The organism is Streptomyces sp. NPDC036764 (genome assembly GCF_055609385.1).
In genome coordinates, this window is record NZ_JBVJPT010000001.1 from 2,308,441 (window position 1) to 2,366,111 (window position 57,671).

Here is a 57,671-nt window from a genome sequence, read left to right on the forward strand (position 1 = left end):
AGCCCCACAGTGCACGGCGCCTTGGCTCGTCGGAACCGCGTACACGCCGAGCCGGGTGAACTGCCTCAGCTCCAGCTCCCCTTCGTGGGCGTGGGCGATACGTCGATGTGCACGCCGAGCAGCACGGCGAGTACGGCGCCGGGCCCTGACGGGGCAGCCAGCGACAGCAGCACCAGCACGGCGGGGAGGTTGTTGGGGCGGCAGCGGCGAACGCCGCCGGCGTCAACAGCACCACCGGCGTCCGGGCTGAGTACCGCCGTGATCGCCGACGCAGCCACGAACACCTGCACCAGCAGACGCCTCGGCCGGCCCTCCGTCGTCCGGGCCGTCCAGACGACCCCGCACGCCTGGAACAGCCCTTCGTCGTCACGGAGCTGAGCCAGTTCCAGTACCGCCACCAGGAAGGTATGGGGGCGGGCGAACCGCCTCCACATCACACCGCAAGAAACCCCTCACAGAAGAGGACACCCGCATGAGAAAGTCCTGGATCTCAACCCCGATCATGCTCGTCGCCACCGCGCTCGGGGTGACGGCGACCGGGGCGCCTCCCGCCTCGGCCGCCTCGAACACGCCCTTGCGGGTCATGCCGTTGGGCGACTCGATCACCTGGGGCGTGGGAAGCAGTACGGGCAACGGCTACCGGGCCCCGTTGTGGGACAAGCTCGCGGCGGACGGCCATCCGCTGGACTTCGTGGGCACGGGGCGGGGCGGTTCGATGTCCGACCCCGACAACGAGGGCCACTCCGGATACAGCATCAGCCAGATCGCCGCGCTCGCCGACGCCTCGCTGACCCGCTACCGGCCCAACGTCGTGACGCTGCATATCGGAACCAACGACCTCCAAGGGGCCTCCGAGGTCGACTCAGCCATCGCCCGGCTGAGGTCGCTGGTCGACCAGATCACCGCCGACGTCCCCGACGCAACGGTCCTCGTCGCCTCCCTGGTCGTGTCCACCAGCCCCTCGGAGGAGCAGCACCGGGGCGCGTACAACCAGGCCATCCCCCGAATCGTCAACGACGCACAGGCCGCGGGCAAACACGTCGCCTACGTGGACATGAGCAGCCTCACCACGGCCGACCTGGCCGACCCCCTGCATCCCAACGACGCGGGCTACCGGAAGATGGCGGACGCCTTCCACCGCGGCGTCCAGGCCGCGGACAGCGCCGGCTGGCTGAGGAATCCCGCGCCCGCCGCCGCGAGCGTGCAGTCCGGCATCGCCGGCAAGTGCCTGGACGTCAACGGCGCGGGCACCGCCGACGGGACCGCCGTCCAGATCTGGGGCTGCAGCGGCAGCGTCAACCAACTCTGGTCCTCCTACACCGACGGCACCCTGCGCTCCATGGGCAAGTGCCTCGACGCCGCCGGAGGGGGCACCGCCAACGGCACCAAGGTGCAGATCTGGGCCTGCCACGGCGGCGCCAACCAGGTCTGGCAGCCCTACAACGGCGGCTATCGCAACCCCGCCTCCGGCCGCTGCCTCGACGTCCCGGGCTCCTCCACGGCCGACGGCACACAGCTCCACCTGTGGGACTGCCACGGCGGCTCCAACCAGAAGTGGACCACCCTCGCCGCCGGATGACCCCCCTCCCGGGACCTGGACCTGTTCCGGGCCCCGTCCCGGGAGCACTTCGGCGACGGGCTGTCGCCGCTGACCGCGCCCTTCCAACTCGCGGAGGCTCCACCCCGTCCTCGGGGTGGAGCCTCCGCGGTCATTGTCGCCGGCCGGCCTGACGGCGGACCGTCACTTCGGGTCGCCGTAGATGACTCCGCGTCCGTTGGTTCCGAAGTAGACGCGGCCGTAGACCCGGGGGTCTCCGGTGATGGTGCTGCCGGTCCAGGCGTACTGGTGGCGGTCGTCGTTGATGCGGGTCCAGGTCCGGCCCGCGTTGTCGGACCGGAAGATGCCGCGCACGCCATCGATCTTGGAGCTGGTGTAGACGGCGGGGTAGGTGGCGCGGGGTGCGGCCTTGCCGAATCCGACGGCGTCGCCCTCGTCCACCGCAGTGAACCTGGTGAAGGAGTTTCCGGAGTCGGTCGAGCGCCACAGCCCGTACGGGGTGGGGGTGGCGGGCTTGTTGGTGCCGCCGGCCAGCCAGATGTCGCCCTCGTGGCCCGGTGCCGCCTTGAAGCGGACGTTCCCCGCGGTGGGCAGACCGGTGGCCGCCGTGGCCTTGAAGGTCTTGCCGCCGTCCGTGCTGAGGTAGAAGGTGCCGGAGTCGTAGGCGTAGAACTTCGCCGGGTTCACCCGGTCGGAGCGCACGGGCGCCCCGGCAGGCAGCCCCTTGGAGGCCGTCCAGGTCGCTCCGTGGTCGTCGGACCAACTGACCGGCGCCCCGGCCGGTGACCAGACGATCCGCTTGCCGTCGGCGCTGATGGCGACGGCATGGTCCTCGATACCGGGCCCGGTGACGCCGGACGGCTCGCTGCCCGACGGCTTCCAGGTGTCGCCGCTGTCGGTGGAGACGGCGAAGTGCTGCGTCCAGCCGCTGGTGGGGTGGCCGACCCGCACGACGGTGTGGGGCGCCAGCTCGGCGTAGTCCAGGGCCGGGGTGCCGCCGAAGGTCGGGCTGTCGTACATCTTCGTCGCCTTGTGGAAATCCGTGTGCCGGAAGCCGCCGACATCACCCACGCCGGAGAAGAGGTGCGCGCGACCGGCCGCCGGGCTGATCAGGCACATGACCGCGGTCTCCTCGAGGCCGTGGGCCCGCACGGACAGGTGTACCGTGCCGTCGCTGTCCCAGTCCGTCAGGTTGTCGGCGCCGTAGATCGTCGCTCCGGTTCCGTACATGAAGTGGTCGGAGTCGAACGGGTCGATCTGGACGGACTCCATCATCCAGCCCAGCTTGGGGGTCATCTCGGGCAGCGACGCCGTGGCGTTCCAGGTCAGCCAGGGGGAGGCGGAGATGTCCATGTCGTAGCGCAGGGTGCGCTCGGAATTCGGGCCCAGGTCCCATGCCCGGGTCCAGTTCGCACCGCCGTCGGTGGAGCGGAAGAGGATGCAGTCGGGGTACCAGCTCACCTGGGTGGACACCATCAGGGTGTCCGGGTTCTGCCGGTCGATGGTCAGGCCGCTGTAGCCGTAGTAGTTGTCGTCGCTGGTGGACGGGACCGGGCTGATGCGGGTCCAGGTGTCGGTGGCGGTGTCCAGCTTCCACACGTCGCCCTTGGAGCCGTCGTAGGGGCCGGCGGTGTTGCTGGTCGCCAGGTACAGGTAGCCGCCGGCATGGTCGAAGACCGCGTGGTGCGGGATGTAGCCGGTGGGCTGCCCGGGGACGCGTTCCCAGGTCGCTCCCGCGTCGGTCGACCGGTACAGGATGTTGTCCTTGTCGGCGACGGTGACGTAGAGGGTCCGGGTGGCCTTGCCCGCTCTGCCGGTGCGCTTGTCGAAGACGACTTGCAGCACGCCCAGGTTGTCGCCGTTGGGGCCGTCGGGGTCGGCGGGGTCGGGGACGAAGTTGCCGACGTTGGGGAAGTTGCTCACCTTCGCGAAGGTCTTGCCGTGGTCGGTGCTGCGCCACAGTCCGTGGCCCCCGCGCACTCCGAGGTAGAGGATCCGGTTGCGGTTGGGGTCGATCACCAGCCGTTCGCCGATGCCCCGGCCGGGCATGTTGCCGCCCAGCCGGAACGGCAGGGGAGTGGTCTTCCAGGTGCGGCCGCGGTCGGTCGAGCGCAGGATCGCCGCCATGCTCGGATCCCAGTCGGGGAGGGTGTAGGTGCCAGCCGCCAGGTAGACGCGGTCGGGGTCGACCTCGTCGGTGGCGATGCTGATGATGCCGGTGTGGCCGTACTCGTCCCAGCCGATCCAGTCGGTGAGGGGGATCCACCGCCGGGACGCCGTGTCGAGACGGTAGGCGCCGCCGATGTCGGTACGGGCGTACACCAGTCCGCGCTCGCGCTGGTTGAAGACGATGCCGGTGACGAAGCCGCCGCCGACTATCTCCGCGTTGCCGAAGGTGTACGGCGTTTGTCTGGTCTTTCGGGTCGCGTCGGCGGATGCGGCGGAGGGGGCGAGCACCGGAAGCGTGGCCGCGGTCGCGCCGGCGGCCAGCAGTCCTCGGCGGGACAGGTGCGGGGTAGGGGGCATGGGGGGCCTGCCTTTCTGGGGTGGGCCTGTACTGGTCGTGTGCAGGTGCAGCGGCCCCAGCGGCTCTGGGGGCCGGAGAGGACCGGACTTGTCAGTCGTGGGTGCGGCACCGGGGCAGGTGACGTCACCCCGCGCCGGCCGGTGTCCCAGCGGTTGGCAGGAAGAAGCCTGCGGCGGACGTCGTGGGCGTTACCGGGCTGCGGCGCTCGGCGACGTCCCGCACGTCGGCCGGGTTCGACGTGCCGCCACTGAAGAGCGCGAGGACGTCACCGAGGTGAAGGCCACCAACGGCGCATCGACGCCGCCGAACCGCCTTCGGTGCGGGCCGCGCCCGCTCGTTCGGGTCGGGGAGGACCTGGTTGTTGGTGATCGAGCCGGGCAACAGCACCGAACGTGGACCGCCTGCTGCACCCGCGGCCGTTCCGAGGGCGGCTCGGTGGTTGGTCTCGATGCTCATGTCTCGGTGCGGCCCTTCGTTCTCGTGGATCCGACCGGAGGGGCGGGGCGGGGCTGAGTCGTTCGGTGGCGCGATGGCCGGAGGGCTGGAGAAAGCCCTGTGTCGATGCGCTTCGACGTCTTGGCGACACTAGCGATGCGCCTCCAAGGAAGACAACGGGTCGTCGGGGTGGACTTTTCGGTCATGGTTGCGTTCGAGGGTGACCAAGCTCCGCCCGTCGAGGCAGCTTCACTCGGGTGAACTGGGGTTAAGCGAAATCCAGGACGCCGGTGCCGACGCTGACGAACAGACCTTGCGGCCTGCGCGTGATCCCTTACTGACCCGCGGCAGGCGTCATGGTGCTATCGAAGCGCTTCGATTCATGAGGGCATGCCCTCACTGCTGGCTGACGCGGTCCACGGGCTCGGACGACGCGGGTGACATCGATCAGGTAGGCGTCGTCGAGCCGGTGAAACGCAGGCCTTCCAGGTGCGGAGGAGGTCAGGCGAAGCAGGTTGCGATGTCGGCCCCTTCCCGCAGGAAGACCGGGATGCGTTCCAGCGGGGCGTGGGCGTCGAGCGTCGTGCCGCCCTCCACCACGCTTGCCGTGACCGGGTCGAGCCAGCGTGTTCCGGACGGCAGATACACCCGGCGGGTCCGCGCGCCCGCCTGGTACACGGGTGCTACCAGCACGTCGGGGCCGAGCAGGAACTGGTCGTCCACGTCCCAGGCGCGCTCGTCGTCGGGGAAGTCGAAGAACAGCGGGCGCATCGGCGGGGCGCCGGTGCGGTGGGCGTCCTCGGACAGCTTCCGCAGGTAGGGGCGCAGGCGCTCGCGCAGCAGCAGGTGGTCGCGGAGGATGCCGTACGCCTCGTCGCCGTACGACCAGACTTCGTTCGGGCCGCCGGTCATGTCCGAGGAGAAGGTGGGGTGGTTGGGCTCACGGTCGCCGTGCAGACGCATGACGGGGCTGAAGGTGCCGTATTGGAACCACCGGATCAGTACCTCGCGATAGGCGGGGTCGTCCGGGTTGCCGCCGCCGAAGCCGCCGATGTCGGTGTTCCACCAGGGGATGCCGCTCATCGCGACGTTCAGTCCCGCCCTGATCTGGCGCGACAGGGAGTCGAAGGTGGTGGGGATGTCGCCGGACCACAGCGCGGAGCCGTACTTCTGGCTGCCGGCCCACGCGGACCGGACCAGGGACAGCGGCCGGTCGTCGCCCGCCGCGGCCAGACCCTCGGCGACGGTACGGGTGTGCAGCACGGGGTAGAGGTGCGCGGCCTCGGCGGCCGGCCCGGCCGCGTAGACGGCGCGCTCGGCGACCTCCCGGCTCAGGTCGGGCTCGCAGGCGTCCAGCCAGAAGCAACTCACGCCCAGGGCGTGGTAGTTGTCGTGCAGCCGCTGCCACAGCGCGGCGCGTGCTCCGGGGTGGGTGGCGTCGTAATACGCCATCGGGCGCATCGGCTCCTCGGCGCTGCGCGACGGCCAGGGGAAGGTGAGGAGGCCGCCGTCCGTGTCCCGCACGAGGTGTCCGGACGCGCGCAGTTCGTCGAAAGTGTCGCTGCCGGGCTCGACGGTCGGCCACACCGAGACCGCGAGCCGCACACCGAGTTCGGTCAGTTCCTTGATCATGGCGGCGGGGCCGGGCCACTCGCTCTCCTCGAAGCGCCAGTCGCCCATGCTCGGCCAGTGGAAGAAGTCGCAGACGATGACGGACAGCGGCAGTCCGCGTTCCTTGTACTGCCGTGCCACCGCGAGGAGTTCGTCCTGGGTGCGGTAGCGCAGTTTCGACTGCCAGAAACCTGACGCCCACTCGGGGAGGAGGGGCGGGCGTCCGGTGACGTGTGTGTACGCGTCGATGATCTGGGCCGGGGTGTCGCCGGCGGTGATCCAGTAGTCGACGCGCCCGCCGCCGTCGGCGGTCCACCGGGTGGTGTCGGTGCCCAGTTCGACCCGGCCGGTGGCGGGGTTGTTCCACAGCAGTCCGTAGCCGCGCGAGGAGTGCAGGAACGGGATGGCGGCCACGGTGTTGCCCTGGACGAGGTCGATCACACAGCCCTTCTGGTCCAGGAGTCCGTGCAGGTGTTGTCCGAGGCCGTGCAGCCGCTCACCGTCGTACCCCTCGAAGTGCTGTTCCGTACGGCCGCCCGCCGCGTGGACGCGGGGACCGTTGTGGTGGTGGTACGGGGTCTTGTCGGCGAGCAGTTCACGGCCCGAGTCGGCGTGCAGGAACCTCAGCAGGCCGTGGGCCGAGGCCTCGACGGCGAGGCGGCCGTTGACCAGGCGGGCGGATCCGTCGTCCGACACCGACAACTCGGCCCGCGGGGAGGGCGGAGAACTCTCCAGCGCGCCGGGGGCGGCGGGATCGATGGCCCCCGAGGAGGCCCGCACCCGGACCGAGTGTGGTCCCCAGGGCTCGATGCGGAGGATCTCCGCGGCGGTGTGCCGTTCCAGACCGCCCGCGCGGATGCTGTAGGGCAAAGTGACTCCCTTGTCGTCTCAAGCGCCCGGACACGTGTATCCGTGCGGGCGCGGTGGCCACAGTGCAGGTGCGCAGTGACGTCGTGCGTGCCTGCTTCGTCCTGCCACAGGCCGACCGGGTCGAGGCAATCACCGGCACCGGAGAATCACGGGCCTGTCGGCCCGAGTGACCGCCGAACTCGCGGCCAGGATGGGGCTGTTGTGGTCGGGGAACTCACGTGGGGCCACCGCATGGTTCTCGTCGAAGCCGTGGCCGGTAGGCGGCGTCCGGGTCAGCGGCCGCTGGTGATCGGGCGAGACGGTCGTTCCCCGAACGGAGACGGATGGCTGCGATGCAACGGTCACTTTTCGGGTGCGAGCCCGCGCTCGGCCAGCCAGTCCAGTTGGACGGGTGGGTTGGAGCCGCAACCGCCGGCGTGGTCGGCGAAAGGCCAGACGGTCATGGTCCGGTCCTCACCCGCGTAGTGGTTGAAGGCGGCGTAGACCGTCGAGGCGGGGCAGATCGGGTCCATCAGGCCGACACTGAACAGGGCCGGCGCGGTGGCCCGCTGGGCGAAGTGGACGCCGTCGAAGTAGTCGAGGGTGGCGAGGGTCGGCTCCACGCGGTGGCGGCTGTGCCAGCGCAGGTACTTGGCGATCTCCGGGTAGGGGCCCTCGCCGGTGATCTGGACGGCGCGGCGGAAGTGGCACAGGAACGGAACGTCGGGCATCACCGCCGCCACCTTGTCCCCGAGGAGTCCAGCGGTGGCGAGGGCGAGTCCGCCGCCTTGGCTGCCGCCCGCGACCACGACCCGGCGGGCGTCGAGGCCGGGCAGTTCCGCGACGGCGTCCACCGCCCGCACACAGTCGGTGATCAGGCGCCGGTAGTAGTAGGTCTCGGGCGAGTCGATGCCGCGGGTCATGAATCCCTCGACCCACTGCGTGCCGTCGCCCTGGGTCCGGTCCGGGGTGTCGTGGCCCTGGCCGCGGCTGTCGACAACGAGCTGGGCGTAGCCGGCGGCGGGCCAGAACAGGTGGTCGGTGGGCAGACCGCGGCCGCCGCTGTAGCCGATGTAGGTGACGGCGACGGGCAGCGGGCCCTCGGCTCCGCGCGGGCGGAGCAGCCAGGCGGCCACCGGTTCGCCGTTCCAGCCGGGGACGCGCACGTCATCCACCTCGACGGTGCGCAGCCGGAACCGGTCGGTGACGCGCTCGGCCTTCACCGCTCCGCCCTGTGATCGGGCGTCATCGAGGGTGCGCTGCCAGAAGGCGTCGAAGTCGTGCGGTGCGGTCGACACCGGTCGGTAGCCGACGAGTTCGTCGAGGTCGAGGTCGGTGAGGGGCATGGGGACTTCCTTCGGAGGGAGAGACGGTGAAGCGGCGGGGTGATGGAACATGAACAGCCCGAGGAGTACTGGCCATGGGCGGCGTCCTGTCACCACCCGAGGACGAGTGGCCGCCGGTCCGGGAGACGGACGCTCAGTCGTTCGCCTGGGACGAGTCGAAGCGGAACGCCGCGAGGCGGATGCGGCCGTGGAGGACCAAGGTCAGGTCGTGCAGGCCGGATTCGACGCCGGACAGCTCCGCGGCAACCGTGGTCCAGGCGTACTGGTCGCCGGTGACCGGCACCGCGATCCGCGCCAGCCTCCGCTCGCCCGTCCGCAGCTCCACGCTCGGCTCGCCCGCGGCGTCGCCCTCGCGGGCGACCTCGGCCTCGAACCGGACCGCGTCGGTCAGGTCGACGGAGCGGAACAGCAACGTCGCGGGGCGCGCCGGATCCGCGGGGGCGACCGCGTCGCCGCAGGCTCGGGTGGCGTCGACGAGGGTGACGTCCGCGTGGTCGTCGAAGTCGACGGCCGGAGTACGGCGGCCGACGACCGCACGGGGGCTGGGCGCGGGCCCGGTCACGGTGAGCCGGGTGGTGCCGACGATGTTCTCGGCGGAGCGCGCGAGCAGCACTTCGTAGTCGCCGGGGTCGACGGTGAAGGCCCCGGTGGTGACGTCCCAGTGGGCGAGCCGTTCGGCGGGGAGCCGGAAGAGGAGCTCCCCGGTCTCGCCCGGCTCGAGCCGGACCTTGCGGAAGTCGGCCAGCCGCAGCCGGGGCGCCTGGTAGCGGGCGGCCAGAGGGCGGACGTAGAGCTGGACGACCTCGCTTCCGGGCCGGGAGCCGGTGTTGGCCAGCGTCACCGTGACGTCCACCGAGCCGTCCTGGGGCATGGAGTCCGCGGAGAGCCTCAGGTCGCGGTGGGCGAAGTCGGTGTACGACAGGCCGTGTCCGAACGGGTAGAGCGGCGCGGCGCGGTGGTACTGGTAGGTCCAACCCGCCTTGATGATGTCGTAGTCGAGCGGGTGCGGCAGCTCGTCGTCGCCGCGGTACCAGGTCTGCGGCAGCCGCCCGGCCGGGTCGGCCGCGCCGAGCAGGACGGCGGCCAGCGCGTGCCCTGTCTCCTGCCCGCCGTGGGACATCCACACCACGGCGGGCAGGTGCTCGTTCGCCCAGTCGACCGCGTAGGGGTAGCTGCTCATGACGACGAGCGCGGTCTCCGGGCGGACCGCGGCAACCGTGCGCAGCAGCGCTTCCTGGGTCTCGGGCAGGGCGATTCCGGTACGGTCCTCGGTCTCGCGGCCGTTGATCATCGGGTGGTTGCCGAGGACGACGATCGCCACGTCGGCCTCCTCGGCGGCGGCCCGGGCCTCGGCCGCGCCGTCGTGCAGCAGTTCCCGCTGCCAGCGCTCGGCAGTTTCGGGGCTCTCGGCGGTGACGCGCACCCCGCCGTCGGCGTGACCGAGGGCGGCGTAGCGGCCGGTGTGCACGTTGCGGAGCAGGAAGGTGTCGCCTTCGCCGTCCGGGTCGGGCTCCAGACGGAAGGTCTCGTCGACGAACCAGCTCTTGACCAGCGTCCGTTCGGCGACGAGCGAGGCGTCGTCCCCGAGGCTGAGGTAGCGGCCGGTGCCGGCCTCGCACAGGGTGAGGACGCCGTCGCCCCAGTCCTGGATGTCGAAGGCGGTTCCGCCCAGCGGCTCGCCGGTGGTGCGCGAGCGCAGCGCGATCCGGTCGGCACCCGGCACGCAGGCCACCTCGCCGCCCCGTTGCGCGAGCGCGGCGCGCAGGCCGGTCGCGATGCCGACCTGGTAGGGCAGGGTGCCGCTGTACCAGTCCTCGTACAGTGTGTCGGCGTGCGGGCCGATGACCGCTATCCGCGGTGCGCGGGCCGCGTCCAGGGGCAGCAGGCCGTCGTTCTTGAGCAGCACGACCGACTCGGTCGCCGCGCGCCGGGCGAGGGCGCGGTGCTCGGGGCTGTCGATCAGCTCCGGGCCGATACCGGCGTAGGGGTCGAGGTCCGGGTCGAACTCGCCGAGGCGGAAGCGGAGTTGCAACTGACGGCGCACCGCCCGGTTCACGTCCTCCTCCTCGATCAGCCCGCGCTCCAGCGCCTCGCGCAGGCGGCCGATCACGACCGCGCTGTCCTCGCGGTGGTCGGTGAAGCTGTCGATGCCCGCTTTCAGTGCGGCCGCGTGGGATTCGGCATGGTCGTCGAAGTAGTGCTCCGGGTCGACGAGATTGGAGGGCGCCCCTTCGTCGCTGACCATGAACAGCTCGTGGCCGGTCGGCCGGGCCCAGGTCCGCAGTTCGTCCTCGAGGAGCGGACTGACATGGCAGGGGCGGCCGTTGACCAGGTTGTAGGCGGCCATGGCGCCGGTGGCCGCGCCGGAGGCGATGATCGGGCGGAAGGCGGCCAGGTCGTACTCGTGCAGCACGCGCGGGCGCAGTCCGGAGGAGGTGACGCTGCGGCCGTTCTCGTTGTTGTTGGCGAGGAAGTGCTTGAGCACCGGGGCGGCGCGCAGATAGGTGGGATGGTCGCCGGACAGGCCCTGGCAGTACGCGGTACCGACGCGTGCGGTGTGCAGCGGGTCCTCTGAGTAGCCTTCCTCGTTGCGGCCCCACCTCGGATCGCGCAGCAGGTTCACCACGGGCGACCAGATCTGCAGGCCGTTGGTGCCGGACCCGGTCGGGGTCGGCCGGTGCCGGTGGAAAGCGCGCACTTCGACCGAGGCGGCCTCGCCGACGGCGCGCACCAGATCCTCGTCCCAGGAGGCGCCCAGCCCCACGGCCTGGGGAAAGACGGTCGCCACCCCCAGCCCGGCCACACCGTGCAATGCCTCTGTTCCGGTACGGAACGAAGCGATGTCAAGGCGCGGGACGGCAGGGACGTACTGGTGCAGCATGGCGAGCCGCTCGTCGAGGGTGAGCCGTTCCAGCAGGTCTTCGACGCGCTTGCTCATCGCAAGCGAGGGCTCACGGTAGGGCGGCGGGGCGGCGGATGGGGACGCAGAAGTCACGAAACGGATCCCTCGGTAAGCGGGTGCGGATGTTGGTTGAGGGCGATTGTCGAAGCGCATCGACGCTGTCATTGCCGCGAACGGGCTGTCAATGGCCCAGGTGAGAGAAATTTTCCCAGAGCCCTGGCCTGTCCTGACCCTTGTTTCGCAAGAAAGATGTCCGTTAACTTCCCTAGCGAAGTGAAGCGCTTCGACATTCGGCGGAGAAGGGCCGCCATCATGAAGGGCAACCACCGCAGGACGAACAGGCGTTTTGCCCAGGACCGCTGACGACCAGTCAGAGCGCCACACGATTCCCCACGCCCGAGGAACCGTCATGACGGCACGCAGCATCACCGACCGCCTGGGCGGCCTCGCCTTCGGCGGCTACGACTTGGCCTGGCTGGACGCCTTCCTCGCCTCGCCCGCCCATCTCGGCGCGGCCCGCCGTCTCGCCTCGGTGCTCGCCGAACGGTACGGCCACCACCCCGCCCCGCGCTGTGGCACGCGCACGAGTACGGCACGCTCTGCTGGTGCGATTTCGCAGCAGCCGCGTTCCGGGAGTGGCTGCGCGCCCGGCACGGCTCGCTGGACGCCCTCAACGAGCCCTGGGGAACAGCCTTCTGGAGCCGGCGCCATACATCCTGGGAACAGGTACTGCAGATCATCGCCGCCTACCGCGAGCAGCGCGACGCGATCCGCGAGCACAAAGACCGCCCGGTGACGACGAACCTGATGCTGCCCTACTACCTGCGGCGGAACGTGTGGGCCTTCGCCCGCGAACTCGACGTCGTCACCTCCGACCAGCACTCAGCGATGCTCCCGCACGCGGGCCCCGACAGCCGCGTCTTCCGCGGGGTCACACAGCCCGGCGTGGCGGTCGCCCGGCTCGATGAGCCGGACGCCATGCGAGCGCTGGAAGCGGACGGTCTGCTGACCAACCACACCACGGACACCGGGCCCCTGCTGCCGGAGCCCGCCCACGGCCTGCTCACCGGCCGGGCGGCCCTCGAACTGCCGCCCGACGGCCGCGTGGTCCCGCGCGGCCACTGACCTGGAAAGGACACCATGGAAAACGAAGAGCGGAGCTTTCGCTGGGGCCACGAGGCCCTGCAACTCGACTTCGTCCTCGGCGACGACGGCAGCGCCCGCCTGACGCATCTCGGGCTGCCCGGCGAGACCGGCGAGCCCAGTGGATCCCTGCCTCTGGTGGAGGTGACGGCCGCGGGGCACGGCCGCCACTGGTCGGGCAGCCGCCTGATCGGGACCGCTCTCGGCGAGCGGCTGCGCCACCGGAGCCACCGCACGGCCCGCGACGGCGACTGGCACACAGTGACCGTGGACCTCCACGACCCGGAAACCGGTCTGGTCGCGGAGGTGACCTACCGGTCGCCCAACGGCATCCCCGTGCTGCGCAGCGAGGTGACGCTACGCAACGAAGGGCCGGCCACGCTGCACCTGGAGTCGGTCAGCTCGTTCGTGGTGGGTTGCCTCACCCCCCGCGATCCGGCGCCCGTCGACGCCGCCGACCTGCTGTGGGCGGACAACGACTGGGTCGCCGAATGCCGCTGGCAGCGACAGCCCCTGCGCCGGACCACCCCCATCCACAGCGGACGCGTGACGTACGGGCACGGCAAGGCCGGCTTCGCACTGACCGGACAGGGCACCTGGTCCAGTTGCGGACACCTGCCCATGGGCGGCCTGACGGACCGGATCACCGGCCGCACCTGGGTGTGGCAGATCGAGCACAACGGCGGCGGCTGGCGCTGGGAGTGCGAGGAGCACGACCGGGCGGCCTACGTGGCACTGTCCGGTCCCACCGACACCCACCACGGCTGGCGGCACCCCCTGGAGCCCGGCGCCGCCTTCCGCACCGTACCCGTGGCGGTGTCCTTCAGCGCCGACGGCGGCCCCGACGCCGCGTTCGCCGCGCTGACCCGCTACCGCCGCGCCCACCGCCGCCCGCACGCCGACCACCAGCATCTGCCCGTCATCTTCAACGACTACATGAACTGCCTGATGGGAGACCCCACCACCGACAAGTTGCTGCCGCTGATCGACGCCGCGGCCGACGCGGGCGCCGAGTACTTCGTCATCGACGCGGGCTGGTACGACGACGGTGACGGCTGGTGGACCAGCGTCGGCGCCTGGGAACCTTCCGCCTCCCGCTTCCCAGGGGAGAAGGGGATCCACGAGGTGCTGGACCGCATCCGCGAACGCGGCATGGTGCCCGGCCTGTGGCTGGAGCCGGAGGTGATCGGCGTCCACAGCCCGCTGGCCAAGTCCCTGCCCGACGAGGCGTTCTTCCGCCGCGACGGCGCCCGCGTCACCGAGGCCGGCCGGCACCACCTGGACCTGCGCCACCCCGCCGCCCGCACCCACCTCGACCAGGTCGTGGACCGTGTGGCCGGCGAGTGGGGCGTCGGCTACCTCAAGCTCGACCACAACATCGACCCCGGCTCCGGCACCAGCGCCCACCCCGGCGAGACACCCGGCGCCGGCCTACTGGGCCACAACCGGGCGCACCTCGACTGGCTCGACGGCATCCTCGACCGGCACCCGCACCTGGTCGTGGAGAACTGCGCCTCCGGCGGCATGCGCTGGGACCACGCCATGCTGTCGCGGCTGCACCTGCAGTCCACCAGCGACCAGCAGAACCTCCAGCTCTACGCGCCCATCGCGGCCTCCGCGCCCACCGCCGTCACCCCCGAACAGGGCGCCGTATGGGCCTACCCCCAACCGGAGGACTCCCTCGACGAGGTCGCCTTCACCATGGCGAGCGCCCTCCTCGGCCGCATCCACCTCTCCGGCCTCCTGCCGGAGCTGGAACCGGAGGCCCGCGCCCTGGTCCACGAAGCGGTCGCCGTGTACAAGGCCATCCGCGCCGACCTGCCCGGGGCCGTGCCCTCCTGGCCACTCGGCCTCCCCGGCTGGGACGACCCCTGGATCGCCCTCGCCCTGCACACCCCCGTCATCACCTATGTCACCGTCTGGCGCCGTCCGGGCGGCGAGGCCACCACCACCCTCCGACTGCCCGAACTGGCGGGCGCCGCGGCCAGTGCCGAGGTGCTGTACCCCGCCGCACATCAGGCCGTTGCCGTCTGGAATCCGGACACCGCCGACCTCACCGTGACCCTGCCCACCGCGCCCTCCGCGGCGCTGCTCCGCATCACCCGCACGCAACCGGACGCTCTCTGAGCGCCGACCCTGCCATCCACCCGACGAAAGGACGACCAAGGGTGCCCGCTCAGAATCCGCCCGCCCGCGCCACCAACCCCGTGATCCCCGGGTTCCATCCCGACCCGAGCATCTGCCGTGTCGGCGACGACTACTACCTCGTCTGCTCCAGCTTCGAGTACTTCCCCGGCGTACCCATCTTCCACAGCCGTGACCTGGTCCACTGGCGGCAGATCGGCAACGTACTGGACCGGCCGGAACAACTGCCGCTGTCGCAGGCGTGGTCCTCCGGCGGCATCTACGCCCCCACCCTGCGCCATCACGACGGCCGCTTCTGGCTGATCGTCACCAACTGCAGCGAGGGCGGCGGCAACCTTGTCGTGACGGCCACCGACCCGGCCGGACCATGGTCGGATCCGATCCCGGCACCGGGCGTGCCCGGCATCGATCCCGACCTGGCCTGGGACGAGGACGGCACCTGCTGGTGCACCGTCGCCGGGGTGTCGCAGGTCCGCCTCGACCCGTCCACCGGACAGACGCACGGCACACCGCACAGGCTCTGGTCCGGCGGCTCCGGCGCGAAGGCACCGGAGGCGCCGCACCTGTACCGGATCGGCGACTACTGGTACCTGCTCATCGCCGAGGGCGGCACCGAGCGCGGCCACGGCGTGTCCATCGCCCGCGGCCGTACGCCGACCGGTCCGTTCGAGCCGTACCCGGCCAACCCGATCCTCACCCACCGCGGTACCGACCACCCCATCCAGAACACCGGCCACGCGGACCTGGTCCAGGCCCCCGACGGCTCCTGGTGCATGGTCTTCCTCGGCGTACGGCCCCGTGGTGGCACGCCCGGCTGGCACGTGCTCGGCCGGGAGACCTTCCTCGCACCCGTGACCTGGGAGGACGACTGGCCGGTCGTCGGCGAGGTCACCCTGGACCTCTCCGAGCTCCCCTGGCCGCTCACCCCCGGCCCCGTCGAGGAGCAACGGGACGAATTCGAGCTCAGCGAACTCGGGCCGACCTGGATCTCCGTGCGGGACCGCCCCGCCGAGCTCTGCACCACCAAGGAGCGCCCCGGATGGCTGACGCTGCGCGCGCGGGGCGGCTCCCTGGACGAGCCCGACGTCGTGTTCACCGGCCGACGTCAGCAGCACTTCTCCTGCCGGGCGCGCACCCTGGTCGACGCGGGGGAGGGGCGCGGGGGCCTCGCCGTACGGCTGGACGAGCGGCACCACTACGCGATCGAGGCGTCCGGCACGGAGGTGCGGGTGATCGCGCGCGTCGGCTCCCTGCGCACGGTCGTGGCCGCCCAGTCCGTGCCCGCCGGGCCTGTGGTCCTCGCCGTCACCGTCACCGACCCGCCGTCACCGCACGGGCCCTGCACCGGACCCGACGTCGTCTCCCTCGGAATTGAGGCCGCGGACGGTACGGTCACCGAGCTCGCGACCCTTGACGGCCGCTACCTGTCGACCGAGGTCGCCGGCGGCTTCACCGGCCGGGTCATCGGCATGTACGCCGCGGCAGGCACCGTCCACTTCGACTGGTTCCACTACGAACCCTTCGGTGACTGAGAGGTCCTACTGACTTTTCCGTTGACTTGCCGGGGGTGACAGTGCTGGATCCCTGCGGTACGCCGTGGTCATGAGATATGCGCAGGGGGGTCCCACTCCACAGGGCCAAGGCGCGCGAAAGCGTGTGCGAATGCCGGTCGCCCATGCTCTTGTCCGGGGAGCGAAGAACACGGTGATCGCAAAAGAACCGCGGGTGAGCCTGCGGTCAGGGCTCACCGGTAGCCTGGCTCACCGTCGTCCGGCTGACCTCCTGTGCCCGACCTCGACCCGGTCGAGGGAATCTGGTCCTTACTGCGTCGCTCTGCCACCGCCAACGTGGTTCTCGCCGACCGCGACCTCCTCCTCAGAGCCGTCCGAAACGGCATGCGCCGCATCCGTGGGTGATGGGCTGCGTGTACGTGCTGGGGTCCAGGTACAGCCGGTTCGGGCAGGCCGGGGGCGACGGCCCATGGCGTCGACGCCGAGGAGGTTCCCGTCGTCCCAGCCGAGGTGGTCGGTCAGCGGGGCCCAGCGGTCGGTGCGGTAGTCCCAGCGGAGGCGTCCTCGATGTCCAGTCCTGCCCTTTGAAAGCTGGGGGCGAGGAACCTGCTCAGGGGCGCGCAGAACTGCGTGACCGGCCGCGGCAGAGCCGCGGCCGGCAATCACAGCCAGCCCCCGTCACCCGATCCCGTCGGGCGTCAGCCCTTGATGGCTCCGGTGAGCATGCCCTTCTTGAAGTGCCGCTGGACGAAGGGGGAGGCGACCGCGACGGGGATGAGTGCGAGGACCATGACGGCCATCTGCAGCCCCAGCGCCGAGAGTTGACCGGTGCGGACCGCCTGCTGGAGGCCGGTGGGCGCCTCGGTGTTCTTCTGGACCAGTTGGATGAGCACGTTCTGCAACGGCATCATCTGCTGGTCGGTGAGGTAGATGGACGCGTTGAACCAGGCGCTCCAGTAGCCGACCGCGTAGAACAGGGAGATGACGGCCAGGACCGCGCGGGAGAGCGGCATGATGATGGTCAGCAGGATGCGCAGGTCACCGGCCCCGTCGATCCGTGCGGACTCGGTGAGTTCGGGGGAGATCCCCATGAAGAAGGCCCGCAGCACAAGGATGTTGAAGACACTGACCGCGCTCGGCAGGATCAGCGACAGATAGGTGTCGGTGAGCCCCAACGACTGCACCAGAAGGTACGTCGGAATGAGCCCGGCCCCGAAGAACATGGTCGCCATCATGGTCATCAGGAAGAACCGGTGCCCCAGGCTGCCCGGCCGGGACAGCCCGTAGGCCGCGAGTACCGACACCGCCATGGAGAACAGGGTGCCGAAGAGCGTGACGCCGACCGAGACCATAATGGCCCGGCTGACCTGGCCGCCGCTGAGCAGTTCGGTGTAGTTGACGAAGGTGATGCCCCGGGGGATCACGACGAGGCCGCCGGCCCGGTCGATCACGGGTTTGGGAGAGAGGCTGGTGACGATCACGATCCACAGCGGACCGAGCACCCCCAGGCAGCAGAGCATGAGGAAGCCGCTCTTGGCGGTGATTCCGGCCTTGCTCGGCGGCTCCTCCCACACGGGGCGGGCGGGAGCCTTGAGACTGCGGATGAGTTGCGTGTTGAGGCTCACTTCTTGTACACCCCCTGCTCGCCGAGCAGGTGCGCGAACTTGTTCGCGCCCAGGACGAGACACACTCCGATGACTCCCTTGACGACACCGACCGCGGCCGCATAGCTGAAGTCGCCGTTCTGGATACCCATGTTCCACACGTAGGTGTCGAGGACCTCGCTGGCCCCCGCACCGACCGCGTACCGCTGGAGCAGGAACTGCTCGAATCCCACGCTCAGCGCGTCACCCACCCGCAGGACCAGCAGCAGCGCGATCACCGGGCGCAGCGCGGGCAGCGTGACATGCCACATGCGACGCCAGCGCCCCGCGCCGTCCATGGCGGCGGCCTCGTACAGGTCGGTGCTGACGGCGGACAGGGCGGCGAGGAAGACGATGATCCCCCAGCCGGCGTCCTTCCACACGGCCTGCGCGGTGACCAGGTACTTGAAGAGGTCCGCGTCGGTCATCAGGTCGAAGCCGCTCCACCCGTGCTGCTCCAGCGTCTGCGCGACGATGCCCGCGCCGCCGAGGATCTGCTGGAAGACGGTGACGACGAGGACCCAGGAGAAGAAGTGCGGCAGGTACATGATCGCCTGCGCCACGGCCCGCACCCGGGGCCGGATCACGCTGTTGATGACCAGCGCGAGGGCGATGGGGACCGGGAAGAACAACACCAGTTGGAGCAGGAACAGCATGATGGTGTTCTTCGTGGCGCTCCAGAACAGCGGGTCGTCGAGCATCCGCGAGAACTGCTCCACGCCCACCCAGGGGCTGTGGAAGATCGCCGTGATGCCGTTGCTGGAGGCGTACGGGTCGTAGTCCTGGAAGGCGACGACGTTGCCGAGCAGCGGGATGTAGTTGAAGATCAGGAGCAGGACGATGACGGGCAGCGTCATCAGGATGAGCGTGCGGTCGCGGCGCAACCGGACCCGGAGGGGAACCTTGCCCGCCGTACGCGACTTACCCGCCCTGCGCGGCACGCTCTCCTTCACGGTGGCTGCGGCGACCACGGCCGCCGGCTCCTCGACGGCCGCGGGGGGACGAGTCCCGTCGGGCCTGCTCCCGGCCGTGATGGACATCAGTTGCCACTGCCGTTCTTGTCGAGGAGTTCCTTGTACCAGTCGCGCAGCTTGTCACCGCCGGAGGACTTCCAGGTGGAGATGGCCTGCTGTATGTCGGACAGCTTCTTGTTGCCGCGCACGAAGTCGATCTCCAACTGCTCGAACTGGCTGGAGAGGGTGGCGTAGCGGCTCGGCTCGACGATGTTCATGCCGTAGGTGGACGTCTTCTTCACGAAGGCACCCTGCCGCTGCTGCCACTCGACCTGCTTGCGGGTGACCTCGGGCAAGTCGGGGTGGGCCAGGTAGGGAGCCGGGGCCGCCAGCAGCACCCAGGCGTTGTTCACCTCCTGGAGACCCCGATCGTTCTTGACCGGGGCGCCGTTCTTGACCGTGTAGTGGGTGCCCTCGACGCCGTAGTCGACGAACATCCGCTCCTTGGTGCCGTAGGGCGCCGCCGCGAAGTTGGCGGCGGCCAGCGCGTTCTCGATCGTCTCCTTCGAGGCGCCCTTGCGGATCATCGACCAGATACCGGCGGGCTGGCCGGCGTACAGCGTCGGGGTGCCGCCGTCGGCGCCGAAGTAGTCCATGCCGTCGATCTCGAAGTCGGGGTTGGACTGGGCCTGTTCGGCGGTCATGCCGTACCAGCCGGACATGTCGCTGTTGCCGACCAGGGTCTGCCCGGCGGTGAACCGCTGGGTGGCATCGCCCGTGTTTGCTTTGTCGTCGGGATGTACCACACCCGCGGCGAACAGCTTGCGGACCCACTCCAGATGTTCGAGGTACTCAGGATGCTCGATGCGATACGTCAGCTTGCCGTCGCCCCCGATGTTCCAGCCGAGCGACCCGGCAGGCTGGACACCGAAGAAGCCTGCCGCCGACCACCTCATGTCACCACATGCCCACACCTTGGCCTTGGCGCTGGTGGCCTCCTTGGCCCAACTGAGGAACTCCTCGGCCGACTTGGGGACGGTGTAGCCCTTCTTGTCGAAGATGTCCTTGCGATAGAAGGGCACGATGTTGGGCACGGAGGCGGCGGGCATCGGGATGCCGCGCAGCGCGCCGCCGAAGATGCTCATGCGCCAGGAGTCGGACGGTATCGCGGCCAGGTTCGGGTACTTCTTGACCTTGTCGCCCGCCAGGTAGGGGCCGAGGTCCATGAACTTCGCGGTGACCGCGCTCGAGATCTTGCCGACCAGCTCCCAGCCGGGCACGACCACCATGTCGGGTATGGAGCTGGAGGCGAGGACCGCGCCGAGCTTCTCGCCGTAGGTGTTGCCGTCCTGGTTCTGCCAGGTGATCTTGGTGCCCGCCTCCGAGTCGAGTGTTGTGTAGTACGCACACCCTGGCTTCGGCGGGGTGCCCCAGAGCGGGGACATGATTTTGAGGGGAGCGCCGGTACCGAGCTTGGTCGGGACCGAGGTGGCAAGGGCCGCGAGGTCGATCTTGCTGGTGTAGCCGGCGGCCGAACCGTTCTTCGGCGAAATGTCCGGCTTGGCGACCGTGCTGGCGACGTATGTCGGGAGCAGCTTGTCGGCGTCCTTGCCCGAGGTGGCCCCCTCGCGCGATCCGCCCTCCGAACCGCCGCAGGCGGTGAGCAGCGGCATCCCACCGGCCACCGCTGCGGTGGCGACCGCCGTGGAGGCGAGGAAGCTTCTCCGGCTGGGCCCGGAGGTGGAGGCGGCGTTCGGCGTCATTGCGTCAACCCTTCATGTCGCACCTGGACGCCCGACGGGGGGCGTCGGTTGCGGTGTTGTGACTGGAACCGGCCGAGCTGAAAGGGGACATCCCATGACTGCGACGTTGTCGCAGTCGAAGCGCTTCGATGTTGCAGCGAGGTTAAGTGAACACCCCTAGGCGCACAAGGGTCGCTTCCAAGATTCCTCCGATGCGCCGGAGGGGCCTCGCTCCGCGTCCCGCTTGATACAGCCATGTTGATCTCTTGACACCTTTCCGGCGCCTAACGAGTATCGAAGCGCTTCGAAAGATTGGCCGCTCCGTCTCAAGGGAGTCCCATGGGTCCGGGTGCACGCCGCACACACCACCACCTTTCCGTGACTCGCAGTTGCCGCGCGCGAAGCGCATCGACGACCTTCCGCGGTGGCTCGCACTCGACGAATCGGGTTGCACGCACCGGCTCGAGCCGACGGCCGAGCCTCTGGGTCTCGCGGCCTTCCGCACGGTCTGGTGGCGCTCCGCGGCGCGGCGCAGGCGGTCGGCTCAGGGCGGCCTGGAACACCGAATCTCGTACGACGCGTCGGCGAGTCCGCTCCAAGGAGACCCGCGCGATGCGGACCGAAGCCCACCTCGGCCATCGCCACCGCGTACACCATCCCCCTGCGCGGCGCCCCCGCCACGTCTCTCGCCCTCGTATCTGCGCGAGCACCTGCACACCTGAACCGAGGATCTGCTGGTCTGCTCGGACGCTGACGCGCCGGACCACCTGGTCGACCCCGAGCACTACTTCGACACCCACGAGGAGGCGGACGCCGCCGCGCTGCTGACCGGAGTCAACAGGTTCACCGACCACGGCAGGGACACTCGAAGATCACCGCGTGGGTCCGAGGAGCCCTGCAACGGGGCCTGTTGACGGACGCGGACATCGACACGGCGGTACGCCGTCAGCTCTCGGTCCGCTTCCGGCTCGGCGAGTTCGCCCCCGAGGCAACCCGACGTGCTCTCAGGGGCCTCGACACCCCGGCCCGCATCAGCCGTTCGACTGTGCAGCGGGTCACGTCAGCGCCCTTGCGCCGCAGCGCGCGGGTGATCCGGCGGGCGCCATAGATGCCGTCCGCCTCAGCCTGGCGGACCCCTCGCCGGGCCTCCTTGTGGGGTCAGGGTCATAAGCCTGGCTTCAGGGACTGCACGAAACCGGGGTCAGCTCACTGTTCGTCTGCCGGAGTCCGGGCCGTGCCGCTGGAGTGCCCGGCCGGTGGGTGCGGTGATGGGTTCGAAGTCCCGGTTCCGGTGGAGGAGGGCAGTCCCCGTAGCCTGGCATGCTGTTGCGGGACTGCCCTCTTCTGATCGGGCGTCTCCCTGCGCGGGCAGGGGCGGCGGGTTAGGGCAGCGTGGTCCACTTCTGGTTGTTCTGGCCGTTGCAGGTCCACAGGATGGCCGGGGTCCCGTTGGCGGTTCCCGCCTGTTCGGCGTCGAGGCACAGTCCCGCGTGGACGTTGCGGATCGACCCGTCGGGGCCGACGGTCCACTTCTGGTTGTTCTGGCCGTTGCAGGGCCAGGTGATGACCCGGGTGCCGTTGGTGGTGCCCTGGTTGTAGGCGTCAAGGCACTTGTCGCCGTAGACGCGGATCTCGCCGCCGGCCCAGGTGGTCCACAACTGGTTGGCGGCGGTGTGGCAGTCCCAGATCAGTGCCGTGGCCCCGGCCGCGGTAGAGGCGCGATCCACGTCCAGGCAGCGGCCGGATCCGGTGCCGCGCAGGCGTGCGGTGGTGGCGGCGAGCGGGCTGCCACCGCTCACCTTGAACACGGCGACGCCGTGCGCGGGGACGCTCGCCGAGATCTGCCCGGAGGTGCTGGACGTGGTGCCGGTCCACAGGTCGGTGAGGGTGAACGGCCCACCGGACAGGCCGACCTGCGCGGCCGTGGCGCTGACGGTCGCGGTGCTGCTCCCGCGGTTGAACAGGCCCACCGCGACGGAGCCGTCGGACAGGGGCTTGGCGAGCACTTCGGTGTCGCCGTCGTCGCGCACCCTGCGCCCGCCCGCGCCCAGCGAGTCCTGGTTCACCGCCAGCAGACGCGGGTTGCGCAGGATCGCGCTCACGTCGGCGGACATGGTGCGGATGTCGTTTCCGGCCATGAGCGGAGCGCCCAGCAGTGCCCACAGGGCGAAGTGGGAGCGGGACTCGGTCAGTGACAGGCCGGGACGTCCGACGACCAGCATGTCGGGGTCGTTCCAGTGCCCGGGGCCCGACTGTGCGGCCAGGGGGGCGGTGACGTCCAGGACGTTGCCGACGCCCATCGGGTAGCTGTTGGTGTTGTTGTTCTGCCAGATGTCGAGCAGGTCCTCGGTCGTCCGCCACAGGTCGGCGACTTCGCCCCAGTTGTACTTGTCTCCGGTGGGGGCGTGGAAGCTGTTGGGGTTGATGCTGTAGACGATCGGCCGTCCGGTGGCGCGCAGGGCGTCGCGCATGAGGGTGAACTGTGCGATCTGCTCGCTGAGGGTGCCGCTGCCGGAGCACCAGTCGTACTTGAGGTAGTCGACGCCCCATGAGGCGAACGAGGCGGCGTCCTGGGCCTCGTGGCCCTTGCTGCCCGTGGCGCCCGGGTAGGTGCCCACGCCCTGCGCGCACGTGACCTCGCCCGGCGCCTGGTAGATGCCGAACTTCAGGCCCTTGCTGTGGATGTAGTCCCCGAGCGCCTTCATCCCGCTGGGGAACTTGGTCGGGTTGGCCCGCAGGTTGCCCGCCGCGTCGCGCTGCGGGTCGAACCAGCAGTCGTCGACGACCACGTACTGGTAGCCGGCGTCGCGCATGCCCGAGGACACCATCGCGTCGGCGGCCTGGCGCACCTGAGCCTCGGTGATCCCGCACCCGAAGCTGTTCCAGCTATTCCAGCCGAGCGGCGGGGTGAGCGCGGGGCTGCCGGGCGCGGCCTCGGCGGGCGTGCCGGCGGAGGCGGTGACGCAGGCGGTGAGCGTCAGCGCGGTGGCTGCGAGGAGACGCAGCAGTCGTCTGTGTATGGGAACCATGGAGGGTTCCTTCCTGGGAGACAAGGCGGAAGCCGCTTGTGACCGTGCCTGATGGGCACGGTCACAAGCTTCTGGTCGTGTGGGTCAGCGCTGCAGGGTGAGCAGGCCCGGCCGGTACGGCAGGTTCACGTAGTCGGTGCCCGGCGGGATGTTGGGGGCCAGGCCCTGGTAGAGGAACTGCAGGTTGCAGGGGTCGATGGTCATGGTCTGGTCGGGGTTGTTGCGGACCAGGTCACCGTGGCTGATGTCGTTGGTCCAGGTGGCGCCGCTGTTGGCCTTGCCCGCGAAGGGGTTGGACTCGGTGGCGGCCTGCGGGGTCCATGGACCGTTGAGGCTGGTGGCCGTGAACGAACGGAAGAAGCGCTGCTCAGTCGCACCACGAGCCTCGACGATCATGAGGTACTGGTTCTGGCCCTGGACCTTGTAGACCTCCGGCGCCTCGAACAGGTTCTTCACCGTGTCGCTCATGACCGTCGTGTACGACGAGCCGAAGCTGGCCGGGAAGTTCCCGATCGGCATGGTCGACTTGTAGATCTTGCCGTTGTCACCGGCGAAGAACATGTACATGTTCTGGTCGTCGGCGATCAGGGTCGGGTCGATCGCGCTGCCGTCGGGGACTGTGCCGGTGAACAGCGGCTGCGCCGCGGACCAGCCGTTGGGGTTGGTGGGGTCGCTCGACGTGCGGTAGACGAAGGGCCATTGGGTACCCCACCCATTTGAGGCCAGCACCCAGATGTTCTTGGGCGCGAAGTAGAACAGTTTGGGCGCCACCGCCGACTGGCTCATCGCGGTCTGGCCGGCCGAGCCCATGTCCGACCAGTTCGTGAAGGGGCTGAAGCCCATCGAGTGCCAGTTGCCGTCGGAGTACGTCGCGTAGACCAAGTGCTTGCCGTTGTACGTCACGGTGGTGAAGTCCTTCAGCGAGGCCCACCCGTTCGCGGGCTGCGCCAGCGGACCGGTCGAGCTCCACCGGTACGTCGACGGAAGAGCACACGTGCTGCCCCCTCCGGACAGGCCCGTCCACTTCTGGTTGTTGCCGCCGTTGCAGTTCCAGAGCTGCACCGCCGTGCCGTTGGCCGTGGCGCCGCCCGACACGTCCAGGCACAGCCCTGACTCCACGGCGACGACCGTGCCGTCGGAGTTCACCCGCCACTGCTGGTTCGTACCGCCGTTGCAGGACCAGATCACCGGCCGGGTACCGGCCGTGGTGGCGTGGCCCGGGACATCCAGGCACTTGTTGCCGTACACGGTCAACTGGTTGTTGTCCGTCAGCGTCCACCGCTGGTTGGTCCCACCCGTGCAGTCCCATATCTGCACGTTCGTGCCGTCGGTCTGGCTGGCGCCCGGCACATCGAGACACCGGCCGGAAGCAACGCCGCGCAAGGTGCCGGTGGTGGCCGCCTGAGCCGGGCCGGCGACGAGCAGCGCCGCCAACGAGACCAGGGCCGCGACCGCCGCGGCGAGCGTCACAGACAGGGGTCTGCGGCTGAAACTGCGTCTGCGCATGGGGACCTCATTCTTTGGGTGAGCGGTTCCGGTTGGCCCCGTCAGAGGCTGTCCGGACTGATGTGCTGCGACCCGACTCCACGTTCGGTATGTCGAACAACGGTCGAAGCGTCGAGCAAATTGAAGGGCGGAGAGCGACCAGGACCTGGTTCCGCGACGGACTCAGTTCCTCACGATGCGCCACCGGTTGTCGGCAGTGCCGTTGTCCGAGTCCTGGACTGCGAACGCGCCGACAGCGGTGGAGTTGTCCGCGATGGCGAGCAACTTGCCGCTGTTCGCGTTGCGGATCTTGTAGGTCCCGTCTCCCTGGTCGAGCAGCGTCCATATGTGGTCGGTGGTGCCGTTGTCCGACCACTGCAGGACGGTCGCGCCGTCCGCCGTGGACATGCCCTGGACGCCGAGCACCTTGCCGCTGTTGGCATTGCGGAAGCGGACCGCGTTTCCGTCGGTGATCATCTGCCAGTCGTGGTCGGCGGTGCCCGAGTCATGCCACTGCAGAGCGCGGCCACCGTCGGCCGTGGACATGTTCTGGACGCCCAGCACGAGACCGCTGCCCACGTTGGCGAGACGGACGGTGCCGCCGGCGTTCCAGTAGACGGTGTAGTTGTGGCCGTGCGCGTCGTGGAACGGGCCCAGATTGACGGTGGAGCCATTGGCGGTGGCGGTGAAGGCGAGCGAACTGCTGCTGGTCCGTGTGATCGAGGACGTGTTCAGCGACGGGAGCGAGCTGAGCGAGGAATCACCGTAGTTGCCGGACAGGACCACCGGGCCGTAGGTGATCGCGGCGACGTTCGCGTTGTCGTTGGCCGCTCGCATGACGATCCGCATGGGCAGTCGGACGGTGACCGTGTCGCCGGAGGTCCAGGAGCGGGTCAGGGTGGCGTAGCTGCCGGGCGTGGTGGTGATGTTCTGCGCCGCGCCGTTGACGCTGATGGTGGCCCCGGTGGTCCAGGCCGGGATGCGGATGCGCATCGCCCAGGTTCCGCCGACGTTGCCGGTGACCTGCACGGTCGTGGTGTCGCTGACGGGGTATGTCGTGGTCTGGGTGACCGTGATTCCGCGCTCCGACCAGTTGAGCACCGAGGGCACGAACAGGTTCACGATCAGCGTGTTGTCACTGCGGAAGTAGATGGAGTCCATGAGCCTGGTGTGCATCTCCAGGCCCGTGCCCTGGCAGCACCAGAAGGTGCCGTAGTCGGTGCTCCAAGTGCCACCGCCCCACGCCGGGCCCACACCGCGTCGGCCGCCCGGTTCGAGCGGGGTGAAGTAGGTGACGTGGCCGTGGCTGTCGGCCGGGTTCTGCTGGCCGATCATCTGGTTCAGCCAGGCCTGCTCGTAGTAGTCGAACAGCGCGACCCGGTTCGGGTCCAGCGCGAACAACTCCCGGGTGAGGGTGAGCATGTTGAAGGTGTTGCAGCTTTCGCACGTGTCCTTGTTCAGGTAGCCGGCGATGGCGCCCGGGGCGCGGAAATGCTCCGCCTGACTGTTGCCGCCGATGGCGTACGTGTGCGTGCCGACGCAGATGTTCCAGGCGTTGGTGGCGATGTCCCGGTAGCGAGTGGTGCCGGTGGCCTTGTACTCCCGGGCGGCCCCGATCCACTTGGGTACCTGGGTGTTGGCGTGCAGCCCGTTGAGCCGGTCCTGGTTCGACGCCAGCGGGTCGAACACCGAGGCATGGTCGAACCGTTGGGCGACGGTGAGCCACCGCGCGTCGCCGGTCTGCTGGTAGAGATCCGTCAGCACGGTGTTCATGCCGCCGAACTCGGTTCCCAGCATGGCCTGCATCTGCTGGCCGCTCAGCCGGCCCGTGCGCGAGTCGACCCATCCCGCCAGGGCGAGCAGCACGTCACGGGCCTGCGTGCTGCCGATGTGGCGCCATACGTCCAGCAGGCCGGCGAGGGTCTTGTGGATGGTGTAGTACGGCACGTTGCCGTTGGACAGGGTCCGCTGCTCGAGAGCGGTGAAGTCGGACTCGGGGTAGCCGGAGAGGTACCCGGCGCCGAAACCGGCGGCGCTGTTGTTGGCCTGGCATTTGGCCAGCTCCGCGACCATGGTGGTGGCCTTGTCCCGGCAGACGGTGTCCCCGGTCACGGCGTACAGCTGTGCCCACGCCGTGAGGAAGTGCCCTTGGACGTGGGTGCGGAAGGGGAAGTCCGGCGCGTCCCAGCCGCCGGTGGCAGCCGCGCCGTTGGTGGACAGCCGGTGGTTGGCGCGGAAGTTGTACAGCAGCCGGTCGACATCGACGAACCGCAGGTAGTTCCGCGTACGGTTCTGGTTGTCCAGCCACCGGCTTGCTGTGAGCCGGACCTGGTCGAGTGCGAAGGGGTGCGCGGAGACCCCGATGTCGGCTCTTGCGGGAGGGATGGCCGCGTGGGCGGGAGAACTGCCGATGAAGGATCCGGTGGCAGAGGCGGCGGCGGTGGCCCCGGCTACTTGTAAGAGGCGCCGTCTGCTGACGGAGGAGGCCATCTTGCACCTTTCGGTGAGGAGAGAGCGAGAGGTTGGTCGTGGGTGTTGGCTCGCATGTCCGGCGAGCGGATGCGGCACGTCATGGACTTGTCTGCTGCCGATGTGGCGCCAGGCGTCCAGCAGGGCACGAATCTGAGCGGAGGCGTTGGGGGCGACCGCCGTCCCGGCCGCCATGCCGGCCAGAGGTGATGCGCATGAGGCTCATCCGGCAGCCCGGCTAGGCAAGGAGGCCTGGGGTCCACAGGGGTCTCGGTCCCATGGGTCCTCTCCACTGATACATGGGATGGATTAACGGATATGGATGTTGCCCCTGTCTAGTCCCGTGACACGAAATACTTGGCTACTTCCCGGAGCGGTCCGACCGGCGCTACTTCCCGGAGGGGCGACCGGCGCCCTTGCGTCGAGCCAAACATGGGATGTGGTGAGAAGGCGTGTGAAGAGTGCGCGAGCTGGATAAGGTCAGCTCGAACTGTTGAGAGGGTTCCCGCCACGCCTGCGCCGCTCCATCTGAGGGGGCATCAAGAAGTGGCCGGTGCACTGGCGGGCGCGACGGTACGGCAGGGGGTGGGACGGACGGGTCAGGCCCAGGGGCTGACCACCGTGAAAGGGCTGTCGGCTCGGAACGTGTCGGTGTTCTGGCGGAGGCCCACGCGCAGCGCGTAGTTGTAGTGGCGGAGGTGGCGGCCGCGGTAGTTGTACGACTCCAGGCTGGCGGAGTCGGATGTGCTGCCGGGACGGGCGCAGTAGGTGGCGTCCTTGTTGAAGGTGTCGGTGTCGTTGCTGCTGTCGAGGCGGACCCGGTAGTCCCCGTCGGCGCAGGCCGAAAGCCCGGACGCCCTGGGAGATGGTGCCTCAACGCGGGGCGGGCTACGACCGAGTTGCGCTGCGGGGACTGAGTGTCCCTGCCGATGGCTGCCCGGCGTTGTGTGTCAGTCGGCTCGCATCACGTCGAGGGCTGTGAGGGCCACGTGGAGTTCGGTGCGCTGGTCGCCCGATTCGAGGTCACGGGCGAGGAGACGCTCGATGGTGCGCAGACGTTGGTACATGGTCTCGCGGGAGAGGCCGCCCCGACGGGCGGCGGTCGTCTTGTTGCCGGCCGCGTCGAGGTAGTGGCGCAGGGTCGTCAGCAGGTCGGTGCCGTGCTGGGTGTCGTGGTCGATGAGGCGCCGGAGCTGCCGTTCGGTGTACTCCTGGACGCGGGGATCCTCGCGCAGCGCGTACAGCAGGCGGCGCAGGCCGATGTCGGACAGCTCGTGGAAGGAACGGTCCGAGGGGAGGGGCTCGCCGGGCGGGGTGGCCTCGGCGACGCGGGCCGCCGCACGGAAAGAGCGGGCGGTGTCGGTGAGGTCCGTGACCTCGGAGCCGACACTCACGACCGCTTCCGGGGCGAGGCCCAGCACCGTGCCGGACAGGCGCTCGACGATGGGACGCCAGGGCTGGGAGGTGCGCAGAGCCAGCAGGATGCCGAGGCGGTCGGGGGCCAGTTCGCCGACGAGGGCCGGGACGCCTGCCGTTCTCAGTTCCTGCCACAGACGGGACTCGGTCTCGGCTCCCCCCTTCCCCCCGCGCAGGTCCACCAGGGCGGCGACGAAGCGGCTTCGATCGGCCGGCAGGCCCAGCGCCGAGCAGCGGGCGAGCGCGTCCTCCGCGGAGCGGTGGCGCTGTTCCACGAGGTCGAGCAGGGCGTTGCGGTGTGCGGTGCGTTCCCATGGGGTGGGGTGGATGAGGCGCGCGACGGTCAGTGCCATCGCGGTCCTCTCCAGCAGGGTGACGTCCTCCGTCCCGAACGCCGGTCCGTCGCTGCGCGCCGGGAGCATGGCCACGCGACCCCAGCGCTCGCCCTGGTACTCGACGGCGGCGGTGAGCCAGCCCTCCGGGCCGCGAATCGCCGTGTGGTCGCCGGGCCCGGTCGCCCTGGAGCGCTGTTCCCAGTCGGCGAGTGCCTCCTCGACGGTGAGCCCTGACGGTTCGCAGATCAGGGCCTGGTGCACCAGGTTCTCCAAAACGACCGTGCGGCCGCTCATCTCCGCCGCCGCACGCAGAACGTCCTCCGGGCCTGCGCCGCGCAGGGTCAGGGCGGTGAACGCCTCGTGGATGCGCTGGGTGCGGCGCATAGCCTCCGTCTGGTTGCCGAGCAGCAGGGCGTGCACAACCTGGGTGACCTCCAGGAAGTTGACGTCCTTGGCGAGCGTGACCAGGGGGAGGCCGCGCAGCCGGCAGGCGTCGACGAGTCCGTCCGGCGGGCGGTGGTAGCGGCGTACGAGTTCGATGACCAGCGCCGCCGCCCCGACGTCGGCGAGCTCGTCGACGTAGCGGCGCACACCGGCCGCGTCCTCCGGAAGCGGCATGCCGGTCGTGAGGACGAGCTCCCCGCCCTTGAGGAAGGACGCGGGGTCGGTCAGTTCGGTGATGTGGACCCATCTGACCGGCCGGTCCAGGTGGGGCTCGCCGGTCACGACCTGGGGCTGCCCCGCGGCCAGGACCGGAAGGGCGAGGACGTCGGCCACGGTGAGCGCACGGGTGGGCCCATGTCCGGCCGGGTGGTCGTCGTTCACGGTGTCTCCATGGGGTCCCTGCCGAGCACGGGCCCAGCGCCCGGGAGTACCCGGCCACTGTGACAAGCGTCGCTGACCAGCGCAAGAGCGGTCCGTGAGCGAGGGGCCCCGCATGTCCCGCGGAGGCTGACACATCGTCCGGATGTCGCGTCCCGGCCGGACAGATCGCGCGTTGGCGCACCTCTGGTCCGCGGAGATGCTCTGGAGACCGCAGCAGACCGAACACCGAGGCCGGGAGACGAACATGACCGCACTGTCGCCGCACCTTCGCCAGGCCACACCCGTGGTGGCGGCCCGGGGCGAGGGCGTCCACCTCTTCGACCAGGACGGCCGCCGCTACCTCGACTTCACCGCCGGCATCGGCGTCACCAGCACCGGGCACTGCCACCCCAAGGTCGTGGCGGCGGCCCAGGAGCAGGTGGGCTCGCTGATCCACGGCCAGTACACGACGGTCATGCACGAGCCGCTGCGCCGCCTCGTCGACAAGCTCGGCGAGGTGCTGCCGGACGGCCTGGACAGCCTGTTCTTCACCAACTCCGGCAGCGAGGCCGTCGAGGCCGCGCTGCGCCTGGCCCGCCAGGCCACCGGCCGGCCGAACGTCATCGTCTGCCACGGCGGCTTCCACGGCCGTACCGTCGCCGCCGCCGCCATGACGACCTCCGGTACCCGTTTCCGCTCCGGTTTCTCCCCGCTGATGAGCGGCGTGGTCGTCACTCCCTTCCCGTCCGCCTACCGGTACGGCTGGGACGAGGAGACCGCCACCCGCTTCGCCCTGACGGAGCTCGACTACACGCTCCAGACGATCTCCTCGCCCGCCGACACGGCCGCGATCATCGTCGAGCCGGTGCTCGGCGAGGGCGGGTACGTGCCCGCCAACCGCGCGTTCATGGAAGGGCTGCGGGAGCGGGCGGACCGGCACGGCTTCCTCCTGATCCTCGACGAGGTGCAGACGGGCGTCGGCCGCACCGGCCGCTTCTGGGGCCACGACCACTTCGGGGTCACCCCGGACATCCTCGTCACCGCCAAGGGCCTGGCCAGCGGCTTCCCGCTGTCCGGCATCGCCGCCTCCGAGGAGCTGATGACCAAGGCGTGGCCCGGCTCGCAGGGCGGCACGTACGGCGCCAACGCCGTCGCCTGCGCGGCGGCCGTCGCCACCCTCGACGTCGTACGCGACGAGAAGCTCGTCGAGAACGCCGAGGCGATGGGCGAGCGGCTGCGGCAGGGCCTGGACGCGGTCGCCGAGCGGACGCCGGGCATCGGCGACGTGCGCGGCCTCGGCCTCATGCTCGCCACCGAGTTCGTCACCGAGGACGGCGGCCCCGACCCCGAGACCGCCGCCCGCGTCCAGCGTGCCGCCGTCGACGAGGGCCTGCTCCTGCTGCTGTGCGGCGCCTGGAACCAGGTCGTCCGCATGATCCCGGCCCTCGTCATCGACGAGACGGCGGTGGACGAGGGGCTCCAGGCCTGGGCGAGGGCGGTCGAGGTCGGCACATCCGGAGCGGCAGGGCGATGACGGACACCACCACGGCCCTGGAGGCGCTGGTCGCGCGGCTCGCCGAGACCGCTGTCGGCCTGCGGGTGGAGACCGGCCCGGGCTCCACCGGTCTCTACGCCTACGACGCCTCCAACTACCGGGTCCCGCCGCGGGCCGTGGTGCTCCCCCGCAGCGCCGACGACGTCGTCGCGGTGCTGCGGGCCTGCCGGGAGACGAACATCCCGGTCACCGCACGCGGCGGCGGCACCAGCATGGCGGGCAACGCCGTCGGGCCCGGCGTCGTGCTGGACTTCTCCCGGTACATGAACCGGATCCTGGACATCGACCCGGTGGCCCGCACCGCGCGCGTCGAGGCCGGAGTGATCCTTGACGCGCTGCGCGCCGCGACCACCCTGCACGGGCTCACCTTCGGCCCCGACCCGTCCTCGCACAGCCGCTGCACCCTCGGCGGCATGATCGGCAACGACGCCTGCGGCAACCGGTCCGTGCGGCACGGGCGCACCAGCGGGCACATCGAGACGCTGGAGATCGTGACCGCCGACGGCGTGCGGGCCGTCGCCGACCGCACCGGACTGCGGGCCGCCGACCCGGACGACACGGACGCCGTCCGGCGGGTCGCCGCTCTGGAAGCGGACGTGCGCCGCCTGATCGACGGCCATCTGGCGTCGATCCGCACCGAGCTGGGCCGGGTACCGCGCCAGGTCTCCGGCTACCAGCTCCACCACCTGCTGCCCGAGCACGGCTTCGACATGGCCCGCGCGCTGGTGGGCACCGAGGGCTCCTGTGCGGTCGTCACCGCCGCGACGGTCCGCCTGGTGGCGACCGCACAGGCCTCCGCCCTCCTCACCCTCGGCTACGACGACGTGGTCGACGCCGCCGAGGACGTCCCCGAGATCCTGCGCTGGAACCCCACCGCCGTGGAGGGCATGGACGAGGCGATCGTCGCCACCATGCGCGCCCGGCGCGGCCCGGACTCCGTCACCGGACTCCCCGAGGGACGAGCCTGGCTGTACGTCGAGCTCGACGGCGACGATCAGGCGGAGGTCGACGCCCGCGCCGCCGAACTGCTGGACGTGCTCAAGGCGCAGGGCAGGATGACCGGTGGCCGGGTCGTGCACAGTCCGGCCGAACGGCGCTCGCTGTGGCGGGTCCGCGAGGACGGGGCCGGACTTGCCGCCCGGCTCGTCGACGGCTCGGAGTCCTGGCCCGGCTGGGAGGACGCGGCCGTCGCGCCCGAGAACCTGGCCGCCTACCTGCGCGACTTCCGCAGGCTGCTGGCCGCGCACGGCCTGACCGGCGTGCTGTATGGGCACTTCGGCGCCGGATGCGTCCACGTGCGCATCGACTTCGACCTCGCCACGGACACCGGGCGGGCCGCCACCCGCCGGTTCCTGACGGAGGCCGCCGCCCTGGTCGTCGAGCACGGCGGAAGCCTGTCGGGCGAGCACGGCGACGGGCGGGCCCGGGGCGAGCTGCTGGAGGTCATGTACAGCCACCGGCTGATCCGGGCGTTCGCCGCCTTCAAGGAGATCTTCGACCCCGAGGGGCTGCTCAACCCCGGCGTCATCGTCGACCCGGCGCCCCTCGACGCCGACCTCGCCCTGCGTGAACTCCCGCTCGTGGACACGGCGTTCACCTTTCCCCACGACCAGGACGGCTTCGCGGGAGCGGTGCGCCGCTGCGTCGGTGTCGGGCGCTGCCGCAGCGACGCCGGCGGCGTGATGTGTCCCAGCTACCGGGCCACGGGGGAGGAGAACGACTCGACGCGGGGCCGGGCCCGTCTGCTCCAGGAGATGGTGCGGGGCGGAACCGTCCAGGAGGGCTGGCGCTCCACGGAGGTCCGTGACGCCCTCGACCTTTGCCTGTCCTGCAAGGCCTGCTCCAGCGACTGTCCGGTCGGCGTCGACATGGCCACGTACAAGGCGGAGTTCCTGCACCAGCACTACAAGGGCAGAGTCAGACCCCGCTCCCACTACTCCCTGGGCTGGCTGCCCCTGACGTCCAAACTCGTCGGATACGCGGCCCGCCCGGTGAACGCGCTGCTGAGCGGCCCCCTCGGTAGGCTCCTCGCGCGGCTCGGCGGCGTGACCACGAAACGCCGGATTCCCGCCTTCGCCTCCCGGCGGGCACTGCGCCGGGCCCTGCGCACGGCGAGGACCGGCGAACCGGCGAAGACGCTGCTGTTCGTGGACAGCTTCACCCGCGCTTTCCGCCCCGAGGTCGCCGGGGCCGCGAGCCGCGTACTCGCCGACGCCGGCATCCCCTGCACTGCACAGGACGACCTGTGCTGTGGCCTGACCTGGGTGAGCACCGGCCAGTTGTCGCTCGCGCGCCGCATCATGGCCCGCACCGTCGCCCGCCTGGACAACGGCGACGACCGGCCCATCGTCGTGGCCGAACCGAGCTGCGCCGCGGCGCTCAGGCGTGACGTGCCCGAACTCCTCGGCACCGACGCCGCCCGGCGCGTCGCGGCCCGCGTCCACACCCTCACCGGAGCCCTGACCGACCTCGCCGCACCAAGCTGGGCGCCACCGGAGCTGCCGGACAACGTCGTGCTGCAGACCCACTGCCACGAGTACGCCACCTTCAAGGGCCGCCACCCCCGCGACCTGCTCGGCCGCCTCGGCGTGACGAAGGTCGACGAGGCCGAGGGCTGCTGCGGACTCGCCGGCAACTTCGGCTTCGAGGAACAGCACTACGACACCTCGATGGCCGTCGCCGACCTCGCCCTGAGGCCACGCCTCGACGACATCGACCCGCGGACACCGGCCGTCGTCGTGGCCGACGGCTTCAGTTGCGCCACCCAGATCGACCACCTCGCCGGAGACCGGGGCATCCGCGCCCTGCACCTCGCGGAACTGCTCGACCCCGCCGCCGACCGACCCGGACACCCAGGAGAGAACTCATGACCGACACACCCACGCAGTTGTTCATCGGTGGTGCCTGGGTGGACGCCGCGGACGGCGCCACCATGCCCGTCGACGACCCCGCGACCGGCGAGATCCTCTGCCACGTCGCCGACGCCGGCCCCAAGGACGCGGCGCTCGCCGAGGAAGCGGCCGTGCAGGCGCAGCAGGAGTGGGCCCGTACGGCGCCCCGGGTGCGCAGCGAGATCCTGCGCCGCGCCTACGAGATCATCATCGAGCGCACCGACGAACTCGCCCACCTCATGACGTCCGAGATGGGCAAGCCGCTGGCCGAGGCCAGGGGAGAGGTGGCGTACGCGGCCGAGTTCTTCCGCTGGTTCTCCGAGGAGGCCGTCCGTATCGACGGCGGCTACGGCACCCTGCCCGACGGCCGCAACCGCATGCTGCTCTCGCGCCGCCCGGTCGGCCCCTGCCTGCTGATCACCCCGTGGAACTTCCCGCTGGCCATGGGCACCCGCAAGATCGGCCCGGCGGTCGCCGCGGGCTGCACGATGGTGCTCAAGCCCGCCCCGCAGACCCCTCTGTCCAGCCTGGCTCTCGCCGCGATCCTCAAGGAGGCCGGGCTGCCGGACGGCGTGCTGAACGTCGTCACGACCTCCCGTGCGGGGGAGGTGTGCGAACCGCTCCTGCGCGGCGGGCGGGTTCGCAAGCTTTCCTTCACCGGTTCCACGGCCGTCGGGCAGATGCTGCTCGCCCAGAGCGCTCAGGCGGTGGTCCGGACGTCGATGGAGCTGGGCGGCAACGCGCCGTTCGTCGTATTCGAGGACGCCGACCTGGACAAGGCGGTGGACGGGGCGATGGTCGCCAAGATGCGCAACATGGGCGAGGCGTGCACGGCCGCCAACCGCTTCTTCGTGCACCGCTCGGTCGCGGAGGAGTTCGGGCGGCGGCTGGCCGAGCGGATGGGCGCGCTGGTCGTCGGTCCGGGCACCCGGGACGGCGTCGATGTCGGCCCGCTGATCGACAGGAGGGGGCGCGCCAAGGTGGAGGAGCTGGTCGCCGACGCGGTGGAACGCGGGGCGCAGGTCCTCGTGGGCGGCCGTACCCCCGAAGGCCCCGGCTGCTTCTACCCGCCGACCGTGCTGGCCGACGTCGATCCCGGCAGCCGTCTGATGGACACGGAGATCTTCGGCCCCGTCGCCGCGATCCTCACCTTCGACGACGAGGACGAGGTGATCCGCCGGGCCAACGACACCCCTTGGGGCCTGGTCGGGTACGTCTTCACCGAGGGCCTCGACCGTGCCCTGCGGGTGAGCGAGCGGCTGGAGGTGGGCATGGTGGGGCTGAACACGGGGCTCGTGTCAAACCCGGCCGCACCCTTCGGCGGCGTCAAGCAGTCGGGGCTGGGCCGCGAGGGCGGCCGGGTGGGGATCGACGAGTTCCTGGAGTACCAGTACCTCGCGATGCCCGTGAGCTGACGGTGGTCTCCCTGCTCGATCCCCGTGTCGGCGCCGCCCTCAGCGCAGGTGGCGCGCGGTGATCTCCGCTGCGGTGTCGGTCACGAGCTTCCCCAGCTCGGGCAGTCGGCTGGGCTCAAAGCGGGAGTCGGGCATGGAGACGGCCAGGGCGGCCAGCGGTGTGCCCTCACCGCCGAGCACGGGTGCCGCGATCGCGCACACACCCTGCAGGTACTGGTTGTGGTTGACGGCGTAGCCGCGCTCTCTCACGCGGTGGAGCTCCGCGCGCAGTTGCCCCGGGTCGGTGATGGTCTCTTCGCCGTAGCCCTCCAGGGTCCCCGCGGTGACCTCGTCTATCTCGGACTTCCCCAGATGGGCGAGGACGGCGTTCCCGGCGGCGGTGGCGTGCAGGGGCGAGGTGTCGCCGATGGCGTGGAATGTCCGTACGGCGTGGTCACAGTCGACGCGGTCGACGACGACCATGCCGTGCAGGGCGTCCGGCACGGACAGGTGGATGGTCTCGTTCAGCGCGTCGCGGAGCCGGATCATGGGTTCACGCGCGGCGGCGAACAGGCTGGAGCCCTGCAGTGCGGCGGGTCGTACGGCCAGGACGCGGGCGCCGATCTCCCAGCGGGTGGTGTCCTTGCGGTTCGCCCGCAGCCAGCCCGCCTCGTTGAGCGTGATCAGCGTGCGCTGCAGGGTGGACTTCGGCAGCCCGAATATCTTCGTCAACTCCCCGACGGTGACGGGTTGATGTCGGGCGACCGCCTCCAGAACCCGCAGCGATCTGGTGACGCTCTTCATTTCCATTCGATGCCCCCTCAGACCTGTGGATTCCTGGTTCGCACTTCTTGACTTCCGGCACGGAGTCACGGGTCATGAGGCGTGCCGGAGTTCAGCATAGCGTTCCACCATGTGGCACAGCTTTAGAGCGCAAAGCCGAGGGCCGGCTCGCGCGCTGGCGAGCCGGCCCTCGACCGACGGTTGCGGGCTGTCGCCTGCCGTTCAGGCGCCCAGGCGGCGCCGCGAGATCTCCGCGGCTGTGTCGGCGACGAGGTGGCCCCACTTGGCTGCACGTTCGCCGTCGTACCGCGCCTCGGGCATGGAGACGGCTACGGCAGCCAGCGGGGTGCCGTCCTCATCGAGCACGGCGGCGGCGACGGCGCAGACGCCCGGCCGGTACTGGTTGCGGTTGACCGCGTAGCCGTCGGTGCGGATCCGGTCCAGCTCGGCGCGCAGTTCGTCGGGCTCGGTGGGGGTCGTGTCGCTGAATCGCTCCAGCCCCGCCGCGATGAGTTCTTCGACGTCCCGCCTCGGCAGGTGGGCGAGGATGGCGCGTCCGACGGCGGTGGCGTGCAGGGGTGAGGTGTCGCCGATCGTGTGGAAGGTGCGTACCGCCTGGTCGCAGTCGACGCGGTCCACCACGACCATGCAGTGCAGGGCGTCCGGCACGGACAGGTGGATGGTCTCGTTCAGCGCGTCGCGGAGCCGGATCATGGGTTCACGCGCGGCGGCGAACAGGCTGGAGCCCTGCAGTGCGGCGGGTCGTACGGCCAGGACGCGGGCGCCGATCTCCCAACGGGTGGTGTCCCTGCGGTTGGCGCGCAACCAGCCGGCCTCCGCCAGGGTGACCAGCGTGCGCTGCACGGTGGACTTCGGCAGCCCGAAGAGCTTCGTCAGCTCCCCTACGGTCACGGGCTGATGCTGGGCGACCGCCTCCAGAACCCGTAGCGACCTGGTGACGCTCTTCATTTCCATCCGGTTTCCCCCTGTTAATCCTTCAAATTTCCGCTGGACACCCTCTTGACTCCCCTCTGGGCCACTGCCATTCTCTGTGCCAGATTCTAGCACAGCATTCCACATAGTGGCACGGCTTTCCGGGAGATCCCCCGAAGTGAGCCGGACTGCGAGACGCGGCGGTTGCGAGCCGCAGGTCCCCAAGGAGGGCCTGGCTCCCGCCCAAACCATCTCGAATCGAACAGCCTCACGTCGAAGGCCCAGCATGCGCCTCGGCGATACGAAAGGACAGTCCTGTGTCTGCTGCCAGGAAGCGCGTCGCGGTGGTCGGCGTCGGAACGATGGGCAGCCAGGCCGCCTGGCGACTGGCGGCCCGCGGCGCCGAGGTCGTCGGATACGACCGCTACGCCCCCGGCCACGACCGCAGCGCCGCCGGCGGCGAGTCCCGGATCTTCCGCAGCGCGCACTTCGAGGACTCCCGGTACGTCCCGCTCCTCAAGCACGCCGACGCCCTCTGGGAGCAGCTCCAGCAGGAGACCGGCCGCGAGCTGCGCCGCCTGACCGGATGCCTGCTCATGGGGCCGACCGACCACCAGCAGATGGCCACCGTCCTCCAGTCCATCGCCGAACACGACCTCGACCACGAGGTGCTGGACACCGATGCCCTGGCCAAGCGCTTCCCGCAGTACCGCATCGAGGACGGCGACGCGGCCGTTCTCGACCGCCGTGCCGGGTTCATCCGCCCCGAGCTGACGATCCAGACCGCCGCCCGCCGAGCCGAGCAGTTGGGCGCCGTGATCCACCGCTACAGCACGGTCCGGGAGATCGTCCCCGTCGGCGACGGCGTGGAGATCCGCACCGACTCCGGCAGCGAACGCTTCGACACCGCCGTCGTCACGCCCGGCCCCTGGGTGAATGACCTGCTGCCCGACCTGCCGTGGGAGGTGGAAGTCCGCCGCCTCGTCAGCGCCTGGTACGTGCCCACCGACCCCGATGCCTGGTTCGGCGAGGAGCGCCCGGCGTTCATCCGTACGGCACCCACCCACTGCTACGGCCTGCCCTCCCCGGACGGCATCTCGGTCAAGCTCGGACTGTCCCGCGCGCTGCACCGGCTCGCCGACGACCCCAACCAACTGGACCGCACCGTGCGGCCGGACGAGCTGGAGACCTTCGCCGAGCTGATCGGGCGCTACCTGCCCGACCTGCACCCGGACCCGACGCGCCTCTCCGTCTACATGGAGGGCTACACCGAGAGCAGCCGCCCCCTGGTCGGCCCGCTGCCCGGCGCCGAGAACGTCATCCTGCTCGTCGGCTTCTCCGGCCACGGCTTCAAGCTCTCGCCCGCCTTCGGTGACATCGCCGCGGACCTCGCGCTGGACGGCACCTCGCCCCAGCCCATCGACTTCCTCTCCACCGTCGGCCGCACGGAGGCATGACCATGAACGACACCACCCTCTGCGTCGGCGCCCTTCAGGCCCGGCCCGGCACCAAGGTCCGCGGCACGGTCCAGGCGGACCTCGGCACCCTCACCGCGGACATCCCGCTGACCCTCGTCAACGGGACCCGCCCCGGCCCCCGGGTCGTCATCACCGCGGGTGTGCACGGCGGCGAGTTCACGCCCATCGACGCCGTCGTGCGACTGGCGGACGCGCTGGAGCCCGGCGAGGTGCACGGTCAGGTGATCATCTGTCCGGTCGCCAACCCTCCCGCCGTGTACCAGGGCCGGCTCAACATCTCCCCGGTCGACGGCGTGAACCTCAACCGCGTCTTCCCCGGCGACCCGTCCGGCGGCCCCACCGAGCGGCTGGCCGCCTGGCTCTTCACCCACCTGGTCGACGCCGCCGACGTCTACATCGACCTGCACTGCGGCGGCATCGACCAGGTACTGCGGGACTTCGTCGGCTACCGCCTCACCGGCGACCCCGACCTCGACAAGGCGACGGCCGAACTGGCCGGGTCCTTCGGTATCGAGAACGTCATCCTCGGACTGAAGGCCGACGGCGGCAACAGCCACGCGGCCGCCGCCCGGCGGGGCATCTCGGCGGTCCTCGTCGAGGTGGGCCAGCTCGGCCGGCGGGACGAGGCCACCGCCCTCCGCCGCGTCGACGGCCTGCTGAAGGCACTTCGCCATCTGGGCGTCCTCGACCAGGACGGTTCCGCCCCGGCGCCGATCCGCGCATGGGTCTGGTCCGCCGGCGTCACCGCCGAGGCCACCGGCCTGTGGTATCCGGAGTTCTCCTTCGACGCCGAAGTCATCGGCGAAGTCGCCGAGGGCGACCTCCTCGGCCGCATCGTCGACCCGGTCGACGGCACGGAGCACCCCGTGCACGCCCCGGCCGACGGACGGATCTTCTACGGCATGCACGGCCTCACCGTCGCCCCCGGCGCCGAACTCGTCGCCCTCGCCGTCCCCTGGGACCCCGACACGGCCGCGCGGGCCGACACCCTCCGGACCCCCGGTGTGGGCGCCGGATCCGACGAGGCGGTCCCCCGCCCCTAGACCCTCCTTGCAGCCGCCCCCCTTGCCACGTCCCAGCCGCCCCCCTTCCACGTCCCAGCCGCTCCCCTTCTCGCGGCCAGCACCACCAGGAGGCACACGATGAAAGATGCCCGGATAGACCGCAGACTGTTCTTGCGAGGAATTGGCGGGGTCACGGCGGGTGTCGCCGCCGCAACCGCCCTCACCGCCTGTGGTACCGGCACCAGCCGCTCCGTCGCCGGCAGCGGCGGCAAGGGCTCCAAGACGGTGGTGGTCCGCGACAGCGGCGGTTCCTACGGTGCGGCCCTGCAGAAGGCGATCTACACGCCCTTCACCCAGGAGACCGGGATCACCGTCACGGTGCTCAACCTGGACGATGCCCCGCTGCTCGCCCAGATCAGGCAGGGCCGCCCACAGTGCGACCTCATCAACATCACGATGATGTCTCACACCAAGTACGTGGCCCAGGATGCCCTGGAGACGCTGGACCGCGACCGGATCAAGAGCCTGAAGAGTGCCAAGATCCCCGAGAACCAGATCACCGACCACGCCATCAGCCACAGCTTCTACGGCCAGTGCATGGCGTACCGCACCGACGCCTTCGGCGGCCGCAAGCCCGAGACGTGGGCGGACTTCTGGGACACCAAGGCGTTCCAAGGCGGCCGTTCGATGTGCAACCCGGACGGCGACCTGCCCGAGCTGGAGTTCGCGCTGCTGGCCGACGGCGTTCCCATGGACAAGCTGTATCCGCTCGATGTGGACCGCGCCTTCAAGGTGCTGACCCGGCTGCGGTCCGACATCAAGAAGTTCTGGGACAGCGGCCCGCTCCCCGGTGTGCTCCTCAGCCGCCAGGAGGTGACGATGTCCACCGTCTGGGACGGCCGGATCGCCGATCTGCAGAAGCAGGGCGTCCCGGTCGAGAGGCAACTCAACGGCATGCGCCGCCAGTTCCAGGGCTACGCCATCGCCAAGGGCGCGGCCAACACGGACGCCGCCTACCAGCTCATGGACTTCTCGTTGCGTCCCGAGAGCCAGGCCGCCCTGGCCAGGGCATTCCCGTCGAACCCGGTCTCCCCGGTGGCCTACGAGAAGCTCACCGAGGACGAACGCAACGCACTCGCCGGCGCGCCGCAGTACTACGACAAGGGCTTCGACACGGACACCGACTGGTGGCTGAAGAACGAAGCCGCCGTCACCAAGCGCTGGTTGGAGTGGGCTCGTGGCTGAATTCGGTGTGGTCACACCGTCCGTGAAGGTCGCCGGCGCCAAGTCGGCCGCGTCAACCGGCCAAGCGTTGTCGGTGGTGGCACTGCGCAAGACGTACGGGGACGTCGTAGCCGTCGACGAGGCGTCCATGGAGATCGCGGCCGGGGAGTTCGTCACCTTCCTCGGCTCCTCCGGGTCGGGCAAGACCACGACCCTGATGATGATCGCCGGGTTCTGCGAACCCGATTCCGGCACCATCACCGTCGGGGGACGCGACGTCACCAGGCTCGCCCCGCAGAAGCGGAACCTCGGTTTCGTCTTCCAGCAGTACCTGCTCTTCCCGCACATGACCGTGCATGAGAACGTCGCCTTCCCGCTCACCCTGCGGGGAGTGCCGAAACACGAGATCCGCAGGCGCGTCGGGGAGACCCTGGAGATCGCCGGCCTGTCCGGCTTCGGCGGCCGCAAGCCGCGCGAGCTGTCCGGCGGTCAGCAGCAGCGGGTCGCCCTGTGCCGGGCACTCGTCTACCGCCCGCCGGTCATCCTCATGGACGAGCCGCTCGGCGCCCTGGACAAGAAGCTCCGCGACCAGCTCCAGATCGAGATCAAGACCATCCAGCAGGAACTCGGCCTGACCGTCATCTACGTGACGCACGATCAGGAAGAGGCGCTGGTCATGTCCGACCGTATCGCGGTGATGCGCAACGGGCTGATCGAGCAGTTCGACACCCCCCGGGAGCTGTTCGAGCGGCCGAGGACCCCGTTCGTCGCGGACTTCCTCGGCGCGGCCAACTTCCTGCCCGGCCGCGTCGAGCAGCACACCGACGAGCACACCCTGGTCCGCCTCGACAAGAGTGGCGGTCTGCTGAAGGCGCGCCGCCACGACCTCGTCTCCGGCGCCCAGGTCAAGGTCGCCGTCCAGCCGGGCCGACTGCGGGCCTGCGCCACCGACGACGGCTTCTGTACCGGCACGGTGGAGACCGCCACGTACGTGGGCACTCTGGTCCGCGCGGGCGTGCGGGTCGATGACAGTGACGCGCCGCTGCTGCGCCTGGAAGTACCGGCCGGACGGGGCCCCGTGGCCGGCGAGCGGGTCGGGATCACCACCGACCCCGACGACGTCAACCTCTTCCCCACCGAACAGGGAGGGTGAGCCATGGCCGCCACCCTCGCGGGGGCTCCTGCCCCTCCACGCAAACTGCTGGCCTCGCGCACGACCCGTATCGGGATCCTCTACGCACTGCCGGTCGTCGTCTACCTGCTGGTGCTGTTCGTCTACCCGATCTTCTCCACGCTGCTGCTCAGCCTGAAGAACCCCGACGGATCGCTGACGCTGCACTGGTACGCCGACGCACTGACCGGGGTCAACCTCTCCGTCCTGATCACCACCCTGCGGATCTCCGCCGAAACGGCGCTGCTGAGCCTCGTCCTCGGGTTCCTCCTGGCCAACGCGATCACCCGGCTCAAGCCCATCCTGGCGGGCCTTGCGATGCTGGTCGTGGTCGTCCCGCACTTCATCAGCGCCCTGGTACGCACCTACGGCTGGATCATCATGCTCGGCGACAAGGGTCTGGTGAACGAGACCCTGACCGCCATGTCCGTACCCGGAGCGCCGTTCCCGCTGCTCTACAACGAGCTGGGCGTGGTCATCGGCACCACCTCCATGATGCTGCCCTACACCGTGCTGCTGCTGTACGGCGTGATGCGCGGTGTGGACCGCAGGCTGCTCGCGGCCGCATCCAGCATGGGAGCGGGACGCGTGACGATCTTCCGCCGCATCTACCTGCCGCTGGTTGCCCCCGGCCTGGCCAGCGCCGGACTGCTCAGCTTCATCCTGTCGCTCGGCTACTACATCACCCCGGCCCTGATGGGCGGACCCAACCAGACGATGATCGCCACCCTCATCAACCAGCAGGTGACGAAGGAGAACCAGTGGAACGGGGCGGCCGCTCAGGGAGTCATCCTGCTGCTGCTCACCCTCGCCGGACTGCTGCTGGTCAAGCTCGCGAGCTCCCTCGGCGCGAGCCGTAAGAAGAGGAGCGCCTCATGATGGAACTGCGCAGCACCTTCGCCGGACGGATCGCCCTGACCGCCGTCGCCACCGTGATCCTGCTGTTCCTGGCGCTGCCGATCGTCGTCATCCTCGTTACCTCCTTCAGCAACAACGCCTTCGCCGCCTTCCCGCCCGAGGCATGGACGCTGAACTGGTACAAGGCACTGTTCGCCGACGGCAGCAAATGGCCGGCCGCGCTCTCCCTGAGCGCCCTGGTCGCATCCCTGAGCACTGTGTTCTCACTGATCATCGGTGTGACCGCGGCGACCGCCCTGACCCGCAGCGAACTCCCACTGCGCTCGGCGGTCTATGCCCTGGTCCTCGGACCGCTGGTCATCCCGCAGATCGTCACCGCCCTGGGCCTGTTCCTCCTCTTCGAGCCCGCCGCGATGCTGGGCAGCCCGATCGCCATCGCCCTGGGGCACACCGTGCTGGCCGCGCCGATCGCGGTACTCATCCTGATCGCGACCCTGCGCGGCATCGACGAACGGCTGGAGGACGCCGCGGCCAGCATGGGCGCCGGCCGTCTGACCATCGCCCGGAAGATCACCTTCCCCCTCGCCGCGCCCGGGATGATCGCGGCGGCGATCTTCTCCTTCATCACCAGCTTCGACGAGTTCTACATCTCCCAGTTCCTCTCCTCCGTCGACACCGTCACCCTGCCGGTGCAGGTCTACAACTCCCTCACCTTCGAAATCGACCCCAGCGTGACCGCCATCAGCGCCATCCTCATCGCCTTCGCGGCCCTCGCCCTCGGCCTGGTGGCCCTGGTGCGCTGGATCGGGTCGGGGCGGGAGGAGTCCCTGCTGTCGGTCGAGACCGCGACCGGGATCGCCACCCCGGGAGGCGACCCCGTATGACCACCGCCACCGCTCAGCGGCACCTGCTGCTGAACATGACCGACAACGGTTCGCTCGCGACGCCGGGTCAGGAACTGTTCGTCGTCCGCCGCGGCGAGGGCGCGTACGTCGACGACGCGGACGGCAGACGCTACATCGACGGTCTGTCAGGGCTGTACTGCTGCCAGCTCGGCTACTCCTACGGCCCCGAGTTCGCCGAGGCGGCCGGACGGCAACTGCGCGAGCTGGGCTTCAGCCCGCTGTGGACCGGCTCCGCGCATCCCTCGGCCATCGAACTCGCCGAGCGGCTGTCCCGGATCGCCCCCGTCGACATCGAGCACACCTTCTTCTCGAGCGGCGGTGCCGAAGCCGTCGAGACCGCCTGGAAGTTGGCCCGCCGTTACCACGCCCTGCGGGGTGAGCCGGGCCGCACCAAGGCGATCGCCAGGCGCGGCGCCTACCACGGCCTGACCGTCGGAGCGCTGTCCCTCACCGACGACCCCGGGCTGACGGAGCCGTACGGTCCACCGGCGATCGACACCCGGTTCGTGTCGAACACCAACCGCTTGGGCCTCGCACCGGAGTTCGCGGACGACGAGGTGTACACGGCGTGGCTGCTCGCCGAGTTGGAGGCCGAGATCCTGGCCGAGGGCCCGGAGACCGTCGCGATGCTCATCGCCGAGCCTGTACAGAACAGGGGCGGCTGCATCACCCCGCCCAAGGGCTACTGGCAGGGGCTGCGGGCGCTGGCCGACCGGTACGGTTTCCTGCTCGTCGCCGACGAGGTCATCACGGCCTTCGGCCGGGTCGGGGAGTGGTTCGGCGGGGACCGCTACGGGACCCGCCCGGACATGGTCACCGTCGCCAAGGGCATCACCGCCGGATACGCCCCCCTCGGCGCGACCCTGGTCGGCACCAAGGTCACCGAGGTCATCAACCGGCCCGGCGCGGTCCTCAACCACGGCTACACCTTCGCCGGCCACCCGCTGAGCACGGCCATCGCCCTGCGCAACCTCGACATCATGGAGCGGGACCGGATCCTGGACAACGTCCGCGCCCTGGAAGGTGACCTGGCGAAGCGCATGGCGGCGCTCAAGGACCTGCCGATCGTCGCCGATGTCCGCGGCACCGGGTTCTTCTACTCCTGCGAACTCGTCGGCGACCTCGACGACGGCGGTTTCAGCGCCAGGGCCCGAGCCGATCTGATCGGCGACCTGATCCCGCGCCGCCTGCGCGAGGCAGGCCTGCTGGCCCGCGTCTACGACCGCTCCGCGCCCCTGGTCCAGATCGCGCCCCCGCTGATCAGCGACCGCGCCGTCCTCGACCGTATCGCCGCGATCATCGCGGGCACCCTCGCCGAGGCGTCCACCCGCATCTGATCCACGTATCCCGCATTGGGAAGGAACCACATGTACTCCATCGGTCCACTGACCGTCGCTCCGGGCGAGCGCGCCCAGGGCCTGATCCCGGTCGGTACCAGCAGCTACGGCGTGGAGCTCGGCATTCCGCTGATCGTCGTCAACGGCGCCCAGGACGGCCCGGTCCTGTGCGTGGACGCGGGCGTGCACGGCGACGAGTACGACGGCCAGGAGGCCATCCGGCGCGCGCTCGCCGAGATCGACCCCGCCACCCTGCGCGGCACCGTCGTGGGCATCCCCTGCATGAACACCCCGGCCTTCGAGGCCGCCGCCCGCGCGAGCGGCATCGACCACCTCAACCTCAACCGCATCTTCCCGGGTGACGCCGAGGGTTCGTACTCGCAGCGTCTGGCCGCCACCTTCGTCGAGCAGGTCGTCCCGGCCGTCGACGCCGTGGTCGACCTGCACACCGGAGGCGCCTACGGCGAGATCGCGCCGCTGGTCATCCTCCAGGGCGGCTACGAGGACCTGGCCACCGACCTGGCCCTGGCCGCCGGGCACGAGCTGGTCTGGAAGGGCGGCAAGTGGGGCGGCACGGTCCGCCACCCCGTGCTCGAGGCCGGCAAACCCGCCATCACCATCGAGTGCGGCGGCGCCACCTACCGTGAGACCAACGTCGAGCATCACATCGACTCGATCCGCAACATCCTGCGCACCCTCGGCATGACCGACGGCGAGGCGGAGCTGCGGGACACCTACACGACGGTCTCCGGCACATTCGCCCGCTCCGCCGCCGGCGGCTTCTTCGTCGCCCGCGCCGAGCCGGGGGAGACCTGCAAGGAAGGCGACCTGATCGCCACCATCACCGACCACTACGGCAACACGCTGGAAGAGGTCAGCGCGCCGCAGGACGGCATCGTGCTCTGGGTCCGCCGGATCCGCACGGTCCGCCCGGGCGACGAGGTCGTCATCTTCGGCGAGGTGCTGGGGGAGATCCGGCCATGAGCGGAGAACTGAACCTGACCGAGCTGCTGATCGACGGCAAGCGGGTCCCGACCGCCGACGGTTGCTCCTTCACCGTCCTCGACCCGTCGAACGGCACGGCCATCGCCCAGGTGGCGCTGGCCGGCAAGGCGGACGTGGACCAGGCGGTGGCCGCCGCGCGCGCGGCCTTCACCGCTCCCGGGTGGGCCGGGATGCGAGCCGCCGACCGGGGGCGCGTCCTGTTCCGGATCGCGGAAGCCATCCGCTACCAGGGAGAACGGCTGGCCCGCCTGGAGAGCCAGGACGTCGGCAAGCCGCTCCGCCAGGCCAAGGCCGATGTCGAGGCGGCGGCCCGCTACTTCGAGTTCTACGCGGGCGTCGCCGACAAGCTGGGCGGCTCGACGATCCCGCTCGGCCCCGGCCTGATCGACTACACCGTCCGTGAGCCGATCGGCGTCTCCGGCCAGATCATCCCGTTCAACTACCCGCTGCAGAACACCGCGAGGGGCTCCGCCCCGGCGCTGGCCGCAGGGTGCACGGTGGTCCTCAAGCCCTCACCCGAGGCGCCGCTCACCCCGCTGGAGATCGGCAGGATCGCCCTGGAGTGCGGACTTCCGCCGGGCGTCCTGAACGTGATCCCCGGTGACGGCGAGACCGGCGCGGCCCTCGCCGGCCACCCGGACATCGACCAGGTCACCTTCACCGGGTCCGTGCCCACCGGCATCAAGGTCGCCCAGGCCGCCGCCGCCAACGTGGTGCCCTCGGTCACCGAACTGGGCGGCAAGTCACCGGTCGTCGTCTTCGCGGACGCCGACTTCGACTTTGCGCTCGGCGCGGTCACCGCCTCCGCGTTCGGCAACGCCGGGCAGACCTGCTCCGCGGGCACCCGGCTGCTGCTCCAGCGCGGCGCCGAGGAGTTCCTGAACAAGCTCGTCGCGCACGTCGCGTCCCTGCGCGTCGGCCCCGGCCTCGACGACCCGGACGTCGGCCCGCTCGTCGCCGCACGCCAGCGGGACCGGGTCCTCGGCTACCTGGAACTGGCCCGGCAGGAGGGCGCCGTGGCACGGGCCGGCGGAGGCGCTCCCTCGGACCCTGAGCTGACAGACGGCTACTACGTCGAGCCGACCGTCCTGACCGGACTGGACAACCAGGCCCGGTGCGCCCGCGAGGAGATCTTCGGTCCAGTCGTCACGGTCATCGAGTTCGACGACGCGGCCGAGGCGCTGGAGATGGCCAACGACAGTCCGTACGGCCTCGCCTCGTACGTCTGGACCCGCGACATCGACAAGGCGATGCGTATGGCCGAGGGCATCCGGGCCGGCCAGGTCTACGTCAACGCCACCGGCATCGGCACCGGCGTGGAACTCCCCTTCGGCGGCTACAAGCACAGCGGCTGGGGCCGGGAGAAGGGCCTCGAAGGCCTGAACAGCTACCTGCAGACCAAGAACGTCTGCATCGGATTCGGGAACCGGCCATGAGATACCGCACCCTCGGAGCACGCGGCCCGACCGTCTCGGTGGTCGGCGTGGGCGGCAACAACTTCGGCGCCCGCCTCGACGAGGACGGCACGAAGGCCGTCGTCCACGCCGCCCTCGACGCGGGGATCACCCTGTTCGACACCGCCGACATGTACGGCGGATCCGGCGAACGGGACGGCTCCCGCGGCGACGGCGAACGGCTCCTCGGGGCCGCGCTCAAGGGCAGCCGCGACGAGGTGGTGCTGGCCACCAAGTTCGGCATGGAGATGGGCCGGGATGTCGACCTCTACGGTCCGCGTGGGGCCCGCCCCTACATTCGGTACGCGGTCGAGGCATCGCTCAGCCGGCTCGGCACCGACCGGATCGATCTGTACCAGTACCACGAACCGGACGGCATCACGCCGTTGGAGGAGACGGTCGCTGCGCTCCAGGAACTGGTCGACGAGGGCAAGATCCGGTACATCGGCTGCTCCAACCTCCCGGCCGAGCAGGTCACCGACGCCTTCGTCTCCACCCAGGCGCGCTACCACCTGCTCGACCGCCGTGCGGAACGGGACCTGATCCCGGCCTGTCTGCACCACGGCCTCGGCCTGCTGCCGTACTACCCGCTGGCCAACGGCCTGCTCAGCGGAAAGTACCGCCGCGGCGAGGAGCCCCCGCCCGGCAGCCGCCTGACCTGGCGCCAGGGCTGGCTCACCGACGCGGCCCTCGACAAGGCCGAGGCGCTCACCGCGTACGGCGCCGAACGCGGCCTGACCCTCCTCCAGGTCGCGGTCGGCGCACTGGCGGCCCTGCCCGCCGTCGGCTCCGTCATCTGCGGCGCCATGACCGCCGAACAGGTCACCGCCAACGCGGCGGCGGCCGACTGGATACCGAGCCCGGCCGACCTGGCCGCGCTGGACACGATCGTCGCCCCCGGCGAACGCGTCGTCTGAAGCCCCCACCCCACCCCCTGGAAATCCGGAAACCGCGAGACTGAGGCGAACACCATGCGAGAGATCGTCACCTTCGACGCCTATGCGACCCTGATCAACTTCGAACTCGCCCCCACGACCCTGAAGGTCCTCGAGGACCGACTGGACCTGGACAACCTGGACGTCGACGAATTCCTCGACGACTTCCGCGTCATGCGGTTCCAGGCCGTCCTGGAGGCCTACCGCCCGTACCACGAGATCCTGCACTCCAGCCTGCGCAACGCCATGCGCCTGCACGGCCTGGAGTACCGCGAGTCGGACGGCGACGCCCTGGTCGAGGCCGTCCCCACCTTCGGTCCTCACCCGGAGGTCCCGGACGCGCTGCGCGCGCTGAAGACCAAGTACGAGATCGCCATCATCTCCAACACCGACGACAACCTGATCGCGCGGAACGTCGAGAACATCGGCGTCGAGTTCGACTACGTCATCACCGCCCAGCAGGCCGGCGCCTACAAGCCGGACCGCCAGACCTTCGAGTACGCCTTCAAGACCATGGGCGTCGAGCCGTCCCAGGTCATCCACACCGCCCAGGGCTGGGAGTACGACCACATCCCGACCCGCGACCTCGGCCTGAAGCGCCGGGTGTGGATCAACCGCTACGGCCGTCCGGGCAGTGCCGACTACCAGCCCTACGACGAGCTGCCCGACCTGTCGGGCCTGCCGAAGCTGCTCGGCTGCTGACGACCTACGGCGCACCGGCGAAACAGGACTGAGAAACACAGAGGACGCACGCCATGAAGCAGATCCCCTACTGGCTGGACACAGCTCCCGCCCTGCCCGACCGTTCCGGAAAGGACCTGCCCGAAGAGGCGGACGTGGTGGTGATCGGCGGCGGCCTCACCGGCCTTTCCACCGCCTACCACACCGCCCGCAAGGGCGCCCGGACCGTCCTCGTCGAGAAGGACAAGGTGGGCTCGGGCGCCTCCGGGCGCAACGGCAGCATGTGCACCCAGGGCATCACCATCAGCCCAGCCGATGCGCGCAAGCGCTACGGCCAGGAGCGCGCACTCGAGCTGTACAACGCCTTCCGCGAGGCCGTCGACCTCGTCGAGGACCTCACGCGGCAGGAACAGATCGACTGCGACTTCCAACGCTCCGGGCGCCTCGGTCTGGTCTGCAAGCCCCAGCACTTCGAGGGCCTGCGCGCCAAGCAGCGCGACCTGGCCGAGAACTTCGGCCACGAGACGGTCGTCCTGAGCAAGAGCGAACTGCGGGCCGAGCTCGGCTCGGACTACTACCACGGCGCCCTGCTCGACCCGCTCAGCGCGGGCCTGCACGTGGGCAAGTTCGTCGGCGGCCTGGCGGACGCCGCCGAGCGGGCCGGCGCCGAGATCCACGAGCGCAACGCCGCCACCGGCCTCACCCGCCTGACCGGCGGCGGCTTCCTGGTGGAGACCCAGCACGGGCCCATCCGTGCCAAGCAGGTCATGGCGGCGACGGACGCCTACACCGACAAGTCGATGCCGTGGTTCCGCAAACGGCTGATCAACGTCGGCAGCTTCATCATCGTCACCGAGCCGCTGGGGGAGGCGCGCGCCAAGGAACTCATCCCGAACGGCCGCCTGCTGGTCGCCCACAAGAACGTCGGCCACTACGTCCGCCTCACCCCGGACAACCGCCTCGCCTTCGGCGGCCGGGCTCGCTTCGCCCCCTCGAACCCGGCCTCCGACGTCAAGAGCGGCGACATCCTCAAGCGGGAGATGACCGAGATCTTCCCTCAGATGGCCGGGACGCGGATCGACTACGTCTGGGGCGGCATGGTCGGCATGTCCTGGGACCGCATTCCGCACGCGGGAGAGGTCAACGGCCTGTACTACTCCATGGGTTACTGCGGCCACGGCGTCCAGATGGCCACGTACATGGGCCGTGCGGTCGCTGAGATGATGGACGGCAAGCCGGAGGCGAACCCCTTGCGCGGCTTCGGCTTCCCGAAGGTGCCCGTCCCGTTCTACAACGGCACCGCCTGGTTCCTGCCGTTCGGCGGCGCCTACTACAAGGCGAAGGACCGGCTGCTCTGAGCCTGCGCCGACACCGGTGACACAGCGGGGGCCTCTCCCACAGCGGTACGGGAGGCCCCCGTGCCCTCAAGGCCGTCGAGTTCCGCGACGTGCTCAAGATGGGCCGTACGCAGTTGCAGGACGGAGAAGGGCCTGTTGCCGGCCGAGACCCTGGCCGACCTGCTGCGCCCGGAGGTCGTCGCGGGCGCCGGCCAGGCCTCGGACCTGACGCGCGTACGGCGATCACCGGTCCGCGTCGCGGCACGGTAGAAGTCGAGGTGACCGCGGGCCGCCGTGTCCCAGGTGTGGCGGGTGGCGAGAGCGCGGCCCGCGGTCTGCCGGGCGGGGTCGTCGGTGGTGAGGGCGTGGCCGAGTTCGGTGGCCAGGTCATGGGGTGTGGCGGCGAAGCGGGCGGCGGGGCCGAAGACCTCGCGCAGGACAGGCAGGTTGCGTACGACCAAGGGGACGCCTGCGGCGAGGGCTTCCATCGCGGCGAGGCCGAAGCCCTCCTTGAGGGAGGGAAAGGCGAAGGCTTCGGCCGCCGCCACCAGTGACGGCAGGTCGTCCTCGGCGATCTGGCCCAGCACCACTGGTTCGACGCCGAGTCGGTCGCCCGGGTCTCCCAGGGGGCGCGGTAGTCGCGGTAGTCGAACAGGGTCTCGCCGCCCGCGATCACCAGTCGTACGTCGGGGTGGTCGGCGCGCAGCAGGGCGTACGCCTCCAGCAGGTCCAGCGAGCCCTTGCGGGGCTCGATTCCGCCGACCGTGAGGATGCAACGGCCCAGGCGGGAGCGCCAGTTGGCGTGGGTCGCAGGGTCGGTGCTGGCGAATCGGTCGTATGCCACTCCGTTCGGGATGACCGCTGCCTCACGCCCCAGCCGTCGGCGAGTTCCGTCGCGTCGGCCGTCGACACACAGATGTGCGCGTACGGCTCGACTATGGCGCGCTCGTGGCAGGCCGCCAGTTCGGGGGTGGTGAAGTGGTCGATGTGGTGGACCGTGCGGACGCAGCAGCCGCCGACCGCGTTGGCGCTGATGCAGTCCTGGGCGTGGACGACGTCGTACACCGTCCCGAAAGGCTCGACGTCCGCGACGCCGGCATGATCCATACGACCGGTCCTGGCCTAGGGGAGGGTCTGTGCGCACCAGATCGTCTTGCCGTTGGTGGTGTGCCGGGTGCCCCACCCTTGGGTGAGCTGGGCGACGAGCAGCAGGCCCCGGCCGCCCTCGTCGAAGGCGCGGGCCCGGCGCAGGTGCGGAGCGGTGTTGCTGGCGTCGGAGACCTCGCAGATCAGGGAGGTGTCGCGAATCAGGCGCAGCTTGATCGGCGGCTCGCCGTATCTGATGGCGTTGGTGACCAGCTCGCTGACGACCAGTTCGGTGACGAAGGACGCCTCCTCCAGGCCCCAGGCGTCCACCTGGTCGACGGCGAACTTCCTGGCGCGCGGCACCTGCGCAGGGTCGGGCTCGACATCCCAGTCGGCGACGTGGTGGCGAGCCAGCGTGTGAGTGCGGGCCAGCAGCAGGGCGGCATCGTCGGTACGGTGATCGGGGAGCATGGCGTCCATCACCGTGTCGCACAGGGCCTCCAGCGAGGTGGCCGAGTGGTTCAGGGCTCGCTGCAGTTCGGCGATCCGCTGGTCGACGTCGCGCTCGCGGCTCTCCACCAGTCCGTCTGTGTAGAGGGCGAGCAGGCTGCCTTCGGGCAGTTCGAGTTCGGTGGCCTCGAAAGGCAGCCCTCCGATGCCGAGCGGCGGTCCCGGATGGGCGGGCACCGGGGTCGTGGTGCCGTCCGGGGAGATGATCAGCGGCAGGGGATGGCCGGCGCTCGCCAGTGTGAAGTGCCGGGAGACAGGGTCGTAGACGGTGTACAGGCAGGTGGCCCCGGACTCGCCGGCCGGCTCGTACTGGCCGGTGGGCTGGAGGTCGCTGGCGAGGTGGAGAACCAGGTCGTCCAGGTGGGTCAGCAACTCCTCCGGCGGCAGGTCGACGTCGGCGAGGGTGCGGACCGCCGTGCGCAGGCGGCCCATGCTGGCCGAGGCGTGCAGGCCGTGGCCGACGACATCGCCGACGACCAGGGCGACCCGGGCGCCGGACAGCGGAATGACGTCGAACCAGTCACCGCCCACCTCCGTGCCGGTCCCGCCGGGCAGGTAGCGGAATGCCACCTCGACCGCCTCCTGGGTCGGCAACCCCTGCGGCAGCAGGCTTCGTTGCAGGGTCAGCGCGGTCGTGCGCTCGCGCGAATACCGGCGGGCGTTGTCGATGGCGACGGCTGCCTTGGCGGTCAACTCCTCGGCGAGGATCAGGTCGTCGGCGACGAAGGCCTCGGGCCGGTCGAGGCGGGAGAAGGCGACGACCCCGAGCAGCGCGCCGCGCGCCCTGAGCGGCACGGTGATCCGGCCGGTCAGCCCGTCCGCGGCGATGGACGCGTCGATCAACGGGTTGCCCGGCGGCCAGTGGGCCGGGTCGGCGGCGAGGCCGGGTCCGAAGGCCCATTCGCCGCCCTGGCCGGGTTCGGCTGCGAGCTGGACCGTGGACCTGCCGGTGGCCATGCAGCGGGCGGCGACGGAACCGGCAGCGTGGCCGACCGGCGTCGTGGGCCCGGGAGCCCGATCGGTGTCCTCCTGCGCGCTGTGCTGGGCGGCACGGCTGAGCGCGATCGTCTCGCCGGGGGTGAACGCGGACGCGGAGGGCGGTTCCTCTCCGCGCAGCACCTCGTCGAAGAGATCTACGGTGACGAGGTCGACGAATCCCGGCACGGCGGCGCCGGCCAGTTCCTGGGCGGTGCCGATCACGTCGAGTGTCCGGCCGATGCCACCGCTGGCCTCGTTGAGCATGAGCAGGCGCTGCCGCGCCCAGTACTCGGCGCTCATGTCGAATCCCCAGTTGGCGACCGCGCGGACCCTGCCCTCGGCATCCCGGACGGGCCAGATGCTGGTGGCCCAGGCGTTGGCGTAATTACTGCCGAGCGGGCGGAAGACGGTGATGAGACGCGCGGGCTCGCCCGTCCTCGCCACTTCGGCGAGCTTGTCGGTGTAGGGCTTGTCGTCCCTTTCGGGAAACAGCGAGCGGTCGAATTCGGGAAGCACCTCGCGGTACTTCTTACCCAGCACTTGCTCCTCGGAGTGCGCGATCACCCGGCCCGAGGAGGCGTTGATCCACAGGAACCGCAGCTCGGGGTCGTAGACGCCGAGAGCGAAGGGGCACTGCTCGAAGGCCCGGTCGGCGATCACCGGGCGGCGTCCCCAACGCTGAATGGTCACCATGTGGCCCAGTGCCCGCCCGTCGGGGCCGAGCAGCGGGTGAGCCTCCACCACGGTCTCCACCGTGGAACCGTCCCGGTGGCGCAGGGGGATGAAATCCGTGGGGTCGGAGCCGGACCCGTAGCCCTGAAGGAAGCCGGGTGGCGGGGGATCGACCAGCAGGTCGGTGACGGGACGCCCGACGGTGTCCTCCGCCGTCCAGCCCAGCAGCAGCCGCCCTCCCTCACTCCAGCCGCTCACCAGGCCTTCCGAGTCCACCACGACAGCGGCAGTGGGGGCATCCTGCTTGCCGGCCATCTCCACGCGCCACGCCTCCGTCCGGACAGCCGTACCCGTCAGGGCTGGTCTCCAGCGGCTGCTTCAAGCCTAGATCGGCCTCCACTCCACGGCGCTCCGGCTGGTGCGTTCGGGGATGCCAGGAACCGGAGCGGCTTGGACCGGGACCCCGACTGGTCGAGGCCGGTGCGTCGGGAAGGACGGGGCCGACTCGTCCGCGAGAGGGTGGCGCCTCGCTCGACGAGGTCGGCCCGCCCGGCCGTCCGTGAGGACTTCCAGGCATACGGTGGCAGAACGCGCGGTGCGCGGAGCCCAAGCCGAGGTTTCCGTCCGCCTCGGTGTAGCCGGCGATGAGGTCGATGTCCGGGCGTCTCGTCGACGCCTTCGGAGACGAGACTGCGGATCTCTACGGGCGGCACGTGGAACGGGACGGCCAGCGCTCGGCGTCCTCCAGGACCGCCTCGACCATCGCGGTGTACGCCTTCAGCCAGGCGGTGGCCAAGGACCCGGACTGCACGGGCGATCGCCGAACCGGCCGCCCCGGGCATCGGAGCGCTGCCCGCCGTCACGGCGCGGGCCGCGTCACGAGCATGGTCACCCGGCCGCGAGCGGCATCATGCCGCCGCTGTCCTTAGCAGGACGACCGCCTGCTCGGCGGCCTCCTGGGCGAGGGCCCGGTGGACCGGAGTGCCGAAACCCTTGGTGAGCGCGTGCGGGCCCCGTACTCCGGGTCAGGCCGTCGCGGGCGCGCCTCGCGCCGGCCCCGGTGCAGAGATCCGAACTTTTTCGAAGCGCTTCGATACTCAACTGGCGTCAAGGGGAAGTCAAGAGATCAACACGTTGCCTCAAGCAGGGCATACGGAGGCTCCACTCCCGTACCTCCGATGAATCTTGGAAACGACCCTTGTGTACCCATGGGTGTTCACTTAACCTCGCAGCAACATCGAAGCGCTTCGACTGAAAATCATGCCGTTAATGGGATGTCCGTTTCAGCTCAGCCAGTTCCAGTCACGACACTGCAGCCGACGCCCCCGCAGGATGTCCAGGTGCGACATGAAGGGTTGACGCAATGACGCCGAACGCCGTCTTCATCTCCGCGCCCAGCCGGAGAAGCCTTCTCGCCTCCACGGCGGTCGCCCCCGCAGCGGTGGCTGGTGGGATGCCGCTGCTCACCGCCTGCGGCGGTTCGGACAGCGGTTCGCGCGAGGGGGCCACCTCGGGCAAGGACGCCGACAAACTGCTCCCGACATACGTCGCAAGTACGGTCGCCAAGCCGGACCTGCCGTCGGAGAGCGGTTCGCCGGCCGGCTACACCGGCAAGGTCTCCCAACGGCAGTGGCAACTGATGTCCATCACGGCCGGGAGCAGGCCCGACGGGACTCGTCCCCCTGCGGCCGTCGAGGAGCCGGCGGACTACGACCAGTACGTCTCCGGCAACGGCATCACGGCGATCTTCCACAGCCCCTGGGTCAGCGTGGAGCGGTTCTCGCGGATGCTCGACGACCCGCTGCTATGGAGCGCTGCGAAGGGCATGCTCACCGGAGCCATTAAGGGCTGAGACCGCTCATCGCGAGTCCGGCCACAGGTCCTGCCGTCGTGTGCCGCCCGCGGCTCTGCCGTGGCCGGACGCGCAGGTCCCGGCGCCCCTGGTCATCGCTCAACTTCTCCTTTCGCCAAGACCGAGGTATGTCATGAGCACGTTTCACCTCAGCAGGCGGTCCGTTCTGGCCGGCTCCGCCGCAGTCGCTGCGGTCGTCTCCCTGCTGACGGTTTCGGGGCAGGCTCAGTCCGCCGATTCCGCGGCCGTCGCGAAGAGCGGCTACCGGTGGCGCAACGCCGTCATGGGCGGCACCGGGTTCATCACCGGGGTGCTGTTCCATCCGTCGGCGCGAGGGCTCGCCTACGCCCGGACCGACATCGGGGGTGCCTACCGCTGGGACGCCCGGACCGACATCGGGGGTGCCTACCGCTGGGACGCCCGGACCGACATCGGGGGCGCCTACCGCTGGGACGCCCGGACCGACATCGGGGGCGCCTACCGCTGGGACTACCGCACCGACCGCTGGGTCCCGCTGACCGACCACCTCGGATGGGACGACTGGAACCTCCTCGGCGTCGAGGCCATGGCCGTCGACCCCGCCCACCTCGACCGTGTCTACCTCGAACTCGGCACCTACGCCCAGTCCTGGGCCGGCAACGGGGCCGTGCTGCGCTCCGAGGACCGGGGTGCCACCTGGAAGCGCACCGACCTCACCGTGCAGCTCGGCGCCAATGAGGACGGGCGCGGATGCGGTGAACGGAGCACGTCCGACGGCGCGACCCGGGAGGCGGTCCCCGGGCAGCCCACCGGCACCGCCGCCAAGGTGCCGATCCGTGCCGCGTACGACAAGCACGCGCGCGAGCTGTATGTGACCGCCAACGCCCCCGGCCCCAACGGGCAGTCGGACGGCGGCGTGCACAAACTGCGTACCGCCGACGGCAAGTGGACCGATGTCACCCCGGTGAAGCCCAGCGGAACCACGGCCGACGGCTCCGCCGACGCATTCGGCTACGGCGGTGTCACCCTCGACGCCCGCCGGCCCGGGACGCTCGTAGTGTCCACCAACAACCGCTGGGCCGAGACCGACACCGTCTTCCGTTCCACCGACGGCGACACCGTCTTCCGTTCCACCGACGGCGGCCGCACCTGGACGTCCCTGAAGGACACGGCCGTCCTCGATGTCTCCGAGACCCCCTACCTCAAGTGGGGCAAGGGCAAGCCCAAGTTCGGCTGGTGGATCCAGGCCGTCGGCCTCGACCCGTTCGACTCCGAGCACGTCGTCCACGGCATCGGCGCGCCCCTGTACGGCACGCGCGCGATCTCAGACGGCAGCGTGCCGCTGTGGTCCCTCGCGCACTGGGACGGCACCGTGTACCCGGCGCAGCGCTCGGCGGACAACGGCACCACCTGGTCCGAGGTCACCTCCCTCCCGAAGGGCGCCCTCCTGGTCGCGGACCCCGTGGACCCGACCTGCTTCTACGCCTACGACACGACCGCCGGCACGCTCCACGCCGGCACCGACAGCGGCCTGACCTTCACCGCCCGGGCCACCGGCCTGCCCTCGGGCGACGCGGGCTTCCAACTGGCCGCGGCCCCAGGACGCTCGGGCGACCTGTGGCTCAGCGCCAAGGAGAACGGGCTCCACCGCTCGACCGACGGCGGCGCCGGCTTCACCAAGGTCGGAAGCTGCCGGGCCGCGCACACCCTGGGCTTCGGCAAGGCCGCCAAGGGTGCCTCCTACCC

The 57,671-nt window shown here is 70.2% G+C and carries 38 protein-coding genes and 3 pseudogenes (1 of these 41 running past the window's edge); 21 read left to right on the plus strand and 20 right to left on the minus strand.

Features of this window, described 5'->3' with window-relative positions:
• Positions 1 to 65 precede the first annotated feature (65 nt).
• Complete coding sequence (locus ACZ69Q_RS09530; protein WP_471038994.1) at positions 66 to 398, minus strand: hypothetical protein; 333 nt, start codon at positions 396 to 398, stop codon at positions 66 to 68.
• A gap of 74 nt (positions 399 to 472) precedes the next feature.
• Between ACZ69Q_RS09530 and ACZ69Q_RS09535 the strand changes: the two genes are divergently transcribed.
• The gene (locus tag ACZ69Q_RS09535; protein WP_471038995.1) at positions 473 to 1,579 is read left to right on the plus strand and encodes a ricin-type beta-trefoil lectin domain protein; all 1,107 of its coding nucleotides are present in this window, start codon (positions 473 to 475) and stop codon (positions 1,577 to 1,579) included.
• Positions 1,580 to 1,741: 162 nt separating this feature from the next.
• Here the strand turns inward: ACZ69Q_RS09535 and ACZ69Q_RS09540 are convergent, their stop codons facing one another.
• The 5 genes from ACZ69Q_RS09540 to ACZ69Q_RS09560 form a co-directional block, all read right to left on the minus strand.
• A complete protein-coding gene (locus tag ACZ69Q_RS09540) occupies positions 1,742 to 4,084 on the minus strand; it encodes a WD40/YVTN/BNR-like repeat-containing protein (protein WP_471038997.1) in 2,343 nt (780 codons plus the stop codon).
• Between the two features lie 124 nt (positions 4,085 to 4,208).
• A complete protein-coding gene (locus ACZ69Q_RS09545; protein WP_471039003.1) occupies positions 4,209 to 4,541 on the minus strand; it encodes a hypothetical protein in 333 nt (110 codons plus the stop codon).
• A gap of 480 nt (positions 4,542 to 5,021) precedes the next feature.
• The gene (locus ACZ69Q_RS09550; RefSeq protein WP_471039005.1) at positions 5,022 to 7,001 is read right to left on the minus strand and encodes a glycoside hydrolase family 31 protein; all 1,980 of its coding nucleotides are present in this window, start codon (positions 6,999 to 7,001) and stop codon (positions 5,022 to 5,024) included.
• Between the two features lie 341 nt (positions 7,002 to 7,342).
• Complete coding sequence (locus tag ACZ69Q_RS09555) at positions 7,343 to 8,326, minus strand: acetylxylan esterase (RefSeq protein WP_471039008.1); 984 nt, start codon at positions 8,324 to 8,326, stop codon at positions 7,343 to 7,345.
• Positions 8,327 to 8,459: 133 nt separating this feature from the next.
• Complete coding sequence (locus tag ACZ69Q_RS09560; protein ID WP_471039010.1) at positions 8,460 to 11,264, minus strand: glycoside hydrolase family 3 C-terminal domain-containing protein; 2,805 nt, start codon at positions 11,262 to 11,264, stop codon at positions 8,460 to 8,462.
• Positions 11,265 to 11,798: 534 nt separating this feature from the next.
• On the opposite strand from ACZ69Q_RS09560, the gene ACZ69Q_RS09565 reads away from it, so the two are divergent.
• From ACZ69Q_RS09565 to ACZ69Q_RS09575, 3 genes are read left to right on the plus strand one after another with little or no spacing between them, the layout of a single operon-like run.
• Positions 11,799 to 12,353, plus strand: a complete 555-nt coding sequence (locus tag ACZ69Q_RS09565; RefSeq protein ID WP_471040174.1) for a beta-galactosidase — start codon at positions 11,799 to 11,801, stop codon at positions 12,351 to 12,353.
• A gap of 15 nt (positions 12,354 to 12,368) precedes the next feature.
• Positions 12,369 to 14,498, plus strand: coding sequence for a glycoside hydrolase family 36 protein (locus ACZ69Q_RS09570; RefSeq protein WP_471039013.1), 2,130 nt, complete (start codon positions 12,369 to 12,371; stop codon positions 14,496 to 14,498).
• Between the two features lie 41 nt (positions 14,499 to 14,539).
• Positions 14,540 to 16,048: a glycoside hydrolase family 43 protein gene (locus ACZ69Q_RS09575; RefSeq protein WP_471039014.1), complete on the plus strand. Its 1,509-nt coding sequence runs from the start codon at positions 14,540 to 14,542 to the stop codon at positions 16,046 to 16,048.
• Positions 16,049 to 16,725: 677 nt separating this feature from the next.
• On the opposite strand, the gene ACZ69Q_RS09580 is transcribed toward ACZ69Q_RS09575, so the two are convergent.
• The 9 genes and pseudogenes from ACZ69Q_RS09580 to ACZ69Q_RS09620 form a co-directional block, all read right to left on the minus strand.
• Positions 16,726 to 17,652 carry a carbohydrate ABC transporter permease gene (locus ACZ69Q_RS09580; protein ID WP_471039016.1) on the minus strand — a complete coding sequence of 309 codons (927 nt, stop codon included), beginning with the start codon at positions 17,650 to 17,652 and terminating at the stop codon, positions 16,726 to 16,728.
• A complete protein-coding gene (locus ACZ69Q_RS09585) occupies positions 17,649 to 18,710 on the minus strand; it encodes an ABC transporter permease (RefSeq protein WP_471039018.1) in 1,062 nt (353 codons plus the stop codon). The genes ACZ69Q_RS09580 and ACZ69Q_RS09585 overlap by 4 nt, the downstream gene beginning before the upstream one ends.
• Entirely contained in the window at positions 18,710 to 20,386 is a 1,677-nt protein-coding gene (locus ACZ69Q_RS09590; RefSeq protein ID WP_471039022.1) for an extracellular solute-binding protein, read from the minus strand. The genes ACZ69Q_RS09585 and ACZ69Q_RS09590 overlap by 1 nt, the downstream gene beginning before the upstream one ends.
• A gap of 1,005 nt (positions 20,387 to 21,391) precedes the next feature.
• Positions 21,392 to 21,487, minus strand: a pseudogene (locus ACZ69Q_RS09595) (IS3 family transposase); the annotation flags it as partial.
• Between the two features lie 260 nt (positions 21,488 to 21,747).
• Positions 21,748 to 23,394, minus strand: coding sequence for a glycoside hydrolase family 27 protein (locus ACZ69Q_RS09600; RefSeq protein WP_471039026.1), 1,647 nt, complete (start codon positions 23,392 to 23,394; stop codon positions 21,748 to 21,750).
• A gap of 84 nt (positions 23,395 to 23,478) precedes the next feature.
• Positions 23,479 to 24,900 carry a non-reducing end alpha-L-arabinofuranosidase family hydrolase gene (locus ACZ69Q_RS09605; protein WP_471039029.1) on the minus strand — a complete coding sequence of 474 codons (1,422 nt, stop codon included), beginning with the start codon at positions 24,898 to 24,900 and terminating at the stop codon, positions 23,479 to 23,481.
• A 162-nt stretch (positions 24,901 to 25,062) separates the two neighbouring features.
• Positions 25,063 to 27,369 carry a beta-L-arabinofuranosidase domain-containing protein gene (locus ACZ69Q_RS09610; RefSeq protein WP_471039033.1) on the minus strand — a complete coding sequence of 769 codons (2,307 nt, stop codon included), beginning with the start codon at positions 27,367 to 27,369 and terminating at the stop codon, positions 25,063 to 25,065.
• A gap of 578 nt (positions 27,370 to 27,947) precedes the next feature.
• Positions 27,948 to 28,163 (minus strand): annotated as a pseudogene (locus ACZ69Q_RS09615) (AbfB domain-containing protein); the annotation flags it as partial.
• Between the two features lie 135 nt (positions 28,164 to 28,298).
• Positions 28,299 to 29,924, minus strand: a complete 1,626-nt coding sequence (locus ACZ69Q_RS09620; RefSeq protein ID WP_471039037.1) for a PucR family transcriptional regulator — start codon at positions 29,922 to 29,924, stop codon at positions 28,299 to 28,301.
• A gap of 244 nt (positions 29,925 to 30,168) precedes the next feature.
• On the opposite strand from ACZ69Q_RS09620, the gene ACZ69Q_RS09625 reads away from it, so the two are divergent.
• From ACZ69Q_RS09625 to ACZ69Q_RS09635, 3 genes are read left to right on the plus strand one after another with little or no spacing between them, the layout of a single operon-like run.
• Complete coding sequence (locus ACZ69Q_RS09625; protein WP_471039041.1) at positions 30,169 to 31,437, plus strand: aspartate aminotransferase family protein; 1,269 nt, start codon at positions 30,169 to 30,171, stop codon at positions 31,435 to 31,437.
• Positions 31,434 to 34,328 (plus strand): FAD-binding and (Fe-S)-binding domain-containing protein, encoded by a 2,895-nt coding sequence (locus tag ACZ69Q_RS09630; RefSeq protein ID WP_471039045.1) that lies wholly within the window; start codon positions 31,434 to 31,436, stop codon positions 34,326 to 34,328. The genes ACZ69Q_RS09625 and ACZ69Q_RS09630 overlap by 4 nt, the downstream gene beginning before the upstream one ends.
• Entirely contained in the window at positions 34,325 to 35,764 is a 1,440-nt protein-coding gene (locus tag ACZ69Q_RS09635) for an NAD-dependent succinate-semialdehyde dehydrogenase (RefSeq protein WP_471039048.1), read from the plus strand. Before ACZ69Q_RS09630 ends, ACZ69Q_RS09635 begins: the two co-directional genes overlap by 4 nt.
• Before the next feature lie 39 nt (positions 35,765 to 35,803).
• Here ACZ69Q_RS09635 and ACZ69Q_RS09640 read toward each other — a convergent pair whose 3' ends face one another.
• Together ACZ69Q_RS09640 and ACZ69Q_RS09645 are read right to left on the minus strand one after the other, a co-directional pair.
• A complete protein-coding gene (locus ACZ69Q_RS09640; protein WP_471040176.1) occupies positions 35,804 to 36,547 on the minus strand; it encodes an IclR family transcriptional regulator in 744 nt (247 codons plus the stop codon).
• A gap of 201 nt (positions 36,548 to 36,748) precedes the next feature.
• Positions 36,749 to 37,495, minus strand: a complete 747-nt coding sequence (locus tag ACZ69Q_RS09645) for an IclR family transcriptional regulator (protein WP_471040179.1) — start codon at positions 37,493 to 37,495, stop codon at positions 36,749 to 36,751.
• 281 nt (positions 37,496 to 37,776) lie between these two features.
• Between ACZ69Q_RS09645 and solA the strand changes: the two genes are divergently transcribed.
• From solA to ACZ69Q_RS09705, 12 genes are all read left to right on the plus strand, one after another.
• Positions 37,777 to 38,916: an N-methyl-L-tryptophan oxidase gene (gene solA / locus ACZ69Q_RS09650; RefSeq protein WP_471039051.1), complete on the plus strand. Its 1,140-nt coding sequence runs from the start codon at positions 37,777 to 37,779 to the stop codon at positions 38,914 to 38,916.
• 2 nt (positions 38,917 to 38,918) lie between these two features.
• A complete protein-coding gene (locus ACZ69Q_RS09655; RefSeq protein ID WP_471039053.1) occupies positions 38,919 to 39,980 on the plus strand; it encodes a succinylglutamate desuccinylase/aspartoacylase family protein in 1,062 nt (353 codons plus the stop codon).
• Positions 39,981 to 40,079: 99 nt separating this feature from the next.
• Positions 40,080 to 41,186 carry an ABC transporter substrate-binding protein gene (locus ACZ69Q_RS09660; protein WP_471039056.1) on the plus strand — a complete coding sequence of 369 codons (1,107 nt, stop codon included), beginning with the start codon at positions 40,080 to 40,082 and terminating at the stop codon, positions 41,184 to 41,186.
• Positions 41,187 to 41,208: 22 nt separating this feature from the next.
• Entirely contained in the window at positions 41,209 to 42,318 is a 1,110-nt protein-coding gene (locus ACZ69Q_RS09665) for an ABC transporter ATP-binding protein (protein WP_471040181.1), read from the plus strand.
• A gap of 3 nt (positions 42,319 to 42,321) precedes the next feature.
• A complete protein-coding gene (locus ACZ69Q_RS09670) occupies positions 42,322 to 43,215 on the plus strand; it encodes an ABC transporter permease (protein WP_471039060.1) in 894 nt (297 codons plus the stop codon).
• Positions 43,212 to 44,078 carry an ABC transporter permease gene (locus tag ACZ69Q_RS09675; RefSeq protein ID WP_471039062.1) on the plus strand — a complete coding sequence of 289 codons (867 nt, stop codon included), beginning with the start codon at positions 43,212 to 43,214 and terminating at the stop codon, positions 44,076 to 44,078. The genes ACZ69Q_RS09670 and ACZ69Q_RS09675 overlap by 4 nt, the downstream gene beginning before the upstream one ends.
• On the plus strand, positions 44,075 to 45,436 hold the full coding sequence (locus tag ACZ69Q_RS09680) for an aminotransferase class III-fold pyridoxal phosphate-dependent enzyme (protein WP_471039063.1): 1,362 nt from the start codon (positions 44,075 to 44,077) through the stop codon (positions 45,434 to 45,436). The genes ACZ69Q_RS09675 and ACZ69Q_RS09680 overlap by 4 nt, the downstream gene beginning before the upstream one ends.
• A gap of 30 nt (positions 45,437 to 45,466) precedes the next feature.
• Positions 45,467 to 46,420 (plus strand): succinylglutamate desuccinylase/aspartoacylase family protein, encoded by a 954-nt coding sequence (locus ACZ69Q_RS09685; protein ID WP_471039065.1) that lies wholly within the window; start codon positions 45,467 to 45,469, stop codon positions 46,418 to 46,420.
• Complete coding sequence (locus tag ACZ69Q_RS09690) at positions 46,417 to 47,877, plus strand: aldehyde dehydrogenase family protein (RefSeq protein WP_471039069.1); 1,461 nt, start codon at positions 46,417 to 46,419, stop codon at positions 47,875 to 47,877. The genes ACZ69Q_RS09685 and ACZ69Q_RS09690 overlap by 4 nt, the downstream gene beginning before the upstream one ends.
• Positions 47,874 to 48,812, plus strand: a complete 939-nt coding sequence (locus tag ACZ69Q_RS09695; RefSeq protein ID WP_471039071.1) for an aldo/keto reductase — start codon at positions 47,874 to 47,876, stop codon at positions 48,810 to 48,812. Before ACZ69Q_RS09690 ends, ACZ69Q_RS09695 begins: the two co-directional genes overlap by 4 nt.
• 54 nt (positions 48,813 to 48,866) lie before the next feature.
• Positions 48,867 to 49,532, plus strand: a complete 666-nt coding sequence (locus ACZ69Q_RS09700) for a haloacid dehalogenase type II (protein WP_471039073.1) — start codon at positions 48,867 to 48,869, stop codon at positions 49,530 to 49,532.
• A 53-nt stretch (positions 49,533 to 49,585) separates the two neighbouring features.
• On the plus strand, positions 49,586 to 50,869 hold the full coding sequence (locus ACZ69Q_RS09705; protein WP_471039075.1) for an NAD(P)/FAD-dependent oxidoreductase: 1,284 nt from the start codon (positions 49,586 to 49,588) through the stop codon (positions 50,867 to 50,869).
• Here ACZ69Q_RS09705 and ACZ69Q_RS09710 read toward each other — a convergent pair.
• The 3 genes from ACZ69Q_RS09710 to ACZ69Q_RS09720 form a co-directional block, all read right to left on the minus strand.
• Positions 50,842 to 51,438, minus strand: coding sequence for a glycosyltransferase (locus ACZ69Q_RS09710; RefSeq protein WP_471039076.1), 597 nt, complete (start codon positions 51,436 to 51,438; stop codon positions 50,842 to 50,844). The two genes, ACZ69Q_RS09705 and ACZ69Q_RS09710, sit on opposite strands and share 28 nt — an antisense overlap.
• 82 nt (positions 51,439 to 51,520) lie before the next feature.
• Positions 51,521 to 51,955, minus strand: a complete 435-nt coding sequence (locus ACZ69Q_RS09715; RefSeq protein ID WP_471039078.1) for a hypothetical protein — start codon at positions 51,953 to 51,955, stop codon at positions 51,521 to 51,523.
• Positions 51,956 to 51,970: 15 nt separating this feature from the next.
• The gene (locus ACZ69Q_RS09720) at positions 51,971 to 54,409 is read right to left on the minus strand and encodes an ATP-binding SpoIIE family protein phosphatase (protein ID WP_471039080.1); all 2,439 of its coding nucleotides are present in this window, start codon (positions 54,407 to 54,409) and stop codon (positions 51,971 to 51,973) included.
• A gap of 1,048 nt (positions 54,410 to 55,457) precedes the next feature.
• Between ACZ69Q_RS09720 and ACZ69Q_RS09725 the strand changes: the two are divergent.
• A pseudogene (locus ACZ69Q_RS09725) lies at positions 55,458 to 55,712 on the plus strand (Tat pathway signal sequence domain protein); the annotation flags it as partial.
• A 517-nt stretch (positions 55,713 to 56,229) separates the two neighbouring features.
• On the plus strand, positions 56,230 to 57,671 hold the 5' portion of the coding sequence (locus tag ACZ69Q_RS09730; RefSeq protein ID WP_471040182.1) for a hypothetical protein. 202 nt of this gene lie beyond the right edge of the window; 1,442 of the gene's 1,644 nt are visible here — the first part of the coding sequence; its start codon is at positions 56,230 to 56,232; its stop codon lies off the right edge, out of view.

Excerpts from the sequence above, each read along its gene's own strand:
- ACZ69Q_RS09535 (WP_471038995.1), top strand. The coding sequence starts at position 473 with ATGAGAAAGTCCTGGATCTCAACCCCGATCATGCTCGTCGCCACCGCG.
- ACZ69Q_RS09540 (WP_471038997.1), bottom strand. The coding sequence starts at position 4,084 with ATGCCCCCTACCCCGCACCTGTCCCGCCGAGGACTGCTGGCCGCCGGC.
- ACZ69Q_RS09545 (WP_471039003.1), bottom strand. The coding sequence starts at position 4,541 with ATGAGCATCGAGACCAACCACCGAGCCGCCCTCGGAACGGCCGCGGGT.
- ACZ69Q_RS09555 (WP_471039008.1), bottom strand. The coding sequence starts at position 8,326 with ATGCCCCTCACCGACCTCGACCTCGACGAACTCGTCGGCTACCGACCG.
- ACZ69Q_RS09560 (WP_471039010.1), bottom strand. The coding sequence starts at position 11,264 with ATGAGCAAGCGCGTCGAAGACCTGCTGGAACGGCTCACCCTCGACGAG.
- ACZ69Q_RS09570 (WP_471039013.1), top strand. The coding sequence starts at position 12,369 with ATGGAAAACGAAGAGCGGAGCTTTCGCTGGGGCCACGAGGCCCTGCAA.
- ACZ69Q_RS09585 (WP_471039018.1), bottom strand. The coding sequence starts at position 18,710 with ATGTCCATCACGGCCGGGAGCAGGCCCGACGGGACTCGTCCCCCCGCG.
- ACZ69Q_RS09590 (WP_471039022.1), bottom strand. The coding sequence starts at position 20,386 with ATGACGCCGAACGCCGCCTCCACCTCCGGGCCCAGCCGGAGAAGCTTC.
- ACZ69Q_RS09600 (WP_471039026.1), bottom strand. The coding sequence starts at position 23,394 with ATGGTTCCCATACACAGACGACTGCTGCGTCTCCTCGCAGCCACCGCG.
- ACZ69Q_RS09605 (WP_471039029.1), bottom strand. The coding sequence starts at position 24,900 with ATGCGCAGACGCAGTTTCAGCCGCAGACCCCTGTCTGTGACGCTCGCC.
- ACZ69Q_RS09610 (WP_471039033.1), bottom strand. The coding sequence starts at position 27,369 with ATGGCCTCCTCCGTCAGCAGACGGCGCCTCTTACAAGTAGCCGGGGCC.
- ACZ69Q_RS09625 (WP_471039041.1), top strand. The coding sequence starts at position 30,169 with ATGACCGCACTGTCGCCGCACCTTCGCCAGGCCACACCCGTGGTGGCG.
- ACZ69Q_RS09630 (WP_471039045.1), top strand. The coding sequence starts at position 31,434 with ATGACGGACACCACCACGGCCCTGGAGGCGCTGGTCGCGCGGCTCGCC.
- ACZ69Q_RS09635 (WP_471039048.1), top strand. The coding sequence starts at position 34,325 with ATGACCGACACACCCACGCAGTTGTTCATCGGTGGTGCCTGGGTGGAC.
- ACZ69Q_RS09640 (WP_471040176.1), bottom strand. The coding sequence starts at position 36,547 with ATGAAGAGCGTCACCAGATCGCTGCGGGTTCTGGAGGCGGTCGCCCGA.
- ACZ69Q_RS09645 (WP_471040179.1), bottom strand. The coding sequence starts at position 37,495 with ATGAAGAGCGTCACCAGGTCGCTACGGGTTCTGGAGGCGGTCGCCCAG.
- ACZ69Q_RS09655 (WP_471039053.1), top strand. The coding sequence starts at position 38,919 with ATGAACGACACCACCCTCTGCGTCGGCGCCCTTCAGGCCCGGCCCGGC.
- ACZ69Q_RS09660 (WP_471039056.1), top strand. The coding sequence starts at position 40,080 with ATGAAAGATGCCCGGATAGACCGCAGACTGTTCTTGCGAGGAATTGGC.
- ACZ69Q_RS09670 (WP_471039060.1), top strand. The coding sequence starts at position 42,322 with ATGGCCGCCACCCTCGCGGGGGCTCCTGCCCCTCCACGCAAACTGCTG.
- ACZ69Q_RS09675 (WP_471039062.1), top strand. The coding sequence starts at position 43,212 with ATGATGGAACTGCGCAGCACCTTCGCCGGACGGATCGCCCTGACCGCC.
- ACZ69Q_RS09680 (WP_471039063.1), top strand. The coding sequence starts at position 44,075 with ATGACCACCGCCACCGCTCAGCGGCACCTGCTGCTGAACATGACCGAC.
- ACZ69Q_RS09685 (WP_471039065.1), top strand. The coding sequence starts at position 45,467 with ATGTACTCCATCGGTCCACTGACCGTCGCTCCGGGCGAGCGCGCCCAG.
- ACZ69Q_RS09690 (WP_471039069.1), top strand. The coding sequence starts at position 46,417 with ATGAGCGGAGAACTGAACCTGACCGAGCTGCTGATCGACGGCAAGCGG.
- ACZ69Q_RS09695 (WP_471039071.1), top strand. The coding sequence starts at position 47,874 with ATGAGATACCGCACCCTCGGAGCACGCGGCCCGACCGTCTCGGTGGTC.
- ACZ69Q_RS09700 (WP_471039073.1), top strand. The coding sequence starts at position 48,867 with ATGCGAGAGATCGTCACCTTCGACGCCTATGCGACCCTGATCAACTTC.
- ACZ69Q_RS09705 (WP_471039075.1), top strand. The coding sequence starts at position 49,586 with ATGAAGCAGATCCCCTACTGGCTGGACACAGCTCCCGCCCTGCCCGAC.
- ACZ69Q_RS09715 (WP_471039078.1), bottom strand. The coding sequence starts at position 51,955 with ATGGATCATGCCGGCGTCGCGGACGTCGAGCCTTTCGGGACGGTGTAC.
- ACZ69Q_RS09720 (WP_471039080.1), bottom strand. The coding sequence starts at position 54,409 with ATGGCCGGCAAGCAGGATGCCCCCACTGCCGCTGTCGTGGTGGACTCG.